This window comes from Bradyrhizobium sp. 141 (genome assembly GCF_023074055.1).
Classification (GTDB): Bacteria; Pseudomonadota; Alphaproteobacteria; order Rhizobiales; family Xanthobacteraceae; genus Bradyrhizobium.
In genome coordinates this window covers 1-55,756 of record NZ_JADPKR010000058.1, presented here as the reverse complement: position 1 = coordinate 55,756, position 55,756 = coordinate 1, and the positions used below count along the sequence as shown (strand labels likewise).

The following is a 55,756-nucleotide window of genomic DNA, read 5'->3' as shown; positions in this document are numbered from 1 at the left end:
CGTGCTGCGCCGCGTCCGGGGCACGAGACCTCACGCTTCAAGCGCGATCGCGTGAACGTGACGACCGTAATCCGGCTCCTTGCGATGGACCGAACGGCGATAGCTGAAGAAGCGCTCGTCGGCGTAGGTGTCCACACCAAGATCGTCGATCATCAGGATGCCGGCGGCGTCCAGCCGCTTGCGGATGAAGCCGGCGAGATCGAACCTCGCGTGTCCCTCGCGCACCGACGGAATGAAGAAGACAGCGTTGTCCGCATCCGCTTCGATGAAGCGTGCGACGAACTCGTTGCCGACCTCGTAGCTCTCCTGGCGGATCAGCGGCCCGATCGCGGCGATGATGCCGCCGCGCGTGGCGCCGAGTTTCTCCATCGCGGAGATCGTCGCCTCCAGCACGCCAGTCAGCGCGCCCTTCCACCCCGCATGCGCGCCGCCGATCACGCGCGCGTTGGGATCGACGAACAGCACCGGCCCGCAATCGGCGGTGGAGACGCCGAGTGCAATGCCGGGCGTTTTCGTCACCAGCGCATCCCCCTTCGGCCGCGGCCCGTTCGGCCACGCGCGATCTGCGACGAGCACGTCGGGTGAATGGATCTGGTGCAGGCTGAGGAAGCGTTCCGGCGCGACGCCGACATGCTCGGCCATGCGGCGGCGGTTCTCCGCGACAAGGGCCTGATCGTCGTTGGAGCCGAGCCCGCCGTTCAGCGCGGCATAGATGCCGCTGGAGACGCCGCCCTCGCGGGTGAAGAAGGCATGGCGCAGGCCGGGCACGGCCGACAGCAGCGACGAAGCGAACGTCATGAGGCGTCTCCGGCCTGCTCGAGATCGCTGAGGCCGGCAATGCCGGTCAGCCGCGGCTCGGAGATGCCGAGCACCTTGAACATCGAGCCCATGCCGCTGCGCCCACTGTCCGTCAGCCGCTTGAGGGCGATCGAAATGTCGGTGGCCACTTCCGGCGTTGCCTTCTGCATCAAGGCGGCGGCCCTTGTGTCGATGCCGATACGCTTGAGGAAGTCGCCTTGCGTCACCGGCCCGTGCACGCGCGCGCCGACATCCTCGGCCGCACGCGCCAGCGCCTGGAAGTCGACATGGGCGGTGACGTCGGCCTGGCCCGGCGCCTTCAAGGGATCGGCGAAGGTGTGGCGTGCGATCGCCTGGAACGTATCGCCGGCATCGCTGCGCAGATGGCCGTAGTCGATGATCAGCGCCGCGCCGTCCTGGTCGCGCACGCGCGTGGCAAGCTTCATGATCTCGCCGTCGGGCCGCCATTCGAACACAGCGCCGACCGGCGCGGCGCGCACCAAGGACGGCAGCAGCACGTCGAAGCGCGGCGTCGGCTCCGGCGCCGCGCCGAATTGAAGCTTGCCGTTGGGATCGATCTCGATCACGCGCTCATGCCAGCCATTCTCGAGCCTCACCATCTGGTGGATCGGCAGCACGTCGAAATATTCGTTGGCGAGGATGATGCTCGGTCCTTCCGGCACGTCGTCGATGCTGTCGTGCCAGTCGATGTTGCGCACGGCGGACAGCGTCGCACCTTGCCGCTCGCGCAGCACGGGATTGACCTCGACCATGTGGACATGGAGCGCCTGGTACAGCGGCGGCAGCACGCGGAGCGCCCGCAACGCGTCCGCCATCATGGTGCCGCGGCCGGGGCCGAGCTCGATCAGCCGCAAAAATTGCGGCGAGCCCATCTGCTTCCACACCGAGGCGGTCCACAGTCCCAAGAGCTCGCCGAACATCTGGCTGACCTCGGGCGCCGTGGTGAAGTCGCCCTCACGCCCGAGCGGATCGCGCGAGACGTAATAGCCATGGCGCGGATGCATCAGGCACAGTTCCATGTACCGCCAGACCGGCATCGGGCCTGAGGATTTGATCAGCGCCTTGATCTCGTTGAGCAGCGGCTGTTCGGTCACGGCTATCTTCTCGAAAGGAATTAACGAATGGCCTCGAGGGGCTTCGGCGCCCCGCGCCTGACCGCCAATACAATAAGTATGGTGCCGACGATAAGCATCGGGATCGACAACAGCATCCCCATGGTTAATCCGCCCCAGAGGAAGCCGAGCTGCGCGTCCGGCTCGCGGAAATGCTCGCCGGCGATCCGGGTCAGGCCATAGATCAGGATGAAGGCGCCGAGGATCATGCCGGGCCGCCTCAGGGCACCGAAGCGGATCATGATCGCGAGCACCGTGAACAGCAGGATGCCCTCCATGCCGGCCTCGTAGAGCTGGCTCGGATGACGCGGCAGCTGCGTGGGATCGTTGGGGAAGATCATCGCCCAGGGCAGGCTGGCATCGGTGGCGCGACCCCACAATTCGCCGTTGATGAAATTGGCGATGCGCCCGAGCAGCAGCCCGACCGGGGCGACCGCGGTGGTGATGTCGCCAAGCGACAGGATCGGGATCTTGTTGCGATAGGCAAACCACATCACCGCAACGACGCAGCCGAGGAAGCCGCCGTGGAAGGACATGCCGCCCTCCCACAATTTGAAGATCGCGGCGGGATGATCGATGAAGAAGGGCAGATTGTAGAACAGCACGTAGCCGGTGCGGCCGCCGAGGATGATGCCGAGCGTGACCCAGAGAATGAAGTCGTCGACCTGGAGCAGCGAAATCGGCGCGGGGCCGCCCCACAGACGTTCGTTCTTCAGCAGCGCGCGCGCATAGAGCCAGCCGAACACGATGCCGCAGATATAGGCCAGCGCATACCAGCGGATCGCGAACGGGCCGATCTCGAGCGCGATCGGCTTGAAGGCGGGGAAGTCGATGAGCAGAAAGGGCATCGCCTTGTTTCTAAAGTTTGATGGGCAAGCTGCGGCTCCGACGGAGCTGCGCTCCCTCCCCCGCTTGCGGGGGAGGGTAGGGGAGAGGGTATCTCCACTGGAAGACTGCCAGCGAGGAGAAAACCCTCACCCGCGCTTTCAGCGCGACCTCTCCCGCAAGCGGGAGAGGTGCACCGAATTCGCGGATGCGCCGATCCATACCGCTCACACGAGGTTGCGGCGATAGAGCGCCAGCAGACGCTCCCAATGCCGCTCGGCGGCGTCGCGGTGATAGACCGGGCGCTTGGGGAAGGCGAAGCCGTGATGCGTGCCGGGATAGATCTCGACCTCGGCTTTCGCGCCTTTCATGCCCTCTTTGACCTTCTCGATAATCTCCGGCGGCGCATAGACATCGGTCTCGGCGCAGGCGAAATAGAGTTCGGCCTTGGTCTTGCCTGCGGCCAGATGCGGGCTGTCGTCCTGATCCGTTGCGAGCTGCACACCGTAGACCGAGGCGGCGGCCTTGACGCGGTCGGGGAAATGGGTGGCGGCGTTGATGGCGTAGCGGCCGCTCATGCAATAGCCGACGGTGCCGACGATTTTAGTGTTCGCGGCCGACTGGCCCTCGGCATAGGTGAGCAACGCCCTGGTGTCATCCATGATCATCGGGATCGTGAGTGACCCCATCAGCTGGAACATGCGCTTGCGCTCCGGCGCGTTCGGGTCGGTCGGCAGCGCGCCCAGCTCCATCGCGCCCGAGCGGTAATAGAGGTTTGGCAGCATCACGTAATAGCCTGACGTCGCGAGCCGGCGTGCCATGTCGCGCAGCTCTTCGCGGATTGCCGGCGCGTCCATGTAGAAAAGGATGATTGGGAACGGCCCGCCACGTTCGGGATGGGTGATGAAGGTTGCGGTGTGACCGTCCTTGGTCGGGACCGCGATCTGCTGCTCGATCATCTCATGCGCCTTGTGATTCTTCTTATGCCGGGACGTTGAATACGATTGCAAGGAAACCGGTTCATGACAAGGATACCGCCGATCGGCACTTGAACCGGTTCAATCGGATTGCCATTGTCTTTTCGAGAGTTCGCGCAAAGCTAATCTGAGGCCGCCAGGAGACCGAAATGACCCAGACCAACAACCGGTTTTTCGACGAGATCGGCCGCCTGATGAACGATGCCGCCGGTGCCGCCCAGGGCGTCAAGCGCGAGTTCGACACGGTCATGCGCACTCAGGCCGAAAAATTCCTGCGCGACATGGATCTGGTCAAGCGCGAGGAGTTCGAGGCAGTCAAGGACATGGCGCGCCTGGCGCGCGAGGAGAACGAGGCGCTGAAAGCGCGCATCGCGGCGCTGGAGGCCAAGGTCGGCGGGTAACGAGGTTCTGTAGCCCGGATGGAGTGGAGCGAATCCGGGGAGCCGCACTCCAAGACCTTCCCGGATTGCGCTCCGCTCCATCCGGGCTACAAGGGGGCTAACCGGAACCTTCCGGCAGCCCATTCTCCTTGTCATTTCCGCATCTTCCGGGTAAAAGCCCGCCACGTCCGCGGCCCCCGCACCCCTGGAGGCTTGCTGCGGCGTATGCCATGGGCCGCCTTGCGGCCCATTAACTTTTGCAAAAACAAGGACTTAACGACATGGCGACGACCGTCAAGGAATTGAAGGCGACCGCACGTCCGAAGAGCGGCAAGGGGGCCGCCCGGGCTGAGCGTCGCGCCGGGAAAGTGCCCGGAGTGATCTATGGTAACAAGCAACCCCCGCTTCCGATCTCGGTTGACGATCGTGAACTGCGCCAGCGCATCCTCGCCGGCCGGTTCCTGACCACGCTGGTCGACATCGACCTCGACGGCAAGAAGCACCGCGTCATTCCGCGCGACTATCACCTTGATCCGGTCAAGGATTTCCCGATCCATGTCGACTTCATGCGTCTCGGCGAAGGTGCCACCATCCGCATCAGCGTGCCCTTGCACGTGGTGAAGGCGGAAGGTTCGCCCGGCGTGAAGCGCGGCGGCGCCGTCAACATCGTCGCGCATGCGATCGAGCTCGAATGCGGCGTCGAGAGCATCCCGCAATTCATCGAGGCCGACGTCGGCTCGCTCGAAATCGGTCACTCCCTGCATCTGGCTGATATCAAGCTGCCGGCCGGCGTGAAGGCGCTGACCCGCGAGGACGCGACCCTCGTCACCATCGTGCCGCCGTCAGGCTACGCCGAAGAGCAGAAGGCCGCGGCTGCGGCTGCAGCTCCGGGTGCTGCCGCGGCTGCTCCGGCGGCTGGTGCGGCCGCTCCGGCTGCTGCTGCGCCTGCCGCGGCTGCCAAGGCTCCCGCCGGCGGCGACAAGAAGAAGTAATCTCTCAAAGCTGGCGCGCGGTCCCTGACCGCGCGCCGAGCGAGGGGCGCGCCGCGTCATGCGACTCTTTGTTGGGCTCGGCAATCCCGGCGCGAAATACGCACGCAACCGGCACAATGTCGGCTTCATGGCCGTCGACGAAATCGCGCGGCGTCATGGTTTCGCACCATGGCGCCGTCGTTTTCAGGGCGAGACCTCGGAAGGCACGCTCGGACCTGAGCGCGTGATCCTGCTCAAGCCGACGACCTACATGAACGATTCCGGCCGTGCCGTTCAGGAAGCCGCAAGCTTCTTCAAGATCGCTCCTGGCGACGTCACCGTGTTCCACGACGAGCTCGAGCTGCCGCCGGGCAAGGTGCGGGTGAAGATCGGTGGCGGCATCGCCGGCCATAACGGCCTGCGTTCGATTTCGGCGCATATCGGCAACGATTATCGCCGGGTGCGTCTCGGCATCGGTCATCCCGGCGTCAAGGAACTGGTGCACGGCCACGTGCTGTCGGACTTCGCCAAGGCCGACAACGACTGGGTGGCGACGCTGTGCGAGGCGGTGGCCGAGCACGCGGCGCTGGTTGCCAAGGGCACGGACGCGACCTTCGCCAACAGGGTCCATCTCGCCATGCAGGCGAAGGGATTTTTGACCAAGGACGAGAACGGAGAGAAGTCGAACTGATCTCTCTCCGTCATGGCCGGGCTTGACCCGGCCATCCACGTCTTTCTTTCCCCCCGGAGCGAAGGACGTGGATGCCCGGCACAAGGCCGGGCATGACGACTTCAACGAACGCACGCGCCCGGCGCGAAGACTGGATGAGACCATGGGATTCAAATGCGGGATCGTCGGATTGCCCAATGTCGGCAAGTCGACCTTGTTCAATGCGCTGACCGAGACGGCCGCGGCGCAGGCCGCGAACTATCCGTTCTGCACCATCGAGCCGAATGTCGGCGAGGTCGCCGTGCCCGATCCGCGGCTCGACAAGCTCGCGGCGATCGCCAAGTCGGGGCAGATCATCCCGACCCGGCTGACCTTCGTCGACATCGCGGGCCTCGTCCGCGGCGCTTCCAAGGGTGAAGGCCTGGGCAATCAATTTCTGGCCAACATCCGCGAGGTCGACGCGATCGCGCATGTGGTGCGCTGCTTCGAGGATTCCGACATCACCCATGTCGAGGGCAAGATCGCCCCGCTCGCCGACATCGAGACCATCGAGACCGAGCTGATGCTCGCCGATCTCGACAGCCTCGAGAAGCGCGTCGACAACCTCACCAAGAAGGCCAAGGGCAACGACAAGGACGCCAAGGAGCAGCTCGACCTCGTCAACCGCACCCTGGTGCTGTTGCGCGAGGGCCAGCCCGCGCGCCTCGTCGAGCGCAAGGCCGAGGAGGAGCGCGCCTTCGGGATGCTCGGCTTGCTGTCGTCGAAGCCCGTGCTCTACGTCTGCAACGTCGAGGAAAGCTCGGCCGCAACGGGCAATGCGTTCTCCAAGGCGGTGCAGGAGCAGGCCGCCAAGGAAGGCGCCGTGGCCGTCGTCATCTCGGCCAAGATCGAATCCGAGATCGCCACAATCTCACGTGAAGAACGAGCCGACTTCCTGGAGACGCTGGGCCTGGAGGAGGCCGGCCTCGATCGCCTGATCCGCGCCGGCTACACGCTGCTCGACCTCATCACCTACTTCACCGTGGGTCCGAAGGAAGCGCGCGCCTGGACCATCTATCGCGGCACCAAGGCGCCGGGGGCGGCGGGCGTGATCCACACCGATTTCGAGAAGGGTTTTATTCGCGCCGAGACCATCGCGTATGAGGATTACGTCGCGCTCGGCGGCGAAGCCGGCGCGCGCGATGCCGGCAAGCTCCGGCTCGAAGGCAAGGAATACGTCGTCGCCGACGGCGACGTGATGCATTTCAGGTTCAATACGTAAGGCTTGTCATTCCGGGCTCGCCCCGGAATGACGAACTACCGCATCCCGCCGCCCTGGTCCCGGATCGCGCCGAGATGCTCGTTGATGCGGAAGACGATCAGGATCAGCTCCGCGAGGATGCGCGAGAACACGATGCCGACGACGACGCTGGCGATCGACGACAGCAGCATCAGGAAGCCGCCGAACGGGCTGATCGCCATTGCGGCGAGCCCTGAGAAGATGCCGGAGAGGCCGAACAGGCAGATCAGCGCGATCACCAGCCAATAAAAGGTCTTGATGATCGTCGGCGTGATGAACCGGTCCCATTGGAAAAGGTCGCTGAATGAAAACATTGCTCTCCCCAGGGCAAATCGGGCCCGCAAACCGGCCTTGGCACTCGGATCTTGGCCCTCGATGGATCCGACTCAAGGCCGACGCCACCCCGTATGTAGCACGAGCCATGCGGGCCGGCGGGTTGAGATTGCCGCAAAGTGCGGCCACAATCTGTCCTTTCCGCTAGCCAATCCAAAGATGACCCTGACCTTCGAAGATTTCCCGCCCGGCCGGTTCGGCACGTTCGGCCCGCGTCATGTCAGCCGCGATGAGATTTTGGCCTTTGCCGCCGAGTTCGATCCGCAGCCCATGCACCTGGACGAGGAGGCCGCAGCCAAAAGCATGCTGCGTGGCCTGTCCGGCTCGGGCTGGCACCTCTGCTCGCTGATGATGCGGATGATGGCCGACGGTTTCATCACTCGCGCCGCTTCGCTGGGATCTCCTGGCGTCGATGAGGTCCGTTGGCTGTCGCCGCTCAGGCCGGGTGACGACCTGACACTCGATGTCGATGTGCTGGAAGCGCGCGCCTCGAAGAGCCGGCCCGAGCTCGGCATCGTCACGTTCAAATGCACCGCGCGCAACGCCAAGGGGCAGGCGCTCGCCGAGATGACCTCGCCGATCCTGATCAAGCGGCGCGAGGGGACGGTCTGATGCGGTTCTTCGAGGACATCGAGATCGGCCAGCGTCGCGAGATCGGCGCCTATGCGTTCACCGCGGAAGCCATCAAGAGTTTCGCTGCCAAGTTCGATCCGCAGCGTTTTCATCTCGACGAGGAGGAGGGCAAGAACTCGCTGTTCGGCGGGCTCGCCGCGTCGGGCTGGCATGTCGGCTCGGCCTGCATGAGCCTGCTTGTCGCCGACGGCCAGCGTCTGGCGCGCGAGGCCGCGGCGCGCGGCGATGAGGTTGCAGTGTGGGGCCCGTCACCGGGCTTTCGCGACCTGCGCTGGATCAGGCCGGTGCTCGCCGGCGACACGATCAACTACGTCAGCGTCATCATCGACAAGCGCACCTCCGCCTCCCGCCCCGGCTGGGGCATCCTGACCGCCCGCACCACCGGCACCAATCAGCGCGGCGAGGAGGTCTATTCCATCACGGCCAGCGCCTTCGTGCCGACGCGCGTGAAGACCGGCTAGATCTGTTCCAAGATGAATGGGCAAATGAGTGCGCGAGTGTTGCCCGCGCGCTATGGACGCGTTTTGGGGCGGCTGCCATAAGCCTGCGCAACATGGTTACCGCGAAGCAGTTTGGCGGAACCATCGAGTTGCTAACTAATTATGAACCTGTCGCTGTCTATTTGAAACGAATTGGCAGAGGACAGGGGACGAGGACCATGGCAGATCGCGGCGCACTCAAGTTTGTCGGATTTATCTTCGCGACCGCGACGCTGGCAGTGATGCTGGTCGCCGGCATGGTGGTGAAGGGCTATGCCGATGGCGCCTACACCCTGGAAGCCTCGGCCGTCGACGCGAGCCGGTAAGAGTCCGTTAATTTTCGCGGCCGGCATCCGGCCGCACCTCAGCGGCTATAGACGAACGCCAGGATGGCGATCGCAACCGCCAACAGTCCGACAAAGCGCAGCATGATCGTGCCGATTTGATTCGGCGCTGGCCGTAGCGGTATCGGGTCCGTGGTGTCGGGCCGAATGCTTTCCATGTGAAATGTCCCCAGGCCCGGCCGAACAGGCCACGGGCGCTTGGCATTCGTCGCTGGGGAAGGGCGGAGGGTTCAAATTCCTCCGTCCCCACATCGAGCCCCCTTGAATCAAAACCGCCGCGCTCCTTCCGGAACGCGGCGGCTAGTGATGCGGTGTGGCGCGATCAGCTGTTGCGCAGGCCGTCGGCGGCGCGCTTCCACTGCGCGACGTTGTCGGCGATCATGCGGGTCGACTTCATCGCGGCCTGGCTGAGCTGGGCATAGCCCGAGATCTCGCGCTGGACGCGCTGGCCTTCGGCGTGGAGCAGGTCGCGCAGGCTCTCAAGCTCCGAGATCAGGTTCTCGATCTCGGCGAGCGAGGTACCGGCGACGCGCTGGATCAGCGAGTTGACGTTGGTGACGGTGGCTTCCGCGCTCGGGTCGAGCGGCGGCGCGTCAGTCGTGGTCGCCGCCGGACGGCGCAGATAGGCGATATCGTTACGGACGAAGTCGCGGATGCCGGCTTCGACTTCCGTGACGGCAGCAAGGTTGGTGTCGACCGTCTCGGTCTCGGCGGCTTCGGTCTTTTCCGGACGCATGGCGTTCATCGTTATTCCCCTGTTCGCGTTGAGCGCAGCGCGAGTGTCCCCCGCACGACGACGTCTGTGAGGCTTCCTCATCTGTGCGTCCGATTTTGACCGCAAATGGGCCGAGATGCGGCAATGGCGGACCATTCGGGGGTTTTGCCGTGGCGTATGGTTAGGGGAGTATGAACGCCGCGGCCGTTCTGGCGGCGGGGGCTTCGATCCTTCGAGACGCGCTCCTTTCGGAGCGCCCTCAGGATGAGGGGAAAGAGGAGAGCGCTGGACTGCTACCAGCTCTTCTTGAAGCCCGCCGTCAGGCTCTTGTTGATTGCGCCTTGCGAGGTTTCGCCGACGGAACCGGAGACAGTGACGTTGTCGAACAGCTTTTGCTCGGCGCCGACCTTGCGCAGCCATTTGTCGTCGGTGGTCGACAACGTCTGGCCGGCGGTGATGCTGGTGCCGGTGTCGCTGAGGGTAACCTTGGCGGACTGGTCGGTCTCGTAATTGCGCGTGATGTGGCCGCCGACGCCGGGGACAGCGGTGGTGCCCTGCTGGTTGACGCTGTAGCCGTTCTGCAGCGTCAGCGAGGTGTCGCCCGACAGCGGCACCGATTTGATCAGCGACGCCCCGATCTTGCTGTGCTCCGCGCCGGGATCGACGCGGGCTTCCACCGCGGTCTTGTCCCAGATCGAGCCCGCGCCGGGCGCGGTCGCCGTCGCCCAGGCGCTGCCGGAGGATTGCGGCAGGTTGCCGCCATTGGTGGCCTTCTGCGCCAGCAACTCGGACATCGTTCGCGGCTCGCTCGTCACCGTCATGTCGGCGCCGACCCTTGTATCCCAGAACGAGAACACGGACTGCTTCACGGTCACCGCCGAGGAGCCGTTCGCATTGGCGTTCGACGACCAGTCCAGGCCGTTCTTGGCGGCGGACTGGGCGCGCTTCTTGGCGGCCATGGGGTCAATGCCGGTGCCGGCGTCGACCGCGAGCTGACTCCAGTCGAGCTTGTCGACGTCGATGCCTTTGAGCACGTCGGGGTCGTTGACGTCGAGGGTCTCTGCGGCCTCGGTCTCCGTCTCGTCGTCCGGGGCGGCCGCTGTGGGGGAGAAGGGCGGAATGATCTGCGCCGAGACCGTCAGCACCGAGCCCAAAATGAATGCGGCCGCCAACACCGGCAGCCTGGTCCAGCCAAACCCTGTCGAGAATTCCATCGTCCTGCCCGCAAGCCCAGCGCATGCTTTCCGATAATATATATCGGCCGTCAGCAAAGATCATGCGTCATTCCGCGCTGAAAATGCTGATGCATCGTTGCGAAATTATGGCGGGGCCTTCAAGGCCCGAAACCAACGGGCCGCGCGAAAGGCGCGCGCCCGATGACGAGCATGTGACGCACGGCATCCGGCGGGGCTGGAGGCCAGGACGTCGCGGTCAGCATTGTCATCGGTCCCGAACGATGGGGCCCGTTGGCGTCCCCCCTAAAGCGCGATGATCATTATCGCGCTTCAGGTTGTTGTTTGCGCATGATCTTTTCGGAAAACCGCTTCGCACTTTTCCGGATCAAGCGTTACCCGACGCTGGTCATCTTCGGCAGATGAATGGCGCGGCCGAGTGCCTGTTCGACCAGATCGAACGTGTCGATCAGGACGCGCATGCTGACGAGCTTGCCCGCCCTGAACTGGGCGAACTGCGCGACCCGCAAGCTGATCGGCTTGTTGGAATCCAGGGCCGTCAACGAATAGCGCACCATCGAGGCGGCGGAATCGACGCCGAGCATGATGCTCTCGCGGTCGAAGCGGCGGACCTGGAAATTGTCGGCGAGCTGGCGGATGACGTCGATCACGGCGTCCTTGCCCTGGCGCGCGCCGAGGAACGGAAACATGTCGATCGGGCCGTAGAGCGCCCATTCGACGTCCTCGTCGATCAGGGCTTCGATATCAGCGAAATGCCGGTCGTTGATCGCGCGGTGCAACGCGCGCGAGAAACGCCAGAGGCTGTGCTCTGTCATTTTGGGCAGTCCTGAAGCTGGCTTGCAAAGAAAAACGGAAAACAACCCCATGCACAGCAGGTGCCGGGGCTCAACTCGTTTGTATACGAACAAAATACGGGGTTTCGGCCAAAACGCAATTCACGTTTTCGCAATGCACAATTGATGGCGGAATGTGAGATTTACAATAGAGGCCCGTAATTTTCCGGTTCCGCGGCCGGTCCCAGGCAGGTTCGCCAGAAAGAAGGGTTCAATCCACCCGCGCGCCCATGATCAACGGCCCGATCTCACGCTCCAGCACCTGCTGCACCAAATCGTAGGAGTCGATGATCTCACGGATCTGCGCCACCAGTCCGCCGCGGAAGGTGTAGAACACCGCCATGTCGAACTGCACGACGCGGTCGTTGCTACGCTTCGTGAAATAGGCCTGCATGTAGGTCGCGACCTCCTCGCCCTCGGCCAGAATGTGCGGCGCCTTGTAGCGGATCTCCGAATAGCGCGACCAGATCGTCTCCCAGAGCTCACGCAGCTCGGCCTTGCCGTGGCGCGGCACCATGTGCGGCAGCACATCGATCGGCGCGTGGGTGAGGAAGTCGACGTCGTCGGTGCAGCACGCCAGCGCGGCCTCGAGATCGCCGCGCGCGAAGGCGTCCAGCAGATGCAGAACGCGTTGCCTGTTCAGCGGTTCAACCGTCATGCTGCTCCCGCCCTCTTCGGCCGTGGATTGCGAACGCTACCGCGGGCTTCGCGGGTGCATCAATCCGCAAAAACACAGGGTGCTTGCCGGTTATGACGCGCCAGCGCCATGCCGCGTTCATGGGGTGCAATTGCGGGTTGCGTACCTGTTGCACACAGGCTTTTGCATCTTGCGATGACGCCGCATGCCTATCGGCAGGCGCGCCTGGCCAGGGTGCTAGGCAAGGGAACCCGGACCCATCCGCGCTCGTTGAGGGCCCAGTCTGCTCCCTCTCCCCGCAAGTGGGGCGAGGTGAAGAGCGCCGCCAGAGCGGCGTGACCCATCTCACATCACCCCTGTGCCGGCGCAGCTATCGTCATCCCCATGTCATCAGGGAGACGTGCCATGGCCGCCATCGCCACCGCCAGAAAGTCCCGCCTGCACAATGCGCTCGAAGGCCTCGCGCTGACCGCGATCTTGCAGAGCTTCCCGACCTTCGCCGCTGCCGCCTTCCTGCTCAAGCTCGCCGGAAACCACGACCTCTCGGGCGACCCCGGCGTCGCCATCTTCGTCGCCATCGCCTCGTTCACCCACGCGCTGCTCGCCGTGACCCTGGGGCCGAGCTTCCCCGCCTTCTTCAAGACCGTCTATGAGCCGAAGTTCTTCGAGGCGCATCTGTCGCTGTCCGACAAGATCACGGCCTGGCGCACCCAACCGGTCGCCTCGCTCCAACTCGTGACCATCGTGCTGCTGCTGTCGGTGATGGCGGTGGTGACGGCGAGCGTGGGGTGAGGGGGACGTCTCTCCGCCGTCATTCCGGGGCGCCGCAGAGCGACGAGCCCGGGATCCATAGCCATGAACGGCGTTGCCGACTCAATGCCTACCTCTTCTTCCACCCGCCCCTTCGTCCCGGCTGCCCACCCGTCGACTTCGGCGCGGGCCCGAACTCCGGCCCTGACTGCCTCGAATCCGTCGGCTGGATGATCCGGCTGCTTCCGCCGAACGGCTTCGCCGGCAGCGTCTGCTTCTCGCGATAGGGCAGCGATTCCGGGCCGTGCATTTCGTCGAGATGCGGCTTGTGCACCTTCGAGCCGCCGCCGCCGCTCGCTTTCAGCGCGGAGCCCACGGTTTTCTTCTTCATGGCGCTGACGGGCAAATTCGCGGCGTCGCCGTACTTCTTCGTACCGGCATAGGCGCCGGCCTTGCCAGCGACGGCCCGCTGTTTGGCGGTGGGGTCGTCGACCACGGCGAGCTCGGTGGCGCGCAGGCGCTTGACTTCGTCGCGCAGGCGCGCGGCTTCCTCGAAGTTCAGATCGGCTGCGGCCTCGCGCATCCTTGTTTCGAGATCACCAAGCACAGCTTCGAAATTGTGGCCGATCGAGATGACGTCGTCGGTCATGTCATGGCCGCCGACCTCGACCAGTACGTGGTCGCGCTCGTAGACGGAGTTGAGGATGTCGCCGATCTGCTTCTTCACGCTCTCCGGCGTGATGCCGTTGGCGGTGTTGTACTCGACCTGCTTCTCGCGGCGGCGGTTGGTCTCGGCGATGGCGCGCTCCATCGAGCCCGTCATCTGATCGGCATAGAGGATCACCTTGCCGTCGACGTTGCGCGCGGCGCGGCCGATGGTCTGGATCAAGGATGTTTCGCTGCGCAAAAAGCCTTCCTTGTCGGCGTCGAGAATCGCAACCAGCGCGCATTCGGGAATGTCGAGGCCCTCGCGCAAGAGGTTGATGCCGACCAGCGCGTCGAAGGCGCCGAGGCGCAAATCGCGGATGATCTCGATACGCTCGATGGTGTCGATGTCGGAGTGCATGTAGCGGACGCGGATGCCCTGCTCGTGCAGATATTCGGTCAGGTCCTCCGCCATGCGCTTGGTCAGCACCGTGATCAGCGAGCGATAGCCCGCCTGCGCAGTGGCACGCACCTCGCCGACGAGATCGTCGACCTGGGTGCGGGCGGGGCGGATATCGACGGGCGGATCGATCAGCCCGGTGGGGCGAATGACCTGCTCGACGAACACGCCGCCGCTCTCGTTCAGCTCCCAGCCGCTCGGCGTCGCCGACACCGCGACGGTCTGCGGCCGCATCATGTCCCACTCCTCGAAGCGGAGCGGGCGGTTGTCCATGCAGGAGGGCAGACGGAAACCATATTCCGCGAGTGTCGCCTTGCGGCGGAAGTCGCCGCGGAACATGCCGCCGATCTGCGGCACGGTGACGTGACTTTCGTCGGCGAACACCAGCGCGTTGTCGGGAACGTATTCGAACAGCGTCGGCGGCGGCTCGCCGGGCAGGCGTCCGGTGAGATAGCGCGAGTAGTTCTCGATGCCGGCGCAGCTACCGGTCGCCTCCATCATCTCGAGGTCGAAGGTGGTGCGCTGCTCCAGCCGTTGCGCCTCGAGCAGGCGGCCCTGGTCGTGGAGCTGGTCGAGCCGCTGCTTCAGCTCCGATTTGATCGACTTGATCGCCTGCACCAGCGTCGGGCGCGGCGTCACATAGTGCGAGTTGGCGTAGATCTTGATGAATTCGAGCTCGTCCTGCTTGTGGCCCGTGAGCGGATCGAATTCCTCGATGTTCTCCACGGTGTCGCCGAACAGGTTCACGCGCCAGGCCCGGTCCTCATAGTGCGCCGGAAAGATGTCGATGACGTCGCCTCTGACCCGGAAGGTACCGCGGGTAAAATCGGCCTGCGTCCGCTTGTATTGCAGCGCCACGAGGTCGGCGATGAGCTGGCGCTGGTCGATGCGCTCGCCCTTCTTCAGCGCGAACGTCATCGCGGTGTAGGTCTCGACCGAGCCGATACCGTAGATGCAGGACACCGAGGCGACGATGATGACGTCGTCGCGTTCGAGCAGCGCGCGCGTCGCCGAATGGCGCATGCGGTCGATCTGCTCGTTGATGGACGAGTCCTTCTCGATATAGGTGTCGGTGCGCGGGACGTAGGCTTCCGGCTGGTAGTAGTCGTAATAGGAAACGAAATATTCGACCGCGTTATCAGGGAAGAAGTTCTTGAACTCGCCATAGAGCTGGGCGGCGAGCGTCTTGTTCGGCGCCAGGATGATGGCGGGGCGCTGCGTCTTCTCGATCACCTGCGCCATGGTGTAGGTCTTGCCGGAGCCGGTGACGCCGAGCAGCACCTGGGTGCGGTCGTTGCGCTGGACGCCTTCGACCAGCTCGGCGATCGCGGTCGGCTGGTCGCCACGCGGCTCATAGTGGGACTTGAGCTCGAAGCGCACGCCGCCTTCGGACTTTTCCGGGCGCGGCGGCCGGTGCGGCGTCCACACTTTCGTGGAGCCGTCGTCCTTGCGGAATTCCGGACGGCCCTCGCGAATCAGCGACTCCAGCGCATCGGCGGTCGCCTTGACGCCGAGCGCCTCCATCTTGCTGCGCGGCGGACGCGCCAGCGCCTCGGCATCGTCCTCCTCGGTGGGCAATCCGAGCTGCCGCGCCAGTTCCGGATCGAGCGTCGGGATGGTGGCGGCGGTTCCGTAATTGGCCTGCGGGGCTTCTTCCAGCCCATCGACCTCGGTGGACTGGCGCGCTCCCACCGGCTGCGGATTGGGTCTCAGCGGCATCGGCCGCGTCACATCCTGCGGAAACTCCTTCGGCGTCGAGGCCCGCGCGCGATGCGCCGCGGCCTCGCCGCCCGAGCGGCGGTCGCGCGAATTGTCCGGCGGCGGCTGCAGGCCGGTGCCGGATCCCAGCCCCGCATCGCCACGATTGATCGCGGGATTGAGCAACTCGGCCAGCGCGGGCCCAATCGGCTGCACATCGGGGCGATGCGCCTTCGAGTTCGGAGCCTTGGTCTTCGGGGATTTGCCGGATTTTTCGGAGGATGCAGGTTTCTTCGCCATGAGGCGAATATGGGACGAGTCCGCCCTACAGAAAAGGGCGAATGCCCGTTGCCATGCAGGCTGCTGACAGCAGGTTGGCAGTAGCCTCGGGGCTTACGCCGCCGGCATCGGCCCCTCATCGTCCTCGCCGGCCTGATACGGCTTCAGGATGTCAAGGTGGATGCCGCCGCAATCCGTGCAGCGCATGGTCCAGTACTCGCATCCGGCGCGCCCGCCGATCACGCGGAGCACCGAGAGATCACCGTCGCATTCCGGGCAGTTGGACAGCACGGCGCGGGTGTAGATCCTCGGTCGCGAGGTGTCTTCGATTTCGACGACTGACATGACCGGTTGCCCCCCTTTTACGCCGCGCTGTCCCTGGTTCGCTTGCCGTCTCGCTTATTCGTCGTCGCTGTCGGTCCGCCGGCGGAAGCGGTCGATGTGGTGCTTGGCGTCGGCGATCGCGGCGTTCTGATCGGGCCAGGCGAAACCGACTTCCATGGCCGGAAACAGGACGCCATCGATGGCGAGGGGGCTGAGATCGGCGCGGCGGATGCGGGCGTGCCAGAGGCCTTTGCCAGCCTCGAAGGATTCGATGTCAAAGCCGTCGTAGATGGTCGTCATGGTAGTCCCCAAAGTGTTCCGTACGTGTCTTGTTGGAGGGTCAGGGGACCACGATTGCGTAATTTGGGATGTGAAGCCGTTCACAAGCGGACGGCTTTTTTGCTTCGGGCGTCAGTTCCGAGCGGCGGTTCGGCCGATCCGCTTCACCGGCCGGGCCGCGGGTTCCGCCGCCGCGCGCATGATCCAGCGCCGGAACGCGGCAAAGTCGCGCTGCTCGGTCTGGAAGCTGCGATAGAGCAGGTACCAGCGCATGCCCTTGGGCACCGAGAGGTCAAATGGCGCGACCAGCCGGCCAGCGGCGAGATCGTCGTCGATATAGGGCCGGATGCCCATGGCGATGCCGAGCCCGTCGGCAGCGGCCTGCAGCGCCTGGCCGTAGAACTGGAACTCCGGCCCGCGCGCGTTGATCCGCGCGAGGCCCGCGGTCTTCAGCCAGATCGGCCAGTCCTCGGGTGAGTGCGCGACGCGGATCAGGCTCGGTCCCTTCAAGTCGGCCGGGCGCTTCAGGCCGCTCGCGAGGCGGGGCACGCAGACCGGCGTGAGGTCGCCGGCGAACAGCGGCTCGGCGACGAGGCCGGGCCAATCGCCGGTGCCGAGCTTGATGCCGCAGCTCCAGTCCTCGCCGAACGGCACCGACGCGCCGCCAGTGGTGAAGCGCACCTCGATGTCGGGCTCCTCGTTGCGGAACTCCGACAGGCGCGGGATCAGCCAGCGCATCGCAAAGGTGTGGCCGACGCCGATAGTGAGTACGCGGACGCTCGCCGGCGCCGTCACCTGCGCGGTGAGGCTGGCCAGCGCGTCGAAGATCGGCGTCAGCCCGCTCTGATAGGCGCGGCCGGCCTGCGTCAGCACCAGGCGATTGGCCTTGCGCTCGAACAGCGCGACGCCGAGCCGCTCTTCCAAGAGATGGACCATGCGGCTGACGGCGGCCGCCGACACGCTGAGCTCGAGCCCGGCCGCAGCAAAGCTACCGGTCCGCGCCGCCGCCTCGAATGCCTTGATGCCGTTGAGAAACAGCAGCCGCCGCAAATGCAAGACCCTTATGCAAGACCCTCAGGAAAGCTGATGCCAGGCCAAGATAACTCAGTTTGCGCGAATTGGGCAAGCGGGGCACGTTTTCCTTCGCCTCTCCCCGCAAGCGGGGCAAAGGAGACGAACAGGTTGCAGTCCCTCACTTTTGCGGAGACCCCTTCGTGACCCCCATTATGATCGCTGCCCTCGGATTGCTGATGGTCGCCACGGCGTTCCTGTCGGGGCTGTTCGGCATGGCGGGCGGGCTGATCCTGATCGGCGTGCTCTTGGCCCTGATGCCGCTGCCGACCGCGATGGTGCTGCATGCGATCACGCAGATGGCCTCGAACGGCTGGCGCGCATTTCTGTGGCGGGCGCATATCCGCTGGCGGCCGGTGGCGAACTATATGGTCGGCGCCGCCGTCGCGCTCGCGGCCTGGTCGCTCACCCGCTACGTGCCGGACAAGCCGATGGCGCTGCTCTTGCTGGGCATCACGCCGTTCATGGCGCGGCTGCTGCCCGCGAACATCAAGCCGGACCCTGATAGGCTCTGGCAGGGCACGGTTTACGGCACGATCTGCATGGGCTTGATGCTGATGACCGGCGTCTCCGGTCCGCTGCTCGATACCTTCTTCCTCGGCGGCGATTTCGGCCGGCGCGAGAAGGTGGCGACCAAGGCGATGTGCCAGCTCGTCAGCCATTTCACCAAGTTGGTGTATTTCGGCGGCATTATCGATCAGGCGGCGAGCCTCGATCCCGTGCTTGCCGGCGTTGCGATTGCAGCCTCGATGCTCGGCACCACGCTGGCGCGGCGCATCCTCGAAGCCATGACCGACCAGCAATTCATCGCCTGGTCGAACAAGCTGATCACCACCATCGCTTGCTACTACATCGCCTATGGCGGCTGGCTGATGCTTCGTGCGCCGGTGCTGGCCGCCTTCGACAAGGGAGGTTTGCAATGAGCGAGACAGCCGATCCGCTGGTGCTGGACTTCGTCGAATGGGTCGCGCGCGAGCCACGCGCCTATGCCGAGGTGATTTCGACCTGGAAGACCTCGTGCCCGCGCCTCACCATCTGGGAAGACGCCGCCGACCGCGGCTACGTCGCGCGCGAGACGATTGCCGGGCTCGGGCTGGTCATCGCGGTGACGGAGAACGGGGAGAGGTTGCTGCGGATGAACGGGCGGTAGACGTAGAGCGCCTCCGTCTCCACATCGCCATTGCGAGCGCCAGCGAAGCAATCCAGGATGTCTCCGCGGAAGCGGTCTGGATTGCTTCGTCGCACCTGTGCAAAATTGCTTTGCAATTTTGTCACGGGCTCCTCGCAATGACGGAGCGGATGGAGGCGCCTTGCATGTCACTCAAGCTCTTCGAACTCGTTGGCACCGACGCCGCGCGCCCGTTCAGCCCCTATTGCTGGCGCACGCGGATGGCGCTGGCGCACAAGGGCCTGTCGGCGCAATCGCTGCCCTGGCGCTTCACCAAGAAAAACGCGATCGCGCCGCACGGTTCGGAGAAGGTTCCGGTGCTGCTGCATGACGACAAGGCGGTGGTCGATTCCTGGACGATCGCGAATTATCTCGAGGACAATTTCCCGGACCGTCCGTCGCTGTTCGGAGGCGAGGGCGGCCGCGCCATGGCGCGCATGATCAACGCCTTCGGCGACCTCGCCATCGTCGGCGGCATCTTTCCGCTGATCGTTGCCGACATCCCGAAAAATCTGGCCGAGACCGACGCTGCCTATTTCCGCAAGTCGCGCGAGGCGCGCTTCGGCGGCAAGAGCCTGGAAGAGGTCATGGCGAGCCGCGACACCGGCGTGGTCGCCTTCCGCAAGTCGCTCGAGATGATGCGGCAGACCCTGAAGAAGCAGCCCTATCTCGGCGGCAGCGTGCCGAACTACGCCGACTACATCGTGTTTGGCGGTTTCCAGTGGGCGCGCGTGGTGAGCCCGTTCAAGCTGCTGGAAGCGGACGATCCGCTCTATGCCTGGCGCGAAAAACTGCTCGACGCGTTCGATGGTATGGCGCGGCAGTCGCCCGGACATCCGGTGTAGACTTCGTAGTTTTGTAGGGTGGGCAAAGGCGCGAAGCGCCGTGCCCACGCATTTGCAAATGGTGGGCACGCTTCGCTTTGCCCACCCTACGATGCTGCCGCCTCCGCTTCCGCCGCTGCCTTGCGCAAACACTCGCGGCACAGGCAATCCTCGCCCTTGACCGGCATCGGCAGCTTTGCTGTTTCCTCCGCGCACCAGCAGGTGCCCGAGAGGTCGCAGGCGAACTCGGTGCCGCAGCGCGAGCAGGCGAGGCGGCGTGGTTCCTGGGCCAAAGATTCTTGCGGATTTGTCATGATTTACGTCGAAGCTTCGCCGTGATTTTCATGTCGGGTTCATCGGTCATTGCGGTATATTAGGCCTCGCGCGCGGACTCGGAAAGCGGCTCCCGCCACGCGAAGGACAAATCGATGGCCCGCGATTCGCAAGCCGCTCTCGTCGCGCTCAACCGTTTTGGCTTCGGCGCCCGCGGCGGCGCGTCGGGCGATCTCGTCAACGCAAGCTCCGATCCGCGCGGTTTCGTGAAGGCGGAGCTCGCGCGCGCAAGCGGCGTGCTGCTGGAGGCGCCCGGTCTGCAATCGACGCAGCAACTCGGGCAGGCCGTGTTCGCCTATCAGGATCAGGTCAAGCAGGCGCGGGAAGCGGCGAAGACCGCCGCGCCCGCCGAGACGTCGGCGCCGACCGAACAGAAGCCCGCCCTCCGCCGCAATCTCTCGCTGAACGCGGCAGCGGCCGAGATCGCCGGCCAGATGACGGAGGCAAAGCCTGCGGATAATGCGGTGAGGCCAGAGGCGATGCAGCCCAACGCCGTCGCGCCGCCGGCCGCAAAGCCGGCCCCGCAGCCGCTCAACGTCATCCAGAAAACTTTTCGCGCGGAGGCGCTGGCGCGGTTGCAGCGCGCGACTCTCGCCGAGTGCGGTTTCACCGAGCGTCTCGTCGTGTTCTGGTCCAACCATTTCTGCATCTCCGCGAGCAAGGGCGAGCTGGCGCGGATCTGGGCCGGCGCGTTCGAGCGCGAGGCCATCAGGCCGCACGTGCTCGGGCGCTTTCCCGACATGCTGAAGGCGGTGGAGCAACATCCGGCGATGCTGTTCTTCCTCGACAACCAGCAATCGCTCGGCCCGGATTCGCGCGCAGGCCAGAACCGCAAGCGCGGGCTGAACGAAAATCTCGCGCGCGAGATCATGGAGCTGCATACGCTTGGCGTCGGCGGCGGCTACACGCAGGAGGACGTCACCTCGCTCGCGCGCATCATCACCGGCTGGACCTTTGCCGGCCGGCAAGGGCAGCTCGGCCCCCCCGGCTCCTTCGTGTTCAACACCAATGCGCACCAGCCCGGTCCGCATATGCTGCTCGGCAAGACCTATGAGCCGACGGGGCTCGCGCAGGGTGAGGCCGCGCTCGCCGACATCGCGCGGCATCCCTCGACCGCGAACTTCATCGCCACCAAATTCGTCCGCCACTTCGTCGCCGACGATCCGCCGCCGGCGCTCGTCGCACGCCTGCGCGATGTCTTCGTCAGGACCGACGGCGACCTCAAGGCGCTTGCCGTGGCGCTGGTCGATTCCGATGAAGCGTGGCAAGCGCCGCTGACCAAGATGCGCAGTCCTTACGATTTCCTCGTTGCGAGCGGACGGCTGCTCGCGCGCGTGCCGGAGGATCCGAGCCGCTATCTCAACGGCCTCAATCTGCTTGGGCAACCGCTGTGGTCGCCGGCCGGGCCCAACGGCTTTCCCGACACCAATGCAGCTTGGGCCGCGCCCGAAGGCATGAAGCTCAGGCTCGACATCGCGGCGCAAATTGCCGCGCGGCTCGGCAACAACATCGATCCGATCGACCTCTTGGAATTCGTGGCGGCCGATGCGGCCTCCATCGAGACACGCCGGACCGTCGAGCGCGCGGAGTCGCGGCAGCAGGCGCTGGCGCTGCTGTTGATGTCGCCGGAAATGCAGCGGAGATGACGATGATCGATTGCGTCGAGAACCGGCTCCTCACCTCGCGGCGCGGCCTGCTGCTCGGCGGCGCCTCGTTCGCGGCCTGGGCTTACCTGCCGAAATTCGCACGCGCAGCCGATGGGCGCGATCCCCGGCTGATCGTGGTGATCCTGCGCGGCGCGCTCGACGGGCTTTCGACCGTCGCCCCGCTCGGCGACCCCGACTATGCCGGCCTGCACGGCTCGATCGCGCTCGCTGCGGATGGTGCCCATCCCGCGATGATGCTCGATTCCTTTTTCGCGCTGCATCCGGCCATGCCGGAATTTTCGCGCATGTATCGCGACAAGCATGCCGCGGTGATCCACGCGGTGGCGACGCCCTATCGCGACCGCTCGCATTTCGACGGCCAGGACGTGCTCGAAAGCGGCTATGCCGGCCCGGGCCGCGTGCAGTCCGGCTGGCTGAACCGCGCGCTGGAAGCGCTGCCGCGCGGCGAGCGCGTATCGAGCGGTCTTGCGGTCGGGCCCACCACGCCACTGGTGTTGCGCGGCAATGCGCCGACCGTCGGCTGGGCGCCGGTCGCGCTGCCCCAGGCCGACGACGACACCGCGATGCGCCTCGTCGATCTCTACCGTCACCGCGATCCCGCATTGGCCATGGCGCTGTCGCAAGGCCTCCAGCTCGACAAGGCCGCGAGCGGCGACGACATGAAGCGCAAGCCCGGCAATGCGGTGGCGCAGATGCGGCAGGTTGCGCGTGGCACAGCCAAGCTGATGGCGGCGGACGATGGCCCGCGCATTGCCGCACTCGCTTTCGACGGCTGGGACACGCATGCCAATGAGGGCGGCCCGGTCGGTCGTCTCGCTTTCCTGCTCGGCGGGCTCGACGGCGCACTCGCCGAATTCGAAAGCGGCTTGGGCGATCGCTGGCGTGACACCGTCGTGGTCGTCGCCACCGAATTCGGCCGCACCGCGCGCATCAACGGCACCGACGGCACCGATCACGGCACCGGCACGATCGCGCTGCTCGCTGGCGGCGCCGTGAAAGGCGGCCGCGTCATCTCCGACTGGCCGGGTCTCAAGCTCGCCAACCTCCATGAAGGCCGCGACCTCAAGCCCACGACCGATCTGCGCTCCGTGATCAAGGGCGTGCTGCAGGACCAATTCGGCCTGTCCGATCGCGTGCTGGCGGAGACGGTGTTTCCGGACAGCGCGAGTGCAAGGCCGATGAAGGGACTTGTTGCCTAACCTCTTCCCCGCCCTTTGCGGGGAGAGGTCGGATGGCGCAGCCATCCGGGTGAGGGGCAGGGCACGCTGCGGCCACGATCAAATGTCCATCCGACTCGCAGGCCATTGCGATCCGGAGCATTCCACCTACAATCCAAATCGTACCCGCGGAGGCAGCCCCTCACCCCACCCTCTCCCCGTAAGGACGGGGCGAGGGAGTGAGAGGGCGGAGCGTCCCTCCCGGGTGGGGCAGAGCAATGCGTGGCGATAACGAAAAAGCCATCCGACTCGCACGACGATTGCGCGTCGATCAAACCGATGCGGAGGCGGTTCTCTGGAGCATTCGCAATCGGAGGATCGGACACAAGTTCGTCAAGAGCCAATCATTGGCTACATCTGCGACTTCGTGTGCCGGGAGAAGCGGCTCGTGGTTGAAGCCGACGGCGGGCAGCACAACAAGTCCGCAGCAGATGCGGTTCGAGACGAGCGCCTGAGAGAAAAGGGTTACAAGGTGCTTCGCTTCTGGAACAACGATGTCCTGGGGAATATCGAAGGTGTTCTCACCGTGATACAGAACGAACTCGCGGCGGCGCGAGACGTACCTTAACCTCTCCGCTCTTTGCGGGGAGAGGTCGGATGGCGCAGCCATCCGGGTGAGGGGCAGGGCACACTGTTGCCCAAGAGGTAGTCCATCCGACTCGCACAACAGCAGTGCGTGCGACGCGCGCTTCGTTTACAATCGATATCGAACTCGCGGAAGCAGCCCCTCACCCCACCCTCTCCCCGTAAGAACGGGGCGAGGGAGTGAGAGGGCGGAGCGTCCCTTACGAGCCCCGCCTCCAGGAGAACCACACCCATGTACATCGCCATGAATCGCTTCCGCGTCGCCAAGGGCTCCGAGGCCGCCTTCGAGCAGGTCTGGCTCAGCCGCGACACCCATCTCGACAAGGTGCCGGGCTTTGTCGAATTTCATCTGCTGCGGGGCCCCGAGCTCGAGGACCACACGCTGTACGCCTCGCACACGGTCTGGGCGAACCACGCGGCGTTCGAGGCCTGGACCAAATCGGAAGCGTTTCGCGCGGCGCACAACAAGGCCGGCGACAACAAGCCGCTCTATCTCGGCCATCCCCAGTTCGAAGGTTTTGAGGTGATGCAGACGGTCGGACGCGGCGCGACGTAGCGCCACGCCTCGCACGTCAGCCCAGAGTGATCTTGTCGATCTCAGCCATTTCCTCCGCGCTGAGCTTCCAGGCGATCGCCTTGACGTTCTCCTCGATCTGCTCGATGCGCGTGGCGCCGGCGATCACGCTGGACACCTGCGGGCGCGCGGCGAGCCAGGAGAAGGCGAGCTCGAGCATCGAATGGCCCCGCGTCTTGGCAAAGGCTTGGAGCTTCTCCACGATGTTTTCGTTGCGCGGCGTGACGTAGCGGTCGCGTAGCCGCGGCACCTTGCCGAAGCGGGTATCATCAGGCGCGGCCTCGCCCTTCCGGTACTTGCCGGTCAGAAGTCCGCTGGCGAGCGGGAAGAACGGCAACAGGCCGAGCCTGTATTCCGTTGCTGCCGGCAGCAGGTCCTTCTCGATATCGCGCATGATGAGGGAGTATTCGTCCTGGCAGGAGACGAAGCGGCTGACATTCATCGCGCGCGCGACATGCTCGGCTTCAGCGACGCGCCAGGCCGGAAAGTTCGAATTGCCGATGTAGCGAACCTTGCCTTGGCGGACGAGGTCGTCGAGCGCGCGCAAGCTCTCCTCGATCGGCGTCAGCGGGTCATAATCATGCTGCTGGTAGAGATCGATGTAATCGGTCTTCAGCCGCTTCAGGCTGGCCTCGACCGCCTCCATGATGTAGCGGCGCGAGGCGCCCTGCTTGGTGCCGTCCTCCGCCATCGGCTTGGAATATTTCGTCGCCAGCACGATGTCCTTGCGGCGATCGCCCAGGACAGTGCCGAGCACGTTTTCCGAGCCGCCCATGTTCGAATAGATGTCGGCGGTGTCGAACAGCGTGATGCCGAGATCGAGCGCGCGATGGATCACCTTGCGCGAGGTCTCCAGATCCGTGCGCTGGCCGAAATTGTTGCAGCCGAGCCCGACCGCAGACACGCGAAGGCCGGAGGCGCCGAGATTGCGAATTTCCATGGGATATCCCGTTCAGAGATGAGCAGCCACTCATTCTGACCACCGTGCGCCGCCCCAGCAAGGCGCTCGCCGCGCTGCTGCCATGCTGACAAGGCGGACAAAAAAATGCGGCCCCTGTCAGACGCGGCGACTGACGGGGACCGCTTTGGGGCGCTTGATCGGTGACGGGGGCCTGATCAGACGCAGGTGCAACCTAGCCGCGCTATGTTACGCGCGGGTGACAGCAGGAGTTATCCACAGGGTGCGCGCGGCGATCAGAACAGCTTGCGATAGACGATGAAGCCGGACCGCTCAGCGACCTTGTCGTACAGGCTCTGCGCCGTGAGATTGGTCTCGTGCGTCTGCCAATAGACGCGCGGCGATCCCGCCAGTTTCGCCCGCTCATACACGCCGTGAATCAGCGCCGAGGCGACGCCCTTGCCGCGCGCGGCCTCAAGCGTGAACAGGTCCTGCAAATAGCAGGACGGCTCGATCGCGGTGGTGCTGCGATGAAACAGATAGTTCGTCATGCCGAGCAGCTTGCCGTCGCTCTCGGCCACCAGCCCATGCACCGGCTCATAGGCGTCGAAGAAGCGCTGCCACGTCACCTTCGTGATCTCGGGAGCGAGCGCGGTCGGGCCGGAGCGGCCGTAGAAGGCGTTGTAGCCGTCCCACAGCGGCAGCCATTGATCGTAATCCTGCCTGGTGACGGAGCGAATGGTGAGCGACATGGGAATTTCCGCGATCTCGGGGGCACGACGAAGTGATGTCCTTCATACGTGATGATCGCATTGCCGATCAATCGCGTCGTTGCATCACTCCGCGACCCGCAGGTAGCGGATCAGCTTGCGGCCCGCGGGATCGCGCAGCGAGCGGTAATAGTCGGCGCGTGACGGCGCGTCGGTGTGGCGCACGAGGTCGGTCACCGGCGTGTAGCTCAGCATCCGGCCGCCGTCGGGCAGCGCGGCGCAGACGAAGCGCAGCACCTCGCCGTTGCGCAAGGCGATGTTGATCGGCGTGGCATCGCCGGTCCGCACCATTTCCATGCGCTGCGCGATGAAGGTGCCGAGCTCGTCCTCGGGCAGCTCGAACGCGCCGGTGTCGCGGCCGTGATACATTAGCGCGATGAAGGGCGGCTTGCCGTCGGCGATCTCGTCCGGCACCGCAAAGTAATCGCGGAACGCGCGGTTGATGAACTCGGCCCGCGTCTCGGCATCGAGCAGCACGACGCCGATATCGATCTGGTCGAGCGCGGCCGACAGCCGCGCAGCGGTGGCGTGGCTTCGGCGCTCGGCCGCGAACGAGCCGAGCAGCCGCTCGCGCATCAGGCCGGTGATGGCTGCGGTGCCGGCAGCCGTGATGGCCAGGAGGCCGAGCCGGACCAGATCGGCGGCAGAGGGGGGAATGCCGTGACGGCTCAGGAAGAACAGCGCCGCACCGATCACCGCGACGGCTGCGCTGGTGATGGCGGAGGCGAGACCCGACAGCGCGCCGGCAAGCGCCGCGAGGCCGACGAGCAAGGGCGCGGGCGAGGGAGTGGGGATAAAGCGATCGAGGAGGATCGCCAGCAGCAGGGTTGCTGCCGTCAGCACCGGACCGGAGATCGCACGCCATCCGAACCGCATGGACCAGTCTCGCTCCTCCCGAACGAGATAAGACCGCAACTCTGGCTGATCGTTGCGCCACCGCGATGCGTTTTCGTGCGGTGTGCCTAAGGCGCGCTTGCCCGCAAACGTAAGGCTTTCGGATGATTTTAAACGAGGTGCGTGTGCTTGACGCGCTGTTGCTGCGCAGGCGCGTTCAGCGTCGACGTCCCCGGGCCCTTGCGGGTGCCGACGACAATCAACAGCGACGCCGCGACCAGGATGGCCGCGGTCAGTGTGATTGCAACGACTACCACAGGTGATTTCATCGACGTCCTGTTGCGATGCCGGTCGGCCCGGGGCATGCAGCGCCTTGAAGGCTGGACCAGGATGAAACGGGAATCAGACCGGCAGGCCCATCGCCATGGTCGCCTTGGTCGACAGCACCGTCAGGGTGACGATCAGGCAGAGCGAGAGCGCGGCAACGGCGAGCGAGGCCGCGACCGCGTTGGTCAGTCGGGAAGACGCGACGGTATCGGGATGGCCGTGAAAGCCTGCCGTGCCGGACGCCCGTATCATGGTCTAAATCCCTCAACGCGCGAGCGAATCACCCGCGACTTTCCACAATTTCCCAGTTTCAACCGGCAATATTGCGGCGGCTCTCGCGATGAAAATGGCCAGATTGCGGCAAATATTACCTTTATACCCGCTATTCCACAGAGCGGGGCGGGCGCCGTCAGGCGCTGGCGGCGATGCTGGCGGGATCGTCGATCTCGGCCGGCCGCCAGTCCATCGACACGAAGCCGGGGGCGGCTTCCACCCGCTTCAGCCAGTCCCGGATCGCAGGGAAGGCCTGGAGGTCGAAGTCGCAGCGGTCAGCCAGGTGGGTGTAGCCGTACAGCGCGATGTCGGCGACCGTGAGCTGGCGCGCGGCGAAATAGGCGTTGGTCTTGAGGTGGTTCTCCATCACCTGGAGCGCGCCATAGCCGCGCTCCATCCAATCTTCCAGCGAATGGGTCTGGAGGTCGCGGCCGCCCCTGACCAGCGATAGCCAGAAATAGGCGGCGCCGATATTCGGTTCGAGCGCATGCTGCTCGAAGAACATCCATTGCAGCGCCTCGGCACGGTCGATGCGGTTCTCGGGCGCAAGCGGGGTGCCGACGGCGACGTACCAGAGGATGGCGTTGGACTCGGCGAGATAACGGTCGTCGCCGACCTCGAGCAGCGGCACCTGTCCCGACGGGTTCTTGGTCAGAAAGTCCGGCGTGCGGCTCTCGCCGCGCAGAATGTCCACCTCGATCGCTTCGTAAGGCACGTTGAGCAGCGCCAGCGCAAGGCGGACCTTGTAGCTGTTGCCCGAGCGTTGCATCGAATAGAGCTTGTACATTCTGGGAAGTTCGAATCCGAGGACGGGAAGACGCGGCGCTCGTTACCCCGCGACGCGGCTAAACAATGATGCCGATGCGAATCCGCCGCAAGGGCCAGCCAATAGAAAAACTCGAAAACCCTACCGCATTGCAACGGTGCAGAAGATCATTTTCGCGCGACGCTGCAAATCAGATCACGCTTGCGTCAATGCGCGGACGTATCGCCGCGCGCGTTTGTGTGAAGGGCCGAGCAGCAGTGATAGGGGCGCCGAAATCTCCACATCGTCATGGCCGGGCTTGACCCGGCCATCCACGTCTCCAACCGCGGCACGAAGAACGTGATGCCCGGGCCTTCGCCTCGCCGAAGCGGCTTCGGCCGCGCAGGCGGGACAAGCCCGGGCATGACGACCTGCCGTATGGTCGCGAACGGCCTGAAATTGCTCCGAGGACAAGCCTTGCCGGATATGAGGGGTTTGCGTGGCAAGTTTGCGGAAAATTGCGGGGAATCCAGCCTCGAACCTCTCCAAACCCGTAAACTTTCGCAAGATCGGGCCGAAGTTTCTTGCGATGCAGCGGCTCACGTTTTAGGGTGGCTGCATTCCCACAATCGGAGTCGTGAGGCGAAAAGTTTCACGACGCTTGTCAGGAGATGACGATGTCCTTCCTTGCCGCTGCGCTCGACCGTGTGAAGCCGTCCGCGACCATCGCGGTCACGGATAAAGCACGCGCGCTGAAAGCGGCGGGCCGCAACGTCATCGGCCTTGGCGCCGGCGAGCCCGACTTCGACACGCCCGCCAACATCAAGCTGGCGGCGATCCACGCCATCGAGGCCGGCAAGACCAAGTACACCGCAGTCGACGGCATTCCCGAGCTGAAGGACGCGATCATCGCCAAGTTTCAGCGCGAGAACGGCGTCACCTACAAGCCGAACCAGATCATCGTCGGCACCGGCGGCAAGCAGGTGCTGTACAACGCGCTGATGGCCACCATCAATCCGGGCGACGAGGTGATCATTCCCGCGCCGTACTGGGTCAGCTATCCTGAAATGGTGGCGCTCGCCGGCGGCGAGCCGGTGCCGGTGGTCTGCACCGCCGCGGCCGGCTTCAAGCTCCAGGCCGAAGCCCTCGAGCGCGCGATCACGCCGAAGACCAAATGGGTGATCCTGTGCTCGCCCTCAAACCCGACGGGAGCCGCCTACACGCGTTCGGAGCTGAAGGCGCTCACCGACGTGCTGGTGAAGCATCCCCACGTGTGGGTGATGACCGACGACATGTACGAGCACCTCGTCTATGACGACTTCCAGTTCACCACGGTCGCGCAGGTCGAGCCGAAGCTCTACGACCGCACGCTCACCGTGAACGGCGTGTCGAAGGCCTATTGCATGACCGGCTGGCGCATCGGCTATGCCGGCGGCCCCGCGCAGCTGATCAAGGCGATGTCGACGATCCAATCGCAGTCGACCTCGAACCCGTCCTCGATCGCGCAATGGGCCGCGGTGGAAGCTCTCAACGGTCCGCAGGACTTCATCCCCGCCAACAACAAGGTGTTCAAGGAGCGGCGCGACCTCGTCGTCTCCATGCTCAACCAGGCCAAGGGGATCGAATGCCCGCGTCCCGAGGGCGCCTTCTACGTCTATCCGTCCTGCGCCGGCACGATCGGCAAGACCGCGCCGTCGGGCAAGGTGATCGGCAATGACGAGGACTTCGTCACCGAGCTGCTTGAGACTGAAGGCGTCGCCGTGGTGCAGGGTTCGGCCTTCGGCCTTGGACCTGCCTTCCGCATCTCCTACGCGACCAAGACTTCGGATCTCGAAGACGCCTGCAAGCGCATCCAGCGCTTCTGCGGGAATCTGCGGTAAGGCTGTCGCGACAAGAATTGAAAAGGCCCGCTTCGGCGGGCCTTTTTTTGTGCGTGCTTCGAAGGACAGCGTGGGAGCACTGAAGCTTCCACAGCGTCATGGCCGGGCTTGTCCCGGCCATCCACGCCTTGCTCCGTAGCACAAAGAACGTGGATGCCCGGGACAAGCCCGGGCATGACGACCTCGTGTAGATGGCCAAGCGACGGCCTGCCGCGGAAGGGTGAGGGGCTTCTCTCGGCGAACTCGATTTTAGAGACGTCCGATCTGGCACCCCCAAGACTCTTGTGGCATAGACCATCGCGCGCCGCTTGCAGCGCGCCCGCTCTGCTCGCATCACAATCACCGCCGGAGAGATTTCATGCGCCGTTCACTCCTCCTCGCCGGGCTCGCCGCTGCGAGCCTCGTTGTCTCCGTCGCGAACAGCGGCGCGCAGCAGCAGCGGATGGCGCGGGTCGGTGTGCTCGAATGCCGCGGCGGCGCCAGCGTCGGCTTTATCGTGGGATCGGTGACACATCTCGGCTGCGTGCTGCGCGCCGACGGCTTGCCCGACGATCGCTACGTCGCGACGATCCGCAAGGTCGGCCTCGACATCGGCATCACCCAGGAGACGGCTTTGGCGTGGGGCGTGTTCGCACCGGTCGACCGGCTCGGCCCGGGCGACCTCTCCGGCAATTATGCCGGTGCGCAGGGCAGCGCTTCGATCGGCGTCGGACTTGGCGGCAACGTGCTGGTCGGCGGCTCCAACAATTCGATCGCGCTCCAGCCGCTCAGCGTGCAGGGTCAGGTCGGCCTCAACGTCGCCGCGGGCCTCGAGAGCCTGGAACTGCGCCCGGGCCGTTGAGCGCGCGACGACGGCAGCGTGGGTTCACCTCTGCCCGCTGGGGAGAGGTGGAACACCGGGCTGTTAAGACTTGATCTAACGGACGACGCACCGCAGCGACGTTTGATGCTTGCCAAATCTCGGGGACGGGCAGAGCATCTGCGTTTGCCGACCCAATCATGGGCCGAGCTCCACACCAAGGAGGCGGCGAATGGGACAAGACGTCAGAAGTCCCCGAGGTCCACGGTGCATCGCGCTGGTGGGCCCTTTCCAAAGCGGTAAAACCACACTTCTCGAAGCAATACTGGCGCGAACGGGCGCAATCCCGCGCGCCGGCAGCGTCGACGCCGGAACTTCCATCGGCGACGCCACCCCAGAGGCCCGTCATCACAAGATGACCGTCGGGCTGACTGCCGCCACCACGAGTTTCATGGGCGACAGCTATACCTTCCTCGATTGTCCCGGTTCCGTCGAGTTTGCCCATGACATGCGCGCCGCGCTGCCCGCGGTCGATGCGGCGATCGTGGTCTGCGAGGCCGACGAGAAGAAGCTGCCGCAGCTTCAGATCATCCTGCGCGAGCTGGAGGAGCTGAAGATCCCGCGTTTCCTGTTCCTCAACAAGATCGACCGCGCGAGCCAACGCATCCGCGAGTCGCTCGCAATGCTGCAGCCCGCCTCCCGCGTGCCGCTGGTGCTGCGCCAGATCCCGATCTGGAAGGACGAACTGATCGAGGGCTTTGTCGATCTCGCGCTGGAACGCGCCTTCGTCTATCGCGAGCACAAGGCCTCCGAGGTGGTCGCGCTCGAAGGCGGCGATCTCGATCGCGAGAAGGAAGCCCGCTTCTCGATGCTGGAGAAGCTCGCCGATCACGACGATGCGCTGATGGAGCAACTGCTCGAGGACATCCAGCCGCCGCGCGATGCCGTGTTCGACGATCTCGCCCGCGAGTTGCGCGAGGGGCTGATCTGCCCGGTGTTGCTGGGCGCCGCCGCGCGCGAGAACGGTGTGCTCCGCCTGATGAAGGCGCTGCGTCACGAGGCGCCCGGCATCGCGGAGACCGCAAATCGTCTCGGTGTGCCCGAGAGCAAGGATGCGCTCGGTTATGTCTTCAAGACGCTGCATTCGCAGCATGGCGGAAAGCTGTCGCTGACGCGGCTGCTTGCCGGCCATCTCGACGATGGTGCCACGTTGCAATCGGCCTCGGGCGGTTCCGGGCGCATCTCCGGCATCCTCGCGGTCAACGGGGCCTACGACACCAAGCGTGCCGCGGCGGAGGCCGGTGACACGGTGGCGCTCGCCAAGCTCGATCCCGTCAAGACCGGCGACACCGTCTCGAACGGCAAGACCCAGCCGGCTGCGCTGGCGGCCGCGGAGCCGACGCCGCCGGTGCTGGCGATCTCGATTGCGGCCACCGACCGCAAGGACGACGTCAAGCTAGGCCAGGCGCTGGCCCGGCTGCACGAGGAGGATCCCTCGCTCGTCGTTGTGCAGAACGCCCAGACCCACGACACCGTGCTGTGGGGGCAGGGCGAGATGCACTTGCGCGTCGCCAGCGAGCGGCTCCGCGACCGCTTCGGTATCAAGCTCACCTCGCATCCGCCCGCGATCGGCTATCAGGAGACCATCCGCAAGCCGATCACCCAGCGCGGCCGCCACAAGAAGCAGTCCGGCGGCCACGGTCAGTTCGGCGACGTCGTGCTCGACATCAGGCCGATGCCGCGCGGCGACGGCTTCAAGTTCACCGAGAAGGTGGTCGGCGGCGCCGTGCCGCGCAACTACATCGGCGCGGTGGAGGAAGGCGTCGTCGACGGACTGGCGCGCGGTCCGCTCGGCTTCCCCGTCACCGATGTGCAGGTGACGCTGACGGACGGCTCCTACCACAGCGTCGACTCCTCCGACCTCGCCTTCCGCACGGCGGCGCGGATCGGACTCAACGAAGGCCTGCCGCACTGCCAGCCGGTGCTGCTGGAGCCGATCCACGTGGTCGAGATCGTCTGCCCGACCGATGCGACCGCCAAGATCAACGCGATCCTGTCGGCGCGGCGCGGCCAGATCCTCGGCTTCGACACCCGCGACGGCTGGAGCGGCTGGGACTGCGTCCGCGCCATGATGCCGGAAGCCGAGATAGGCGAGCTGATCGTGGAGCTGCGCTCGGCCACCGCCGGCGCCGGCAGCTTCACGCGCCAGTTCGACCACATGGCCGAAGTCACCGGTCGCGCCGCCGACCAGATCATCGCCGCGCATCAACACGCGGCGTGATCTGTTTCGCGCGGTAAGGAGCGCAGCAAGGGAAGGCACCGCCCTCTCACTCCCTCTCCCCGTTCTTACGGGGAGAGGGCGGGGTGAGGGGCTGTCTCCACTCGTGCCGCGTTTCATTTAGGCCGAGCTCCTCACGCGTCATTGCGAGCGGAGCGAAGCAATCCAGAGTCTTTCCACCGAGGGATTCTGGATTGCTTCGCTGCGCTCGCAGTGACGGAGGAGGCTGCGTGCGCCTATTTTTTTGACCGTCACCCGTGACGGAACAGACGGGGATAGCCCCTTGCGCTCGGCCCGCGAATGATGTATTTTACGTCATTGTGCATGTCTCAAATATCATTTATAAGTGCTGGTAAGTGAGGCCAAGGTGATCACGTCGTTTCAGATGCGGGCAGCCCGCGCGCTGCTCGGCATTGACCAGAAAACCCTCGCCGAGCTCGCCGGCGTTTCGCTGCCGACCATCCAGCGGATGGAGGCCAGCACCGGCAATGTGCGTGGCGTGGTCGAGACCCTGATCAAGGTGGTCGAGGCGTTCGACCGGGCCGGCGTCGAGCTGATCGGCGAGCAGGTCCGCAGCGACAGCGGCGGGCGTGGCGTTCGCCTGAAGGAGCCCGGGCCGCCGCGCCACGTCGGGGCATGATCGGGCGTTGATCGTGCTCGCGATCAAGATGGGCTAGCGCATCGTCGCACCTCGGCAACACGGGACGCACGATGCTTCGGAGCATCGAGGGGCAGCGGAGCACTTTGCTGAGATGAGCATCACAAGCGATCACGCCAGCCGGCTGCATCAGCTGCGCCAGCCGACCTTTGCCGAACTGTATCTGCCAAAGCTCGTCACCGTCTGGCGTGAAGGCTACGGCCTCGCGGATTTTCGCGCCGACGTCTTTGCCGGCCTGACGGTTGCGATCGTGGCGCTGCCGCTGTCGATGGCAATCGCGATCGCCTCGGGTGTGACGCCGGACCGCGGCCTCTACACGGCCGTCGTCGGCGGCTTCATCGCCTCGCTGCTCGGCGGCAGCCGGTTCCAGATCGGCGGACCTGCCGGCGCGTTCATCGTATTGGTCGCGGCGACCGCGGAGCGTCACGGCGTCGACGGCGTCATTCTCGCCACCATGATGGCGGGCCTGTTCCTGATCGCCGCGGGCCTGCTGCGGGTCGGCACCTACATCAAGTTCATTCCCTATCCGGTGACGGTCGGCTTCACCGCCGGCATCGCCGTGATCATCTTCGCCAGCCAGCTCCGCGATCTCTCAGGCATCACGCTTGCGGGGAAAGAGCCGAGCGAGTTCGTGCCGAAGCTTGTTGCGCTCGCCGGCGGCTTCAACACCGTCAATCCGTCCGCCGTCGCGGTCGCCATCGTCAGCATCGCCATCATCGCGACCTTGCGCCGCTGGCGGCCGTCCTGGCCCGGCATCCTGATCGCCGTCGTGTTTGCTGCGGTCGCCAGCAGCGTGCTGGCGCTTCCGGTCGAGACCATCGGCTCGCGCTTCGGCGGCATTCCGCGCGAATTGCCGTCGCCAGCCTTGCCGGCGTTCTCGATTGCGAAGGCGACCGCCGTGCTGCCGGACGCGATCGCATTCGCGCTGCTGGCCGCGATCGAATCGCTGCTGTCGGCGGTGGTCGCCGACGGCATGACCGGGCGCCGTCACCGCTCCAATTGCGAGCTGGTGGCGCAAGGCGCCGCCAATCTCGGCTCGGCGCTGTTCGGCGGCATCTGCGTCACCGGACTGATCGCGCGCACCGCGACCAACATCCGCGCCGGCGCGCGCGGGCCGCTCGCGGGCATGCTGCATTCGGTCTTTCTGCTGCTGTTCATGCTGATCGCAGCGCCGCTCGCGAGCTACATCCCGCTCGCCGCGCTCGCCTCGGTGCTGGTCGTGGTGGCCTGGACCATGGCTGAGAAGCATGAATTCGCGACGCTGCTGCGCTCGTCATGGGGCGATGCCGTCGTGCTGCTCGCGACCTTCCTGCTGACGATCTTCCGCGATCTCACCGAAGGCATCCTGGTCGGCTTCGCGCTCGGCGCGGTGCTGTTCATCCATCGCATGGCGGAGATGACGGGCATCGAGGAACGCTCGCCACTGGTCGCCGGTGATCGTCCCGACGACGGCAATGGCGATCGCGTCCCCTACGATCCTGCGCTTGCGGTCGACCGCGACGTGCTGGTCTATCGCATCACCGGCGCGTTCTTCTTCGGCGCGGCCTCCGCGATCGGAGGCGTGCTCGACGGGGTCGCTGACAAGCGCAAGGCCTTCGTGGTCGATTTCGCCGCGGTGCCGTTCCTGGATTCGACGGCGGCCAACGTGCTCGGCCGCGTCGCCGCCAAGGCGCACCGCCAGGGCATCCGGCTGTTCATCACGGGGGCTTCGCCCGCGGTCCGCCGCGCGCTGCTCACCCATGGCGTAACGCCGCCGCGCGCGCGCTATCGCACGAGCCTCGAGCGCGCGATTGCCGACATCAAGGGCGGCGCGGGCGAGGAGGCGGCCGCGGGCTGACGGCGCCTGCGCGCTTGACAGAGCGGGCGCGACGCGAAATGGATCGCCTCGGATACGACCCCGAGGGAAAAATGACCGCGCCCAAAGCTCCTGCTGCCTGTCTGATCGGATGGCCGGCCGCGCATTCGCGCTCCCCGCTGATCCATCATTACTGGCTGCGCACGCTGGGCATTGAAGGCGGCTACCTCATCGAGGCGGTGCCGCCCGACGATCTCAGGGATTTCGTGCTGCGGCTGTCGTTGCGCGGCTTCGTCGGCGCCAACGTCACCATCCCGCACAAGGAAGGCGTGCTGGCGCTGTCGACGCCCGATGCCCGCGCAAAGGCCGTGGGCGCGGCCAACACGCTGTGGTTTGCCGACGGCGAGCTGCGCTCGACCAACACCGACGTCGAAGGTTTCATTGGCAATCTCGACGCCAGCGCGCCCGGCTGGGGAGCGGCCGAGGAAGCGCTGGTGCTGGGCGCCGGCGGTTCCTCGCGTGCGGTCGTGTTCGGGCTGCTCGAACGCGGCATCAAGCGCGTGCATCTTGCCAACCGCACCGTCGCGCGGGCCGAGGCGCTGGCAAGGCAGTTCGGGTCCAACGTACATCCTGTGACGTGGGACAGCATCGACGACGTCCTGCCGCGCGCAAAACTTCTCGTGAACACGACCTCGCTCGGCATGCACGGCCAGCCTTCACTTGATGTTGATGTCGCACGCCTGCCGCCGGCGGCGGTCGTTGCCGACCTCGTCTATGTCCCGCTGGTGACGCCGCTGCTCGCTGCCGCAGCGGCGCGTGGCCTGAGGACCGCCGACGGGCTCGGCATGCTGCTGCACCAGGCGGTGCGCGGCTTCGAGTTGTGGTTCGGCCGGCGGCCAGAGGTCACGGCCGAGCTGCGCGGGCTGGTCGAGGCCGATCTCACAAAGACTTGAGAGAATAGCACGCGTGGTCCGGAGTTCTCCATTCGTGGGGACAATCGGAGACCGTCATGTCTGTTCAACGTGCAACTTTCACACGTCCGCTGATCGCCGTCGCGATGGTGGCCGTCTCGACTTACTGCGCCTTCGCCCAGAGGGCGCCGGTGCCGACGCGCGTGCGCGGCACCATCGAAGCCGTCAATGGCGACACGATGCAGGTGAAGTCGCGCAGCGGCGAGGACGTCAAGCTGCGCATCGCTCCTGACGTGAACGTCTCGGGCATTACAAAGATCTCGCTCGCCGACATCAAGCCGGGTTCGTTCATCGGCGCGACCACGGTGCCGGGGCCGGACGGCGGCCAGAACGCGGTCGAGGTGCATGTGTTTCCGGAGAGCATGCGCGGCACCGGCGAGGGTTCGCGGCCCTATGATCTCAAGCCCAACTCCAGCATGACCAATGCGACGGTGGCGGAAAGCGTGGTCGGCAATGACGGCCATACGCTGCTGGTCAAGTACAAGGACGGCGAGAAAAAGGTGTTCGTGGCCGACAACACGCCGGTGGTGACCTTCGTGCCCGGCGACAAATCCGACCTGAAGGCCGGCGCCAAGGTCATCGCCTTCATGAAGCAATTGCCGGATGGCTCGTTCGAGACCAATCGCGTCAGCGTCGGCCGCGACGGCCTGACGCCGCCGATGTGACACGAAGTGTCATTCCGGGGCGCGCACAGCGCGAACCCGGAATCTCGAGGTTCCCCGGTGCGCAATTGCGCACCTGAGGTCTGGTCCTTCGGACCATCCCGGAACGACGAGTGCTAGACCGCGATGATATGATCGTCGATCTCGCCGATCCGGTTGACGCCGCAAAGGCCCATGGTGGTGAGCAGCTCTTTCTGGATGATGTCGATCGCCTTGGCGACGCCGGCCTGGCCGCCGGCGCCAAGGCCATAGGCGTAGGCGCGGCCGATCATGCAGGATTTGGCACCGAGGGCGAGCGCGCGCATCACGTCCTGGCCGGAGCGGATGCCGCCGTCGAACATGATCTCCATCTTCTCGCCGACCGCGTCCGCGATCTCCGGCAGCACCTCGATCGATGACGGCGCGCCGTCGAGCTGACGGCCGCCATGGTTGGAGACGACGAGGGCCTGCGCGCCGGTCTTGGCGGCTTCCTCGGCATCCTCGACGTCGAGGATGCCCTTGATGACGAGCTTGCCCGGCCAGATGCTGCGGACCCACTCGACGTCCTTCCAGCTCAGCGACGTGTCGAACTGCGACGCCGTCCATTCGGCAAGGCGGTTGAGATCCTCGGTGTTCTTCACGTGACCGGCGATGTTGCCGAAGGTGCGGCGCTTGCCTTGCAGCACGCCGGAGACCCAGGTGGGTTTGCTGGCGAAATCCAGCAGCTTCGACAGCGACCATTCGGGGGGCACCGTCATGCCGTTCTTGATGTCGGCATGGCGCTGGCCGATCACCTGGAGGTCCACGGTCAGCACGAGCGCGCTGCACTTGGCCGCGATCGCGCGCTCGATCAATTCCTTGATGAAGCCGCGGTCCTTCATGACGTAGAGCTGGAACCAGAACGGCTTCTCGACATTGGCCGCGATGTCCTCGATCGAGCAGATCGACATGGTCGATTGCGTGAACGGAATACCGGCGGCCTGCGCGGCGCGGCAGGCGTGGATCTCGCCGTCGCCATGCTGCATGCCGAGCAGGCCGACGGGCGCGAGCATCAGCGGCATGGTCGAGGGCTCGCCGAGGATCGTGGTCGAGGTATCGCGCTTGGAGACGTCGACCAGAATGCGCTGGCGGAACTTGATCGCCTGCATGTCCTCGCGGTTGGCGCGCAGCGTTTCCTCGGCATAGGAGCCGCGGTCGCAATAGTCGAAGAACGCCTTCGGCACGCGGCGCTTATGCAGGGCGCGAAGATCGTCGATACAGGTAATATGCTTCATGCTCGTTTCCCGGGCCCCGTCTTATTCGGAACTCTTGCATCGGAAGATTTCGAGGTCATCTAGCATGGTTGGATGCACAGCCAAATCGTTTGCAGAACGTTTTGCAGGAGAGCGCCATGACGAGGCCGCACGCTGGACCTTCCGCGGAAGAGATCAAGGAGAAGCGTGATCTCGAGGCGGCGCTGGAAGAGGGGCTGGAGGAGACCTTTCCGGGCTCCGATCCCGTCAACGTCACCCAGCCGGCGCCGAGCCGCGAGGATGGCCATGTGAAGCGCTCGGGCTGAGGACGGGTTCCATCGTCTTTTCCGGCTCGCCCGGGAAGCATAATGTTAACAATACGTTATCGGGCCAATGCGGCGCGGTTCCGTAATGATTCATCATATTTTTTGAAGCCAAGTTAGCCGCATAGGCATTATAAGAGCCCCAGCAAATCAGGGATGCGGGGCCCGTTCGGGCAGCCCGTGGTTGTAATGGGGATCCCTGGTTGTTGCTCGGGGGACGATATGAGTCGCAAATATTTCGGGACGGACGGGATTCGGGGCCGCGCCAACGGACTGATCACGCCGGAGCTCGCGCTCAAGGTCGGCCAGGCCGCAGGCCTCGCATTCCAGCGCGGTGATCACCGCCACCGGGTGGTGATCGGCAAGGACACCCGCCTGTCCGGCTACATGATCGAATACGCGATGGTCGCGGGCTTCACCTCCGTCGGCATGGACGTGCTGCTGGTCGGCCCGATGCCGACGCCGGCGGTCGCGATGCTGACCAAGTCGATGCGCGCCGATCTCGGCGTGATGATCTCGGCCTCGCACAATCTGTTCGAGGACAACGGCATCAAGCTGTTCGGCCCGCAGGGCTTCAAGCTCTCCGACGACGTCGAGCGGCAGATCGAGCAGCTGCTCGACGAGCCCATCGACAAGCGGCTCGCACAGAGCGCGAGCCTCGGGCGCGCCCGCCGCATCGACGGCGTGCACGACCGCTACATCGAGTTCGCCAAGCGCACGCTGCCGCGCGATCTGTCGCTCGACGGCCTGCGCGTCGTGGTCGATTGCGCCAATGGCGCCGCCTACAAGGTGGTGCCGGAAGCGCTGTGGGAGCTGGGTGCCGACGTCGTGCCGATCGGTGTCGAGCCCGACGGCTTCAACATCAACAAGGACTGCGGCTCGACCTCGCCGGAAGCGCTGTCGAAGAAGGTGCGCGAGATGCGCGCCGACATCGGCATTGCGCTCGACGGCGACGCCGACCGCGTTATCCTGGTCGACGAGCGCGGACATGTCGTCGACGGCGACCAGTTGCTCGCGGTGATCGCGCAGAGCTGGAAAGAAGACGGCCGGCTGTCGCGGCCCGGCATCGTCGCCACCGTGATGTCCAATCTCGGCCTCGAGCGTTTCCTGAACGGGCAGGGGCTCGATCTCGTGCGCACGCCGGTCGGCGACCGCTACGTGCTCGAGCAGATGCTGAACGGCGGCTACAATCTCGGCGGCGAGCAGTCCGGCCACATCATCCTGTCCGACTACGCCACCACCGGCGACGGCTTCGTTGCCGCATTGCAGGTGCTGGCGGTGGTGCAGAAGCTGCGCCGCCCCGTCTCCGAGGTCTGCCACCGCTTCGATCCGCTGCCGCAGATCCTCAAGAACGTCCGCCACAAGGGCGGCAAGCCGCTCGACGATTCCGGCGTCAAGTCGGCGATCTCCGACGGCGAGCAGCGCCTCAACGGCCACGGCCGCCTCTTGATCCGCTCCTCCGGCACGGAGCCGGTGATCCGTGTCATGGGCGAAGGCGAGGACCGCATCCTGGTCGAGGACGTCGTCGACACCATCGTCTCCGCGCTGGGCCACGCCGCGGCCTGAATTCTTCCCCGACGACAGTATCGTAGGGTGGGCAAAGCGAAGCGTGCCCACGCGTCTGTCGCCGTATCGGAAAGATCGTGGGCACGGCGCAAGAGCGCCTTTGCCCACCCTACGATACTGGACTCGTGGAGAGGGTAAGCGCGCATCTCAGCCATAAGCGATTGGCGGTGGTTCGAACGCCGCTTGCATCGTAACGATCAGATCGCGGCAATCTGCCGCGCCGGGATCGCTGCATTGAATAAGCCTGTCGTCGTCTCAGAGGAAACGCTGACCGAGCCCGTCGTCGTCGCCGACGTGGCGCCTGCTGCCAAAGCGGCAGGGCCGGCCTATGTCGTGCTCGCCGGCATCAGCGTCTCGCACTTCCTCAACGACACCATGCAGTCGCTGATCGCCTCGGTGTATCCGATCCTGAAGGACACCTACGCGCTCGACTTCGCGCAGATCGGCATGATCACGCTGGCGTTCCAGTTCACGGCCTCGCTGCTGCAGCCGGTGGTGGGGCACTACACCGACAAGAAGGCCCAGCCTTATTCGCTGGCGATCGGCATGGCCTCGACCTTCTTCGGCCTGCTGCTGCTCAGCGCCGCGCATCAATATCTGGTCATCCTCATCGCGGCCGCACTGGTTGGCCTCGGCTCGGCGGTGTTTCACCCGGAGTCCGCGCGCATCGCACGGCTCGCCTCCGGCGGCCGCTACGGTTTCGCGCAATCGGTGTTTCAGCTCGGCGGCAGTTTCGGCACCTCGATGGGACCGGTGCTGGCGGCGCTGATCGTGGTGCCGTTCGGGCAGGGCAGCATCGCCTGGTTCTCCTCGATCGCGTTCCTCGCGATCCTCATCCTCTGGCGCATCGGCCGCTGGTATGCGCCGCAGATCAAGGCGAAGAAGATTGCGGCGGTTCAGTCCCATCCCGACGCGCCGAGCTCGCGCCGCGTCGCCGTCGCGCTGCTCGTGCTGGTCGCGCTGCTGTTCTCCAAGCAGCTCTACGTCTCGAGCCTGTCGAGCTACTACATCTTCTACCTGATCGACCGCTTCGGCGTGTCGACGCAGGCAGCGCAGATGTATCTCTTCATCTTCCTCGCGGCGAATGCGGTCGACGCGTTTCTGGGCGGTCCCTTGGGCGATCGCTTCGGCCGCAAGATCGTGATCTGGATCTCGATCCTGGGCGCGCTGCCGTTCACGCTAGCGCTGCCCTATGCCGGGCTCGTCGGCAGCGCGGTGCTCAGCGTCGTCATCGGCCTGATCATCTCCTCGACGACGTCGTCGATCATCGTGTTCGCGCAGGAGCTGGTGCCGCATCGCTTCGGCATGATCTCGGGCGTGTTCTTCGGCGTCGCCTTCGGCATCGGGGGCCTGGGGGCTGCCGTACTCGGCAAGCTCGCCGATCACACCTCGATCGAGTTCGTCTACCAGGTCTGCGCCTATCTGCCGGCGATCGGCCTGCTTGCGGTGTTCCTGCCCAGGTTGCCCCAGCACACGCGTTAACAAATCTTGTTTCGCTGCATTGCGGCTTCATCAATCGTTAGCAATTGCGGCGCGCGACCGCCGCATTTTTGCAACGCTCCAGCCGCATCCGCGTGCAGGTAGAGAAAAAATCAACCTTAAAAATTAGGGTTAAGTGGCGCTTAAACATTTGCTGGCATCGTCCGCTCCGTGAGTTTCCAGAACGTGAGGCCTGCGTATTTGCCTCACCGGCCAAAAGGACGAAGCCAATGCGTAGCGTTAAGTCTCTCCTTGCCGCGGGTGCGGCAACCCTGATCTCGTCGATGGCGTTTGCCGCCGATATGCCGATCGCGGCGCCCCCTCCCATGTACGCGCCGCCGGCTCCGCCCGCCGACTTCGGCGGCTGGTATCTCCGTGGCGATATCGGCATGACCAACCAGAGCGCCAAGCACATCGAGAGCGCCCTGCCGGCTGGGTATTCGAAGTCGACGGAAGGCCTCGGCTTCGACTCGGCCGGGCTGTTCGATCTCGGCGTCGGCTATCGCTTCAACAACTGGTTCCGCGCGGACGTGATCGGCCAGTACCGTGGTAAATCCAATCTGCACGGCAGCGACAACGTCGTCGGCCCCGGCTTCGTCGGCGTCAACAATTACAGCGGCAGCAAGTCCGAGTGGGTCGTCATGGCCAACGCCTATGTCGATCTCGGCACCTGGTGGTGCATCACCCCGTTCATCGGCGCCGGTGTCGGTGGCTCCTACAACAAGATCAGCGGCTTCCGCGACGACGGCGTGTCATACAACCCGCTGCTCAACAACAGCGTCGCCTACTTCGCCGACAACGGAAAGTGGAACCTTGCCTGGGCCGCTCACGCCGGTCTCGCCTACAAGGTCAATCCCGGGTTCACCGTCGAACTCGCTTACAGCTACATGAACCTCGGCGACGCGGCGCCCGGCAACTACCGCTTGTTCGACAACAGCGCCTCGGGCCCGACGTCGATCAAGGTCAGGGACATCACCTCGCACGACATCAAGCTCGGCGTGCGCTGGGATCTCAACAGCCCGCCGGCCTACATGCCGCCGCCGCTGGTCACCAAGGGCTGATCGGCAGACTGATCGGTTAGGACTTCTTAACGGCGCGGGATCATCCCGCGCCGTTTTGCTTTGCGGATTTTTCATGGCCTGGTCGCGACGAAAGCGGCCGACGCAACCATTGGTTAAGGTTAACAGGCGATGATCATCGCAACAGTTCGAGTCCGATGGAGCGTTGCGATGCGTAGGCTGATGTTGGCGGCAGCGATGTTGGGGACGGTGTCTGCCGCGCACGCGGCCGACATGCCGGACCTGCCGATCCTGCGCGGCGGCTTCACCGATGGCCTGTCGAAGACGAGCCATAATTGGGATGGCTTCTACGCCGGCGGTCACTTCGGCTACACGACCGACGCAACCGACTTCGGCCAGAGCGTGGTCGGCCTGACCAACTACATCTTCCGTGACAGCGTGCTTCAGCAGCCGACCTCGTCCTGGTCGCTTCTCAGCAAGAACACGGCGCAGAGCACGAATTTCGGCGGCTTCGTCGGCCGTAACTGGCAATGGTACGACGCCGTGCTCGGTCTCGAAGGCACCTACACCTACTTCAACAATCTCAAGTCCGCCTCGACCGGCACCAACGCTCTCGACATCATCAACCCGCCTGGCGACACCGTGCCCCCGGGTGCCTTCAACCATTGGAACGTGACTCTGACTGGGGCGGCCACGGCTCAGGTCAAGGATGTGGTCACGTTGCGTGGGCGCATGGGTTGGGATGGCGGTGACTTCATGCCGTACGTCTTCGGCGGCGCAGCCGTCGGCCGCATGGACGTTTCCCGCACCGTTTCCAGCAACGTAACACTGCGCACCGATACGACGACGATCGATGGATTCGGCAACACCACAATCGTGCCGGGAACGACGAACCCCGTTCCAACGCAGTCGCAGACGCAGACCCAGCACAAAACCAATGCCTTCGTAGTCGGCTGGACCGCCGGTATCGGGCTCGAATACTGCTTGTGGGGAGGCTTGTTCGCGCGGGTCGAATACGAGTACGTGCAGTTTTCGCCCATCATGAACACCTCAGTGTCGCTGAACAACGCGCATGTCGGACTTGGCTACAAATTTTGAGCTTGTCCGGTCTGGTTGACAACTTTCCCGCGTCCTGATGCTCTGTCGCTCCAAAGCGGGGCGGCAGCGATGAAGATCTACGGCGACAGCAATTCCGGCAATTGCCTCAAGGTGAAGTGGGTCTGCGACAAGCTCGCATTGCCCTACCGCTGGATCGAGATCGACACGCGCAAGGGCGAGACGCGCACGCCGCAATTCCTTGAGATGAACGGTGCCGGCCAGGTGCCGGCAATCGCCTTCGACGACGGCCGCACGCTGGCGCAGTCCAACGCCATCATCCGCTACCTCGCCCGCGACAGCGCGCTCGTTCCGCGCGAAGCCTTTGCTGCGGCCAAGATGGATGAATGGCTGTTCTGGGAGCAGTACAGCCACGAGCCCTATATCGCGGTGTGCCGCTTCCTCCTCGTCTATCTCGGCAAGGATGCGTCCGAACTGGATCCTGAAAAGGTCAAGCGCGGCTATGCGGCGCTCGACCGCATGGAGCAGCATCTGGCGGCCAGCCGTTTCTTCGCCGGCGAGGACGTTTCGCTCGCCGATGTCTCCCTGCTCGCCTATACCCGCGTGGCGCATGAAGGCGGCTTCGACCTCGGCCGTTATGCTTCCGTCCGCCGCTGGATCGGCGAAGTCGAAGCGTTTCTCGGCCTTCCGCCGGCGCGTTGAGGTTGGAGTTTTCGACATGAGCGCCGAATCCGTCTCCATTCGCCGCGCGCATCGCGACGACGTTCCCGCGATCGTGGCGATGCTCGCCGACGATCATCTCGGCCGCGCGCGCGAACGCGTCGAGGATCCATTGCCCGCCGCCTACTACGACGCATTCGCGCGGGTCGAGCGCGATCCGAATCTGACGCTCGTGGTTGCCGAGAGCGAGGGCAGGGTGGTCGGCTGCCTACAGCTTGCTGTTCTGCCGGGCATCAGCTCGCAAGGCGGCGTGCGTGGCCTGCTCGAAGACGTACGCGTTGCCACCGATTGTCGCAGCCGCGGCATTGGCGAGCGTTTGGTGCAGTGGGCGATCGCGGAAGCAAAGGCGCGCGGCTGCAATCTGGTCGAACTGCTGACGCATCAGACGCGCGTCGATGCGCAGCGTTTCTACAAGCGGCTCGGATTCACAGCGAGTCACGTCGGCATGACTGTCCGCTTTTGAGCCAGCTGCTTGCGGACCTTGTGCAATCAGCAAATTCAGGTCGCGCATTCGTTCATGTTAAGAGCCGGTAAACTACCCGTCGGTCGTTCACGTTGATGAAGGAACGATCGGTGCTACGGCGGCGTCTGACACCGGGGCTCGCCTCGGTTCGGGGATTTCAATGACAAGCTATTCGATGATCAAGGTCGGCAACGACTACGTTGTGCAGGCCGATGACAAATGCATTTTGAAAGTCAGCAGCCGCCGCCGGGCCGCGCAATTGATCAGCGAGGCCACGGACTTGCTGAACGCGCTCGCGGTCGTTGAATCCCCTGGTATCGCCGCGGAAGCACCATCAAGCCGCCGTGAGGCGCCGGAACTTCCTTGACTGCTCTGCCCGATTCCCGTATCAGCCGCGGCGGGACACCTCCCCCCAACGGGAGGCTGACTATCTGGAAGGGTAGATGTTATGACTGTAGCGAAGCCCGCTTCGCGGCCGAACGTGCCGCATTTCTCCTCCGGCCCCTGCGCCAAGCGCCCCGGCTGGAATGCCCAAAATCTCAAGGACGCAGCACTCGGCCGCTCGCATCGCGCGAAGGTCGGCAAGACCAAGCTCAAGCTCGCGATCGATCTGACGCGCGAAGTGCTCGAGGTGCCCGCCGATTACCGCATCGGCATCGTGCCCGCCTCCGATACCGGCGCGGTCGAGATGGCGCTGTGGTCGCTGCTCGGTGCCCGCCCCGTCACCACGCTCGCCTGGGAATCCTTCGGCGAAGGCTGGGTCAGCGACATCGTCAAGGAATTGAAGCTCAAGGACGTCACCAAGCTGAACGCGGCTTACGGTGAAATCCCCGACCTCTCGAAGGTCGACCCCGCGAGCGACGTCGTCTTCACCTGGAACGGCACCACGTCAGGCGTGCGCGTGCCGAACGCCGACTGGATCAAGGCGGATCGCACCGGCCTGACCATCTGCGACGCGACGTCGGCCGCATTCGCCCAGCCGCTCGACTGGGCCAAGCTCGACGTCGTCACCTTCTCCTGGCAGAAGGCACTCGGCGGCGAAGCTGCGCACGGCATGCTGATCCTGTCGCCCCGCGCCGTGGAGCGGCTCGAGACCTACAAGCCGGCCTGGCCGCTGCCGAAGATTTTCCGCATGACCAAGGGCGGCAAGATCAACGAAGGCATCTTCGTCGGTGAGACCATCAACACGCCGTCGATGCTCTGCGTCGAGGATTATCTCGATGCGCTGAACTGGGCCAAGTCGATCGGCGGCTTGAAGGCGCTGATCGCGCGTGCCGACGCCAACACCAAGGTGCTCGCCGACTGGAAGGCGAAGACGCCGTGGATCGACTTCCTGGCCAAGGATGCCGCGATCCGCTCCAACACCTCGGTGTGCCTCAAGTTCACCGATCCCGCGATCACCTCGCTGTCCGAAGATGCGCAAGCCGACTTCTCGAAGAAGCTGGTTGCCCTCGTCGAGAAGGAGGGCGCCGGCTACGACTTCGCCTATTACCGCGATGCGCCGGCCGGCCTGCGCATCTGGTGCGGCGCCACCGTCGAAGCCAAGGACGTCGAGCTGCTGACCCAGTGGATCGACTGGGCTTTCGCCGAGACCAAGGCCGCGCTCGCCAAGGCGGCGTAAGTTTCTTTTTCGCCTCTCCCCGTTCTTACGGGGAGAGGCCGGGTCGCGCAGCGCTCCGGGTGAAGGGCTCTCTCCACGAGCACTTCGCCTGTGGCTGCCCCTCACCCCAGCCCTCTCCCCGTAAGAACGGGGAGAGGGAGAACATCAAGCTTCCGAGACACTCATCCATTCCGGCCCTCGGGCCGATCCTCCCTTAGGGACGGTGAAGGACACATCCCCATGACCAAACCCAAAGTTCTCATTTCCGACGCGCTCTCGCCCGCCGCCGTGCAGATCTTCAAAGACCGCGGTGTCGAGGTCGACTTCCAGCCCAATCTCGGCAAGGACAAGGACAAGCTCGCCGAGATCATCGGCAATTACGACGGCCTTGCGATCCGCTCCGCGACCAAGGCGACCGCAAAGATCCTCGACAAGGCGACCAACCTCAAGGTGATCGGCCGTGCCGGCATCGGCGTCGACAATGTCGAGATCCCCGCCGCCACGGCCAAGGGCATCATCGTGATGAACACGCCGTTCGGCAATTCGATCACGACCGCCGAGCACGCCATCACCCTGATGCTGGCGCTCGCCCGCGAGATCCCGCAGGCCGACGCCTCGACCCAGGCCGGCAAGTGGGAGAAGAACCGCTTCATGGGCGTCGAGATCACCGGCAAGGTGCTCGGCGTCGTCGGCTGTGGTAATATCGGCTCGATCGTCGCCGACCGCGCGCTCGGCCTGCGCATGAAGGTGATCGCGTTCGATCCGTTCTTGTCGCCCGAGCGCGCCAGGGACATCGGCGTCGAGAAGGTCGAGCTCGACGATTTGCTCAAGCGCGCCGACTTCATCACGCTGCACACGCCGCTGACCGAGAAGACGAAGAACATCATCGACGCGGCCGCAATCGCCAAGATGAAGAAGGGCGTGCGCCTGATCAACTGCGCCCGCGGCGGTCTCGTCGACGAGCAGGCGGTGGTCGATGCGCTCAATTCCAAGCACATCGCCGGCGCCGCCTTCGACGTCTTCGTCGAGGAGCCCGCCACCAAGAACGCGCTGTTCGGCCATCCCAACGTGATCTGTACGCCGCATCTCGGCGCCTCCACCACGGAGGCGCAGGAGAATGTCGCGCTCCAGGTCGCCGAGCAGATGTCGGACTACCTGCTCACCGGCGCGATCTCGAACGCGGTCAACTTCCCCTCGATCACGGCGGAAGAGGCGCCGAAGCTGAAGCCGTTCATTGCGCTCGCCGAGAAGCTCGGCTCGTTTGCCGGCCAGCTCACCGAGAGCGGCATCCTCAAGGTCGAGATCACCTATGAGGGCCACGTCGCCGAGATGAAGATCAAGGCGATCACCTCCGCCGTGCTGTCGGGCCTGCTGCGCCCGATGCTCGGCGAGGTCAACGTCGTCTCCGCGCCCGTCGTCGCCAAGGAGCGCGGCATGGTGGTCGACGAGATCGTCCGCGCCGCGCAGAGCGACTACGAAAGCCTGATCACCGTGACGGTGGCGACGGAGCGCCAGGAGCGCTCGGTCTCCGGCACCGTGTACCATGACGGCAAGCCGCGATTGGTTGACGTCAAGGGCATCCGCGTCGACGCCGAGTTTGGCAAGTCGATGATCTACATCACCAACGAGGACAAGCCGGGCTTCATCGGCCAGTTCGCGAGCCTGCTGGGCGATGCCAAGATCAACATCGCCACCTTCCATCTCGGCCGCGTCGCACCCGGCAGCGATGCCATCGCGCTGGTCGAGGTCGACGGCGCGGTGCCGGCGGATCTGCTCGCCAAGGTGCAGGCGCTGCCGCAGGTCAAGCAGGCCAAGGCGTTGACGTTCTAGGGCGCACTACCTCCACTTGCGTCATGGCCGGGCTTGTCCCGGCCATCCACGTCTTGCCCGATGCGCGAAAGAACGTGGATGCCCGGGTCAAGCCCGGGCATGACGAGCGGATGGAGTGACGCTCACATTGATATTCCGACCCGCGGAACAACGCCGCCTCCATCACCTGGAGGCGGCGTTTTTATTTCTCCCGCAGCCTTCCAACTTTGTGTACCAATGGCCTCAGGACGCTCCGTTCAAATTCGTTCGACAAGGGAGAAAACACATGCGTGAAGCCGTCATCGTTTCCTATGCGCGCACGGGCCTCGCAAAATCAGGCCGCGGCGGGTTCAACATCACGCCGCCGATGTCGCTCGCGGCCCATGCCATCAAGCACGCGGTCGATCGGGCCGGTGTCGACAAGGACTATGTCGAGGATTGCTATCTCGGCAATTGCGCCCATGGGGCGCCGAACATCGGCCGTCAGGCCGCGCTGCTTGCCGACCTGCCGACGACGACGGCCGGCGTCTCGGTGAACCGGTTCTGCTCTTCGGGCCTCCAGACCATCGCGATGGCCGCCAACTCGATCCGCTCCGACGGCGCCGACTGCATCGTCGCGGGCGGCGTCGAAAGCATCTCGATGCCGGGCGGCGGGACGCCGAAGGAGACGATCGATCCGGAATTGCTCAAGGTCGCGCCCGATATCTTCATGGCGATGATCGACACCGCCGACATCGTCGCCGAGCGCTACAAGCTCAGCCGCGAATACCAGGACGAGTTCTCGCTGGAATCGCAGCGCCGCATGGCGGCATCGCAGCAGGCGGGCAAGTACAAGGACGAGATCGTCCCGATGAAGACCAAGATGAAGGTCGTCGACAAGCAGACCAAGGCGGAGTCGATTGTCGATTACGTCGTCGACCGCGACGAGTGCAACCGGCCCGAGACCACGCTGGAAGGTTTGGCAAAACTCGAGCCGGTGAAGGGCCCCGGCAAGTTCGTCACCGCCGGCAATGCCAGCCAGCTCTCGGACGGCGCCGCGGCTGTGGTGCTGATGGAAGCCAAGGATGCCGAGAAGCGCGGACTCAAGCCGCTCGGCCGCTTCGTTGCCTGGGCGACCGCCGGTTGCGAGCCCGACGAGATGGGTATCGGTCCTGTCTTTGCGATTCCGAAGCTTCTGAAGCGCACGGGCCTGAAGATCGACGACATCGATCTCTGGGAGCTCAACGAGGCCTTCGCCAGCCAGTGCCTCTACTCGCGCGACAAGCTCGGCATCGATCCCGCCAAGTACAACGTCAACGGCGGCTCGATCGCGATCGGCCATCCCTTCGGCATGACCGGCGCCCGTCTCACCGGCCATCTGCTGCAGGAAGGCGCGCGCCGCAAGGCCAAGTGGGGCGTGGTGACGATGTGCATCGGCGGCGGCCAGGGCGGCGCCGGGCTGTTCGAAATCTACAGCTGAGCCGATCCGCTTTCCACGGCGTGAAGACAGGAAGCACGGCGCCTCAAGCGCCGTGTTTCTTTTTTTAGCCGGCTTGTGCACCCCACCGTGCACAAGGGCGAGTATTGTGACGAATACACGTATTCGTACGTACCCGCAAATTAACGGAAGCTTTTACCCATTAGCGCTTGATCAACCGTATTTGCCATCATCGGGTTTCATCAGATGCGGTTCCTTTCCCTTCGTCTCACTCACAAGATCACGGCCATCGGCGTGATCGGCGTCGTCGGCGTCGTCCTGATCGGCGGCATCCATCTCTATGGCGAGCGCGCGATGGGGGTCTATCGCGATGCCGCCGAGAACGCGCGCACGATCCAGGAGCTGAACAGCAGGATCGCGATCGAACTGCTCGAGGCCCGCCGCGCCGAGAAGGATTTCCTGCTGCGCAATGACGCCGGCAAGGCGCAGCGCCAGGTCGAGATCGGCAGGGAGGTTGCCGTCGACATCGAGAAGCTGCGCGGCGGGATCGCTGCGCTCGGCAAGCCGGACCTCGCGCGCCAGATCGACGCGATGAATGCCTCGCTCCGGGATTATCAGGCGCATTTCACGGCCGTGGTCGAGACCAAGCAGCGGCTTGGGCTCGACGAGAAGTCCGGCCTCGAGGGGCGACTGCGCGCCTCCGTGCACGACATCGAAGCCAGGGTCGATCAATTGCACAATGCCCCGCTCCGCGTGACCATGCTGATGATGCGCCGTCACGAGAAGGATTTCATGCTGCGCCGCGACGCCAAATACGGCGAGGACATGAAGAAGCGCGCGGGCGAATTCCTGTCGGGGGTCGATGCTGCCGATATGTCCGATGCCGCGAAGACGGAGCTGCGGGCGAAGCTTGCCGATTATCAGCGCGATTTTTCCGCCTGGATGGACGCAGCGCTAACGCTCGCGGCCCGGCAGAAGGCGATGTCGGAGGCGTTCTCCGCCGTCGAGCCGGTCATCGCGCAGGTGTCGAAATCGGTCGACGGGATCCGCATCGAAGCCGACCGGCTGAACGATGTCGAGCGCGACGGCATTCAATGGTGGATCGGCGTCGCCATCGCGTTGATTGCATCCGCCGTGCTCGGCCTCGGCGTATTTATCGGGCGGTCGGTCTCCAAGCCGCTGTCCGCGATGCGAGCGGCGATGATCGAGCTCGCCAAGGGCAATTTCGCCATCGTTCTTCCCGGGCTCGGCCGTCCCGACGAAATCGGCGAAATCGCGCAAGCGGTCGAGACGTTCAAGATCAATGCCGAGCGGAAGGCGCAGGAAGAAGCCGAGGAGAAGATCAGGCAGGACAAGCTCGCCGCCGAGCGCCGCCGCGCCGACATGATCAGGATGGCCGACGATTTCGAGGGCGCGATCGGCGAGATCGTCGAGACGGTGTCGTCGGCGGCCAACGAGCTCGAGGCCTCGGCCACGTCCCTGACCACCACGGCCAGCCGGTCGACCGAGCTTGCCACGCTGGTGGAGGCTGCCTCGGAAGAGGCCGCGACCAACGTGCAGTCGGTTGCTTCCGCCGCGGAAGAGCTCACCGCCTCCGTCAACGAGATCAGCCGTCAGGTGCAGGCCTCCGCGCGCATGGCCGGCGAGGCCGTCAGCCAGGCCGGGCAGACCAACGATCGCGTCAGCGAATTGTCGAAGGCGGCCGCGCGCATCGGCGACGTGATCGAGCTCATCAACGCCATCGCGGGTCAGACCAACCTGCTGGCGCTGAATGCTACCATCGAGGCCGCGCGCGCGGGCGAAGCCGGGCGCGGCTTTGCCGTGGTGGCCTCGGAAGTGAAGGCGCTCGCCGAGCAGACCGCGAAGGCCACCGGCGACATCGGTCAGCAGATCTCGAGCATCCAGGTTGCAACGGAGGATTCGGTCGGCGCCATCAAGACCATCGGCGGCACGATCGAACGGCTGTCGGAGATTTCCTCCACCATCGCCGCCGCGGTGGAGGAGCAGGGCGCCGCGACCAGCGAGATCTCGCGCAACGTCCAGAACGCCGCCGCCGGCACCACGCAGGTCAGCGCCAACATCTCCAGCGTGCGCCAGGGCGCGACCGAGACCGGCTCGGCCTCCTCGCAGGTCCTCTCCGCGGCGCAGTCGCTGTCGAACGACAGCAGCCGGCTCAAGATCGAGGTCAGCAGGTTCTTGGATACGGTGCGCGCGGCGTGAGCGCTGGCAGTGGAGCAGATCGATCGCGCCGCGGGCCTAACCTCTCCCGCTTGCGGGAGAGGTCGCGCGCTCCGGGCGATGCGAAGCATCGTCCCGCGCGCGGGTGAGGGCTCTCTCCTCTAGGGGACTGTCCCATCGAGGAGATACCCTCTCCCCAACCCTCTCCCGCAAGCGGGAGAGGGAGAGCACCGAGATCTGCTACGCCCCCGCCAGCGCCGGGGCGAACATCACTTCGATCAGCGTGCCGTGGCCGGCGCTCTTGATGTTGAAGCGGGCGCGGTTGGCTTCGACCAGGGCCTTGGTCAGCGACAGGCTCAGCGCCGCACTGTCCGCGGCATCGCCGGGCGGCGGGGTGCGGAACGGCTCCATCGCGGCGGCGACTTCGCGCTCGGTGAGGCCGTGGCCGGTGTCGCGGATGCGCAGCGCGATCTCGCCGCGGTCGGACAGGGCGGTGGAGACGATGACCTGGCCGCCGGCGCTGGCGAGCCTGATCGAGTTCGAGATCAGATTCATGGTGATCTGCCGCATCGCGCGCGCGTCCACGCTGACCTGCGGCAGCGCATGGGCGAGCGAGGTGCGGATGATGATGCGCTCGCGATTGGCCTGCGGCTGCATCACAGTCACGCAGGCTTCGACGAGATCGTTGAGGTTGAGGTTGGCGAAGTTGAGGTCGAGCTTGCCGGTCTCGATCCGCGACAGCTCCAGCAAATCGTCGATGATGGCGATGACGCGCTCGCCGGAGGCGCGGATGTCCTTCATGTATTCGCCGTAGCGCTCGTTGCCGAGCGTGCCGAAACGTTCGGAGATCATCACCTCGGCAAAGCCGATGATGGCGTTGAGCGGCGTGCGGATCTCGTGGCTGATCCGCGCCAGCATGTCGGCTTTCGCGTTGGCCGCACTGTGGACGAGGCGGCGGGCCTGCGTCAGCTCGCTCTCGCCCTTCTTGCTCTGGGAGAGGTCGCGGAACACGGCGAAGAAGTTCGGGCCGTCGGGCCGCGTGCGGCCCATGATCATCGCGAGCGGAATGACGCCGCCCTTCTTCTCGCGTCCCAGCACTTCGCGGCCGTGGTCGAGCAGGCTCGCGATGTCCTGGCTCTTCAGGCTTTCGAAATAGTCGGCGACGATCTGCTGGCTCTCGGGCGCGAACAGCGTCGCCAGATTCTGCTCGAGCAGCGCCGTGCCGTCATAGCCGAACAGCGCCTCGGCGCTGCGATTGCAGGCGTGGATGTTGCCTTCGGCATCGAACATGACGATGCCCTCGGCGGTGGTGTCGAGGATCGCGGCGAGATCTTCGGCCTCGGCTTCGCCGGCCGCGGGCTCGATTTCGAAAGGGAAGGATTCCGGGACGATGGTCTCGGCGGCAACCGCCTCGGCGACGACGGGCTCGGCAATGCCGGGCGCGGTGACGACAGGTGCAGCCTGCGGCAGCGCGCAGATCAGCGCGTGCGCGCTCTCGCCGTCCCAGTCGATCGTGTGCAGATGCGCACTCGTCGTCGCAAGCGGCTGCTCGCCGTTCGCAACCGTCGCGCTGATGGTGACAGGCGTGCCGGCTTGCGAGGTGCTGCTGGCCGAGGACACGCCGGGCTCGACATAGAGCGCATCCAGCCCGCCGGCAGCCTCCAGTGCATGGATGTCGGCATAGCCCATGCGCGCGAGAAACGCCGTGTTGGCGTAGAGCAGGCGGTCGAGCCGGTAGATCAGGATGCCTGATGGCAACAGGTCGAGCAGCGTGCGGTCGCGCGCGCTGGCGCCGCGGGCCGGCGGCGCGGGCTCGGTCAGCCATTGCGCCGGCGCGTGCGGCGGCTCGGGCTCGGGCGCCGGTGGTTCGGCAAGGATCTCCGCCGCCGGCTCGGGGCTGTCCGCCGCGATCGTCTCGCGCTCGCGTTCGAGGCGTTCGGACAATTGCCGGGCGAGCTCGTTGAACGCGCTGTTCTCGACCGGCGTCAGCGTCGGCGATCTCTGGTCACCTTGTGACCTGGCATCGCCGTGCGGGCGAAACGGCACGACATTGGGAGGCGTTTCCAAGGGAGGCTCCACGGGCGTTTCCACGGGCGTGTCCGGTTCGGTTGGATGTGAATTCGCGTCGCTTGTGGGTTCAGGCAGTTCGGGTTCGGGTGTTGGCTCAGGCTCGGCTGTGGGCGGCTCGATCGGCGGAGGCGGCGCTTCGGCCAGCAGCTCGAAACGCCCCAGCGAATCGAGCCGGTTGAGGGCGTCGAGATCGCGGCAGACGCCGAAGCCTTTGAAGCCGGCAAAATTGCGCGACTGGTCGTAAGTTGGCAGGCCCGCGAGCTCGACCGGCAGAGGCGCGCCGCCGTCGGTCGGCCAGTTCACGGTGATCCCGGCCCAGGTGTCGTGGCTTGCCAGCGCCTGTGCGACGCGCCCATCAGCATCGAGCGAGAATTGCTCGGTGATCTCGCGCCAAGGGCGGCCGAAGCCTGCGGCCGTTCGCGCGCCGATCAGGCGGATGAACTCGTCGGAGAGAAGCACAAAGCGGCCCTCTGCATCCATCTGCCAGAGGAAGCGCAGCGGATGCTGACGCGGTGCGGGCGGCTCTTGGCTCAACGAGGCTTGGCCCGACGGCGGCTCAACCATGCCGATAGTGATCGGCGCCGCCTGCGGCGACACAATGGCTGCTGACGGGTTTTCAACCGGAGTTTTGGCCGCGGCTTCGCTGGTCCGGTCGTGCGCCGGCTCTCGAGCAGTCTCCTCGACCGCGTCCTGAACCGTTGCGGCTTGCTGCGGTTCGCCCGCGATCGTCGCACCGCCCGCGGGCGCCTCGACCGGCTCGGCGAAGGCGTCGAACAAGGCGATGCCTTCAGGCGCCTCGTGCGATGACGGCGGCTCGCTTGGTGCACACTCGGGCACGGCCTCGGCAGGCGCAGCTTGCGCGGCGGCGGCCGGCTCGATCAGCGCGACCAGGCCGACATCGGCGCCGCTGCCAACCCGTTGCAGCACCATCTGGCCGATCCCGATCGGCGTCGCGGCGCGGCCCTCGCGCAGCGCATCGCTGCGCGCACGGTCGAGGCCGGCCTCGCCGAGGTCGCGAAAGCCGAGCAGCGAGCGTGCGGCCTCGCTGGCGCCGACGAACAGGCCGTCGGGCGCGAACGCCGCCATCGGCACCTTTGCGCCGTCGACCAGACGAAGCAGCCGCTCGATCAGCGGCATGGTGCGCAGCGTCGGATCCATCGCGGTGACGAGCACCGCATGACTGCCGTCGGCAAAGTCGAGCCGGGCGCAGGCGCAGGTCATCAGCGTGCCGAGCCGGGCGCCGAAACCGCGCAGACGTTCGAGCCGCACAGAGCCGTTCGCCGGCAGTTGCCGGGCGAGCCGGGCGACCTGGCGGCGATGGCTGTCCGCCGGACCAAACATCCTGTCCGCGAGTGCTGCGCTATTTGCGGCGCCGAACAGTTTTGCGCCGACCGGATTGGCCCACAGCACGCGCGCGCCGTCGATCGACCACAGCCAGGCGGGCAGCTGAGAAGTCGCATGCACGGCCAGCCGGGGATCGCCCACACCTCGCAACTGGAAATCCGAACTCGTCATCCGACCGGCTGTATCTCACGCTTGAAGCTGGCGGCTGCCGGGAATGACAGCCTTAAGAAAGGGTTAGTATCGCCCGCGGCCGCGGGCAGGTCCACGGCCCGGCCCTTCGGAGATCCCCCAAAGCCGCGATAACCTTAATCCGCCCACGCCCGCAAGCCGGCGCCCGGTTCATCCAAGGGATTCGAAGGTGGGGCAGACATAGGCCACCTGATGAGATGAGAGGCGCTGAGCGCACCGAAGCAGGTGCGTTCCCTCCCCCCTTGTGGGGGAGGGTTAGGGAGAGGGGGCCCAGCAAAAGGTGCGGGTTGTTGATCAAGCACCTAAGCGCTGCCCGACGGGGAGAGTCCCCGTGTGGCACCGCTTAGG

Annotated in this window: 56 protein-coding genes and 1 pseudogene; 34 read left to right on the top strand and 23 right to left on the bottom strand. The window is 65.2% G+C overall.

Annotated elements, in window-relative coordinates; translation table 11 throughout:
- Positions 1-30: 30 nt before the first annotated feature.
- The 4 genes from pgeF to IVA81_RS16975 all read right to left on the bottom strand — a co-directional run bounded on the left by pgeF (position 31) and on the right by IVA81_RS16975 (position 3,715).
- Positions 31-798: a peptidoglycan editing factor PgeF gene (gene pgeF / locus IVA81_RS16990; protein ID WP_247320054.1), complete on the bottom strand. Its 768-nt coding sequence runs from the start codon at positions 796-798 to the stop codon at positions 31-33.
- Positions 795-1,913: an SAM-dependent methyltransferase gene (locus IVA81_RS16985; RefSeq protein WP_247320052.1), complete on the bottom strand. Its 1,119-nt coding sequence runs from the start codon at positions 1,911-1,913 to the stop codon at positions 795-797. Before IVA81_RS16985 ends, pgeF begins: the two co-directional genes overlap by 4 nt.
- Positions 1,914-1,933: 20 nt before the next feature.
- Entirely contained in the window at positions 1,934-2,779 is an 846-nt protein-coding gene (gene lgt, locus IVA81_RS16980) for a prolipoprotein diacylglyceryl transferase (RefSeq protein ID WP_247320050.1), read from the bottom strand.
- 204 nt (positions 2,780-2,983) lie between these two features.
- Positions 2,984-3,715 (bottom strand): dienelactone hydrolase family protein, encoded by a 732-nt coding sequence (locus IVA81_RS16975; RefSeq protein WP_247320048.1) that lies wholly within the window; start codon positions 3,713-3,715, stop codon positions 2,984-2,986.
- 167 nt (positions 3,716-3,882) lie between these two features.
- On the opposite strand from IVA81_RS16975, the gene IVA81_RS16970 reads away from it, so the two are divergent.
- The 4 genes from IVA81_RS16970 (at position 3,883) to ychF (ending at position 7,015) form a co-directional block, all read left to right on the top strand.
- Positions 3,883-4,134: an accessory factor UbiK family protein gene (locus IVA81_RS16970; RefSeq protein WP_247320047.1), complete on the top strand. Its 252-nt coding sequence runs from the start codon at positions 3,883-3,885 to the stop codon at positions 4,132-4,134.
- Positions 4,135-4,394: 260 nt separating this feature from the next.
- Positions 4,395-5,105: a 50S ribosomal protein L25/general stress protein Ctc gene (locus IVA81_RS16965; RefSeq protein WP_247320044.1), complete on the top strand. Its 711-nt coding sequence runs from the start codon at positions 4,395-4,397 to the stop codon at positions 5,103-5,105.
- 58 nt (positions 5,106-5,163) lie between these two features.
- Positions 5,164-5,775 (top strand): aminoacyl-tRNA hydrolase, encoded by a 612-nt coding sequence (gene pth, locus IVA81_RS16960; protein WP_247320042.1) that lies wholly within the window; start codon positions 5,164-5,166, stop codon positions 5,773-5,775.
- A gap of 142 nt (positions 5,776-5,917) precedes the next feature.
- Entirely contained in the window at positions 5,918-7,015 is a 1,098-nt protein-coding gene (gene ychF / locus IVA81_RS16955; protein WP_247320041.1) for a redox-regulated ATPase YchF, read from the top strand.
- Between the two features lie 35 nt (positions 7,016-7,050).
- On the opposite strand, the gene IVA81_RS16950 is transcribed toward ychF, so the two are convergent.
- Positions 7,051-7,347: a DUF4282 domain-containing protein gene (locus tag IVA81_RS16950; RefSeq protein WP_247320038.1), complete on the bottom strand. Its 297-nt coding sequence runs from the start codon at positions 7,345-7,347 to the stop codon at positions 7,051-7,053.
- Between the two features lie 178 nt (positions 7,348-7,525).
- On the opposite strand from IVA81_RS16950, the gene IVA81_RS16945 reads away from it, so the two are divergent.
- From IVA81_RS16945 to IVA81_RS16935, 3 genes are all read left to right on the top strand, one after another.
- Entirely contained in the window at positions 7,526-7,978 is a 453-nt protein-coding gene (locus IVA81_RS16945) for a MaoC family dehydratase (protein WP_247320037.1), read from the top strand.
- Positions 7,978-8,460 (top strand): MaoC family dehydratase, encoded by a 483-nt coding sequence (locus tag IVA81_RS16940; RefSeq protein ID WP_247320035.1) that lies wholly within the window; start codon positions 7,978-7,980, stop codon positions 8,458-8,460. Before IVA81_RS16945 ends, IVA81_RS16940 begins: the two co-directional genes overlap by 1 nt.
- Before the next feature lie 197 nt (positions 8,461-8,657).
- Positions 8,658-8,804 carry a hypothetical protein gene (locus IVA81_RS16935; protein ID WP_018318322.1) on the top strand — a complete coding sequence of 49 codons (147 nt, stop codon included), beginning with the start codon at positions 8,658-8,660 and terminating at the stop codon, positions 8,802-8,804.
- A 38-nt stretch (positions 8,805-8,842) separates the two neighbouring features.
- Here the strand turns inward: IVA81_RS16935 and IVA81_RS16930 are convergent, their stop codons facing one another.
- The 5 genes from IVA81_RS16930 to IVA81_RS16910 form a co-directional block, all read right to left on the bottom strand.
- Positions 8,843-8,980, bottom strand: a complete 138-nt coding sequence (locus IVA81_RS16930; protein ID WP_212080336.1) for a hypothetical protein — start codon at positions 8,978-8,980, stop codon at positions 8,843-8,845.
- A gap of 164 nt (positions 8,981-9,144) precedes the next feature.
- The gene (locus IVA81_RS16925; protein ID WP_028140177.1) at positions 9,145-9,567 is read right to left on the bottom strand and encodes a hypothetical protein; all 423 of its coding nucleotides are present in this window, start codon (positions 9,565-9,567) and stop codon (positions 9,145-9,147) included.
- Between the two features lie 263 nt (positions 9,568-9,830).
- Positions 9,831-10,751 (bottom strand): hypothetical protein, encoded by a 921-nt coding sequence (locus IVA81_RS16920; protein ID WP_247320034.1) that lies wholly within the window; start codon positions 10,749-10,751, stop codon positions 9,831-9,833.
- 353 nt (positions 10,752-11,104) lie between these two features.
- Entirely contained in the window at positions 11,105-11,545 is a 441-nt protein-coding gene (locus IVA81_RS16915; RefSeq protein ID WP_247320032.1) for a nuclear transport factor 2 family protein, read from the bottom strand.
- A 229-nt stretch (positions 11,546-11,774) separates the two neighbouring features.
- Complete coding sequence (locus IVA81_RS16910; RefSeq protein ID WP_247320030.1) at positions 11,775-12,221, bottom strand: nuclear transport factor 2 family protein; 447 nt, start codon at positions 12,219-12,221, stop codon at positions 11,775-11,777.
- A 384-nt stretch (positions 12,222-12,605) separates the two neighbouring features.
- On the opposite strand from IVA81_RS16910, the gene IVA81_RS16905 reads away from it, so the two are divergent.
- On the top strand, positions 12,606-12,992 hold the full coding sequence (locus IVA81_RS16905; RefSeq protein ID WP_247320028.1) for a hypothetical protein: 387 nt from the start codon (positions 12,606-12,608) through the stop codon (positions 12,990-12,992).
- An 88-nt stretch (positions 12,993-13,080) separates the two neighbouring features.
- Here IVA81_RS16905 and uvrB read toward each other — a convergent pair whose 3' ends face one another.
- The 4 genes from uvrB to IVA81_RS16885 form a co-directional block, all read right to left on the bottom strand.
- Complete coding sequence (gene uvrB, locus IVA81_RS16900) at positions 13,081-16,053, bottom strand: excinuclease ABC subunit UvrB (RefSeq protein ID WP_247320026.1); 2,973 nt, start codon at positions 16,051-16,053, stop codon at positions 13,081-13,083.
- Between the two features lie 93 nt (positions 16,054-16,146).
- Positions 16,147-16,377, bottom strand: a complete 231-nt coding sequence (locus tag IVA81_RS16895; RefSeq protein ID WP_247320024.1) for a hypothetical protein — start codon at positions 16,375-16,377, stop codon at positions 16,147-16,149.
- 54 nt (positions 16,378-16,431) lie between these two features.
- Positions 16,432-16,656 carry a hypothetical protein gene (locus tag IVA81_RS16890; protein WP_135164864.1) on the bottom strand — a complete coding sequence of 75 codons (225 nt, stop codon included), beginning with the start codon at positions 16,654-16,656 and terminating at the stop codon, positions 16,432-16,434.
- A 111-nt stretch (positions 16,657-16,767) separates the two neighbouring features.
- Positions 16,768-17,685, bottom strand: coding sequence for a LysR substrate-binding domain-containing protein (locus tag IVA81_RS16885; protein ID WP_247320171.1), 918 nt, complete (start codon positions 17,683-17,685; stop codon positions 16,768-16,770).
- A gap of 164 nt (positions 17,686-17,849) precedes the next feature.
- Between IVA81_RS16885 and IVA81_RS16880 the strand changes: the two genes are divergently transcribed.
- From IVA81_RS16880 to IVA81_RS16870, 3 genes are all read left to right on the top strand, one after another.
- Positions 17,850-18,629 (top strand): sulfite exporter TauE/SafE family protein, encoded by a 780-nt coding sequence (locus IVA81_RS16880; RefSeq protein ID WP_247320023.1) that lies wholly within the window; start codon positions 17,850-17,852, stop codon positions 18,627-18,629.
- Positions 18,626-18,856, top strand: a complete 231-nt coding sequence (locus IVA81_RS16875; RefSeq protein WP_247320021.1) for a hypothetical protein — start codon at positions 18,626-18,628, stop codon at positions 18,854-18,856. The genes IVA81_RS16880 and IVA81_RS16875 overlap by 4 nt, the downstream gene beginning before the upstream one ends.
- A gap of 164 nt (positions 18,857-19,020) precedes the next feature.
- Positions 19,021-19,719 carry a glutathione S-transferase family protein gene (locus tag IVA81_RS16870; protein ID WP_247320018.1) on the top strand — a complete coding sequence of 233 codons (699 nt, stop codon included), beginning with the start codon at positions 19,021-19,023 and terminating at the stop codon, positions 19,717-19,719.
- Between the two features lie 86 nt (positions 19,720-19,805).
- Here the strand turns inward: IVA81_RS16870 and IVA81_RS16865 are convergent, their stop codons facing one another.
- The gene (locus IVA81_RS16865) at positions 19,806-20,012 is read right to left on the bottom strand and encodes a cysteine-rich CWC family protein (protein ID WP_247320017.1); all 207 of its coding nucleotides are present in this window, start codon (positions 20,010-20,012) and stop codon (positions 19,806-19,808) included.
- 114 nt (positions 20,013-20,126) lie between these two features.
- Here IVA81_RS16865 and IVA81_RS16860 point away from each other — a divergent pair, with 114 nt between their 5' ends.
- The 4 genes and pseudogenes from IVA81_RS16860 to IVA81_RS16845 all read left to right on the top strand — a co-directional run bounded on the left by IVA81_RS16860 (position 20,127) and on the right by IVA81_RS16845 (position 24,056).
- Positions 20,127-21,677, top strand: a complete 1,551-nt coding sequence (locus IVA81_RS16860; protein ID WP_247320015.1) for a DUF1800 family protein — start codon at positions 20,127-20,129, stop codon at positions 21,675-21,677.
- On the top strand, positions 21,674-22,897 hold the full coding sequence (locus IVA81_RS16855) for a DUF1501 domain-containing protein (protein ID WP_247320014.1): 1,224 nt from the start codon (positions 21,674-21,676) through the stop codon (positions 22,895-22,897). Before IVA81_RS16860 ends, IVA81_RS16855 begins: the two co-directional genes overlap by 4 nt.
- Before the next feature lie 236 nt (positions 22,898-23,133).
- Positions 23,134-23,483 (top strand): annotated as a pseudogene (locus IVA81_RS16850) (DUF559 domain-containing protein).
- Positions 23,484-23,732: 249 nt separating this feature from the next.
- Positions 23,733-24,056 (top strand): antibiotic biosynthesis monooxygenase, encoded by a 324-nt coding sequence (locus tag IVA81_RS16845; RefSeq protein WP_247320012.1) that lies wholly within the window; start codon positions 23,733-23,735, stop codon positions 24,054-24,056.
- 16 nt (positions 24,057-24,072) lie between these two features.
- Here the strand turns inward: IVA81_RS16845 and IVA81_RS16840 are convergent, their stop codons facing one another.
- The 6 genes from IVA81_RS16840 to IVA81_RS16815 all read right to left on the bottom strand — a co-directional run bounded on the left by IVA81_RS16840 (position 24,073) and on the right by IVA81_RS16815 (position 27,963).
- Entirely contained in the window at positions 24,073-25,014 is a 942-nt protein-coding gene (locus IVA81_RS16840; RefSeq protein WP_247320009.1) for an aldo/keto reductase, read from the bottom strand.
- Between the two features lie 254 nt (positions 25,015-25,268).
- Positions 25,269-25,724, bottom strand: a complete 456-nt coding sequence (locus tag IVA81_RS16835; RefSeq protein WP_247320008.1) for a GNAT family N-acetyltransferase — start codon at positions 25,722-25,724, stop codon at positions 25,269-25,271.
- A gap of 84 nt (positions 25,725-25,808) precedes the next feature.
- Positions 25,809-26,618: a PAS-domain containing protein gene (locus IVA81_RS16830; protein ID WP_247320007.1), complete on the bottom strand. Its 810-nt coding sequence runs from the start codon at positions 26,616-26,618 to the stop codon at positions 25,809-25,811.
- 128 nt (positions 26,619-26,746) lie between these two features.
- Positions 26,747-26,905, bottom strand: coding sequence for a hypothetical protein (locus IVA81_RS16825; RefSeq protein WP_247320006.1), 159 nt, complete (start codon positions 26,903-26,905; stop codon positions 26,747-26,749).
- A gap of 73 nt (positions 26,906-26,978) precedes the next feature.
- Positions 26,979-27,155 (bottom strand): hypothetical protein, encoded by a 177-nt coding sequence (locus IVA81_RS16820; protein ID WP_246927481.1) that lies wholly within the window; start codon positions 27,153-27,155, stop codon positions 26,979-26,981.
- A gap of 157 nt (positions 27,156-27,312) precedes the next feature.
- On the bottom strand, positions 27,313-27,963 hold the full coding sequence (locus IVA81_RS16815; RefSeq protein ID WP_247320005.1) for a glutathione S-transferase family protein: 651 nt from the start codon (positions 27,961-27,963) through the stop codon (positions 27,313-27,315).
- Positions 27,964-28,598: 635 nt separating this feature from the next.
- On the opposite strand from IVA81_RS16815, the gene IVA81_RS16810 reads away from it, so the two are divergent.
- From IVA81_RS16810 to IVA81_RS16780, 7 genes are all read left to right on the top strand, one after another.
- Positions 28,599-29,801 (top strand): pyridoxal phosphate-dependent aminotransferase, encoded by a 1,203-nt coding sequence (locus IVA81_RS16810; protein ID WP_247320004.1) that lies wholly within the window; start codon positions 28,599-28,601, stop codon positions 29,799-29,801.
- Positions 29,802-30,159: 358 nt separating this feature from the next.
- Complete coding sequence (locus IVA81_RS16805) at positions 30,160-30,642, top strand: DUF992 domain-containing protein (protein WP_247320003.1); 483 nt, start codon at positions 30,160-30,162, stop codon at positions 30,640-30,642.
- A 190-nt stretch (positions 30,643-30,832) separates the two neighbouring features.
- Positions 30,833-32,881 carry an elongation factor G gene (locus IVA81_RS16800; protein WP_247320002.1) on the top strand — a complete coding sequence of 683 codons (2,049 nt, stop codon included), beginning with the start codon at positions 30,833-30,835 and terminating at the stop codon, positions 32,879-32,881.
- A 364-nt stretch (positions 32,882-33,245) separates the two neighbouring features.
- Positions 33,246-33,518: a helix-turn-helix transcriptional regulator gene (locus tag IVA81_RS16795; protein ID WP_247320001.1), complete on the top strand. Its 273-nt coding sequence runs from the start codon at positions 33,246-33,248 to the stop codon at positions 33,516-33,518.
- A gap of 112 nt (positions 33,519-33,630) precedes the next feature.
- The gene (locus IVA81_RS16790) at positions 33,631-35,373 is read left to right on the top strand and encodes a SulP family inorganic anion transporter (protein WP_247320000.1); all 1,743 of its coding nucleotides are present in this window, start codon (positions 33,631-33,633) and stop codon (positions 35,371-35,373) included.
- Positions 35,374-35,444: 71 nt separating this feature from the next.
- Positions 35,445-36,284, top strand: coding sequence for a shikimate dehydrogenase (locus IVA81_RS16785; protein ID WP_247319998.1), 840 nt, complete (start codon positions 35,445-35,447; stop codon positions 36,282-36,284).
- Between the two features lie 56 nt (positions 36,285-36,340).
- On the top strand, positions 36,341-36,967 hold the full coding sequence (locus IVA81_RS16780; protein ID WP_247319996.1) for a hypothetical protein: 627 nt from the start codon (positions 36,341-36,343) through the stop codon (positions 36,965-36,967).
- A gap of 113 nt (positions 36,968-37,080) precedes the next feature.
- Here IVA81_RS16780 and IVA81_RS16775 read toward each other — a convergent pair whose 3' ends face one another.
- A complete protein-coding gene (locus IVA81_RS16775; protein WP_247319995.1) occupies positions 37,081-38,217 on the bottom strand; it encodes an alpha-hydroxy acid oxidase in 1,137 nt (378 codons plus the stop codon).
- Between the two features lie 116 nt (positions 38,218-38,333).
- On the opposite strand from IVA81_RS16775, the gene IVA81_RS16770 reads away from it, so the two are divergent.
- From IVA81_RS16770 to IVA81_RS16715, 12 genes are all read left to right on the top strand, one after another.
- Positions 38,334-38,501, top strand: coding sequence for a hypothetical protein (locus IVA81_RS16770; RefSeq protein WP_247319994.1), 168 nt, complete (start codon positions 38,334-38,336; stop codon positions 38,499-38,501).
- 219 nt (positions 38,502-38,720) lie between these two features.
- Positions 38,721-40,064, top strand: coding sequence for a phosphoglucosamine mutase (gene glmM, locus IVA81_RS16765; RefSeq protein WP_247319993.1), 1,344 nt, complete (start codon positions 38,721-38,723; stop codon positions 40,062-40,064).
- Positions 40,065-40,298: 234 nt separating this feature from the next.
- On the top strand, positions 40,299-41,546 hold the full coding sequence (locus tag IVA81_RS16760; RefSeq protein WP_247319992.1) for an MFS transporter: 1,248 nt from the start codon (positions 40,299-40,301) through the stop codon (positions 41,544-41,546).
- A gap of 227 nt (positions 41,547-41,773) precedes the next feature.
- Positions 41,774-42,604: an outer membrane beta-barrel protein gene (locus IVA81_RS16755; RefSeq protein WP_247319991.1), complete on the top strand. Its 831-nt coding sequence runs from the start codon at positions 41,774-41,776 to the stop codon at positions 42,602-42,604.
- A 168-nt stretch (positions 42,605-42,772) separates the two neighbouring features.
- Positions 42,773-43,660 (top strand): outer membrane beta-barrel protein, encoded by an 888-nt coding sequence (locus IVA81_RS16750; RefSeq protein WP_247319990.1) that lies wholly within the window; start codon positions 42,773-42,775, stop codon positions 43,658-43,660.
- A 69-nt stretch (positions 43,661-43,729) separates the two neighbouring features.
- The gene (locus IVA81_RS16745; RefSeq protein WP_247319989.1) at positions 43,730-44,320 is read left to right on the top strand and encodes a glutathione S-transferase family protein; all 591 of its coding nucleotides are present in this window, start codon (positions 43,730-43,732) and stop codon (positions 44,318-44,320) included.
- 16 nt (positions 44,321-44,336) lie between these two features.
- Positions 44,337-44,801 (top strand): GNAT family N-acetyltransferase, encoded by a 465-nt coding sequence (locus IVA81_RS16740; RefSeq protein WP_247319988.1) that lies wholly within the window; start codon positions 44,337-44,339, stop codon positions 44,799-44,801.
- Positions 44,802-44,961: 160 nt separating this feature from the next.
- Positions 44,962-45,168 (top strand): hypothetical protein, encoded by a 207-nt coding sequence (locus IVA81_RS16735; protein ID WP_247319987.1) that lies wholly within the window; start codon positions 44,962-44,964, stop codon positions 45,166-45,168.
- Between the two features lie 81 nt (positions 45,169-45,249).
- Positions 45,250-46,422: a phosphoserine transaminase gene (locus IVA81_RS16730; RefSeq protein WP_247319984.1), complete on the top strand. Its 1,173-nt coding sequence runs from the start codon at positions 45,250-45,252 to the stop codon at positions 46,420-46,422.
- Between the two features lie 219 nt (positions 46,423-46,641).
- Entirely contained in the window at positions 46,642-48,231 is a 1,590-nt protein-coding gene (gene serA, locus IVA81_RS16725) for a phosphoglycerate dehydrogenase (RefSeq protein ID WP_247319982.1), read from the top strand.
- Between the two features lie 265 nt (positions 48,232-48,496).
- A complete protein-coding gene (locus tag IVA81_RS16720; protein WP_247319980.1) occupies positions 48,497-49,669 on the top strand; it encodes an acetyl-CoA C-acyltransferase in 1,173 nt (390 codons plus the stop codon).
- Positions 49,670-49,873: 204 nt separating this feature from the next.
- On the top strand, positions 49,874-51,847 hold the full coding sequence (locus IVA81_RS16715; protein ID WP_247319978.1) for a methyl-accepting chemotaxis protein: 1,974 nt from the start codon (positions 49,874-49,876) through the stop codon (positions 51,845-51,847).
- Between the two features lie 198 nt (positions 51,848-52,045).
- Here the strand turns inward: IVA81_RS16715 and IVA81_RS16710 are convergent, their stop codons facing one another.
- A complete protein-coding gene (locus IVA81_RS16710) occupies positions 52,046-55,390 on the bottom strand; it encodes a PAS domain-containing sensor histidine kinase (RefSeq protein WP_247319976.1) in 3,345 nt (1,114 codons plus the stop codon).
- Between the last annotated feature and the right edge of the window lie 366 nt (positions 55,391-55,756).

Bases quoted from the DNA above. Each gene is read 5' to 3' on its own strand.
- pgeF (WP_247320054.1), bottom strand. From the start codon at position 798: ATGACGTTCGCTTCGTCGCTGCTGTCGGCCGTGCCCGGCCTGCGCCAT.
- lgt (WP_247320050.1), bottom strand. From the start codon at position 2,779: ATGCCCTTTCTGCTCATCGACTTCCCCGCCTTCAAGCCGATCGCGCTC.
- IVA81_RS16975 (WP_247320048.1), bottom strand. From the start codon at position 3,715: ATGATCGAGCAGCAGATCGCGGTCCCGACCAAGGACGGTCACACCGCA.
- IVA81_RS16970 (WP_247320047.1), top strand. From the start codon at position 3,883: ATGACCCAGACCAACAACCGGTTTTTCGACGAGATCGGCCGCCTGATG.
- IVA81_RS16965 (WP_247320044.1), top strand. From the start codon at position 4,395: ATGGCGACGACCGTCAAGGAATTGAAGGCGACCGCACGTCCGAAGAGC.
- pth (WP_247320042.1), top strand. From the start codon at position 5,164: ATGCGACTCTTTGTTGGGCTCGGCAATCCCGGCGCGAAATACGCACGC.
- ychF (WP_247320041.1), top strand. From the start codon at position 5,918: ATGGGATTCAAATGCGGGATCGTCGGATTGCCCAATGTCGGCAAGTCG.
- IVA81_RS16950 (WP_247320038.1), bottom strand. From the start codon at position 7,347: ATGTTTTCATTCAGCGACCTTTTCCAATGGGACCGGTTCATCACGCCG.
- IVA81_RS16945 (WP_247320037.1), top strand. From the start codon at position 7,526: ATGACCCTGACCTTCGAAGATTTCCCGCCCGGCCGGTTCGGCACGTTC.
- IVA81_RS16940 (WP_247320035.1), top strand. From the start codon at position 7,978: ATGCGGTTCTTCGAGGACATCGAGATCGGCCAGCGTCGCGAGATCGGC.
- IVA81_RS16935 (WP_018318322.1), top strand. From the start codon at position 8,658: ATGGCAGATCGCGGCGCACTCAAGTTTGTCGGATTTATCTTCGCGACC.
- IVA81_RS16930 (WP_212080336.1), bottom strand. From the start codon at position 8,980: ATGGAAAGCATTCGGCCCGACACCACGGACCCGATACCGCTACGGCCA.
- IVA81_RS16925 (WP_028140177.1), bottom strand. From the start codon at position 9,567: ATGAACGCCATGCGTCCGGAAAAGACCGAAGCCGCCGAGACCGAGACG.
- IVA81_RS16920 (WP_247320034.1), bottom strand. From the start codon at position 10,751: ATGGAATTCTCGACAGGGTTTGGCTGGACCAGGCTGCCGGTGTTGGCG.
- IVA81_RS16915 (WP_247320032.1), bottom strand. From the start codon at position 11,545: ATGACAGAGCACAGCCTCTGGCGTTTCTCGCGCGCGTTGCACCGCGCG.
- IVA81_RS16910 (WP_247320030.1), bottom strand. From the start codon at position 12,221: ATGACGGTTGAACCGCTGAACAGGCAACGCGTTCTGCATCTGCTGGAC.
- IVA81_RS16905 (WP_247320028.1), top strand. From the start codon at position 12,606: ATGGCCGCCATCGCCACCGCCAGAAAGTCCCGCCTGCACAATGCGCTC.
- uvrB (WP_247320026.1), bottom strand. From the start codon at position 16,053: ATGGCGAAGAAACCTGCATCCTCCGAAAAATCCGGCAAATCCCCGAAG.
- IVA81_RS16895 (WP_247320024.1), bottom strand. From the start codon at position 16,377: ATGTCAGTCGTCGAAATCGAAGACACCTCGCGACCGAGGATCTACACC.
- IVA81_RS16890 (WP_135164864.1), bottom strand. From the start codon at position 16,656: ATGACGACCATCTACGACGGCTTTGACATCGAATCCTTCGAGGCTGGC.
- IVA81_RS16875 (WP_247320021.1), top strand. From the start codon at position 18,626: ATGAGCGAGACAGCCGATCCGCTGGTGCTGGACTTCGTCGAATGGGTC.
- IVA81_RS16870 (WP_247320018.1), top strand. From the start codon at position 19,021: ATGTCACTCAAGCTCTTCGAACTCGTTGGCACCGACGCCGCGCGCCCG.
- IVA81_RS16865 (WP_247320017.1), bottom strand. From the start codon at position 20,012: ATGACAAATCCGCAAGAATCTTTGGCCCAGGAACCACGCCGCCTCGCC.
- IVA81_RS16860 (WP_247320015.1), top strand. From the start codon at position 20,127: ATGGCCCGCGATTCGCAAGCCGCTCTCGTCGCGCTCAACCGTTTTGGC.
- IVA81_RS16855 (WP_247320014.1), top strand. From the start codon at position 21,674: ATGACGATGATCGATTGCGTCGAGAACCGGCTCCTCACCTCGCGGCGC.
- IVA81_RS16845 (WP_247320012.1), top strand. From the start codon at position 23,733: ATGTACATCGCCATGAATCGCTTCCGCGTCGCCAAGGGCTCCGAGGCC.
- IVA81_RS16840 (WP_247320009.1), bottom strand. From the start codon at position 25,014: ATGGAAATTCGCAATCTCGGCGCCTCCGGCCTTCGCGTGTCTGCGGTC.
- IVA81_RS16835 (WP_247320008.1), bottom strand. From the start codon at position 25,724: ATGTCGCTCACCATTCGCTCCGTCACCAGGCAGGATTACGATCAATGG.
- IVA81_RS16830 (WP_247320007.1), bottom strand. From the start codon at position 26,618: ATGCGGTTCGGATGGCGTGCGATCTCCGGTCCGGTGCTGACGGCAGCA.
- IVA81_RS16825 (WP_247320006.1), bottom strand. From the start codon at position 26,905: ATGAAATCACCTGTGGTAGTCGTTGCAATCACACTGACCGCGGCCATC.
- IVA81_RS16820 (WP_246927481.1), bottom strand. From the start codon at position 27,155: ATGATACGGGCGTCCGGCACGGCAGGCTTTCACGGCCATCCCGATACC.
- IVA81_RS16815 (WP_247320005.1), bottom strand. From the start codon at position 27,963: ATGTACAAGCTCTATTCGATGCAACGCTCGGGCAACAGCTACAAGGTC.
- IVA81_RS16810 (WP_247320004.1), top strand. From the start codon at position 28,599: ATGTCCTTCCTTGCCGCTGCGCTCGACCGTGTGAAGCCGTCCGCGACC.
- IVA81_RS16805 (WP_247320003.1), top strand. From the start codon at position 30,160: ATGCGCCGTTCACTCCTCCTCGCCGGGCTCGCCGCTGCGAGCCTCGTT.
- IVA81_RS16800 (WP_247320002.1), top strand. From the start codon at position 30,833: ATGGGACAAGACGTCAGAAGTCCCCGAGGTCCACGGTGCATCGCGCTG.
- IVA81_RS16790 (WP_247320000.1), top strand. From the start codon at position 33,631: ATGAGCATCACAAGCGATCACGCCAGCCGGCTGCATCAGCTGCGCCAG.
- IVA81_RS16785 (WP_247319998.1), top strand. From the start codon at position 35,445: ATGACCGCGCCCAAAGCTCCTGCTGCCTGTCTGATCGGATGGCCGGCC.
- IVA81_RS16780 (WP_247319996.1), top strand. From the start codon at position 36,341: ATGTCTGTTCAACGTGCAACTTTCACACGTCCGCTGATCGCCGTCGCG.
- IVA81_RS16775 (WP_247319995.1), bottom strand. From the start codon at position 38,217: ATGAAGCATATTACCTGTATCGACGATCTTCGCGCCCTGCATAAGCGC.
- IVA81_RS16770 (WP_247319994.1), top strand. From the start codon at position 38,334: ATGACGAGGCCGCACGCTGGACCTTCCGCGGAAGAGATCAAGGAGAAG.
- glmM (WP_247319993.1), top strand. From the start codon at position 38,721: ATGAGTCGCAAATATTTCGGGACGGACGGGATTCGGGGCCGCGCCAAC.
- IVA81_RS16755 (WP_247319991.1), top strand. From the start codon at position 41,774: ATGCGTAGCGTTAAGTCTCTCCTTGCCGCGGGTGCGGCAACCCTGATC.
- IVA81_RS16750 (WP_247319990.1), top strand. From the start codon at position 42,773: ATGCGTAGGCTGATGTTGGCGGCAGCGATGTTGGGGACGGTGTCTGCC.
- IVA81_RS16745 (WP_247319989.1), top strand. From the start codon at position 43,730: ATGAAGATCTACGGCGACAGCAATTCCGGCAATTGCCTCAAGGTGAAG.
- IVA81_RS16740 (WP_247319988.1), top strand. From the start codon at position 44,337: ATGAGCGCCGAATCCGTCTCCATTCGCCGCGCGCATCGCGACGACGTT.
- IVA81_RS16735 (WP_247319987.1), top strand. From the start codon at position 44,962: ATGACAAGCTATTCGATGATCAAGGTCGGCAACGACTACGTTGTGCAG.
- IVA81_RS16730 (WP_247319984.1), top strand. From the start codon at position 45,250: ATGACTGTAGCGAAGCCCGCTTCGCGGCCGAACGTGCCGCATTTCTCC.
- serA (WP_247319982.1), top strand. From the start codon at position 46,642: ATGACCAAACCCAAAGTTCTCATTTCCGACGCGCTCTCGCCCGCCGCC.
- IVA81_RS16720 (WP_247319980.1), top strand. From the start codon at position 48,497: ATGCGTGAAGCCGTCATCGTTTCCTATGCGCGCACGGGCCTCGCAAAA.
- IVA81_RS16715 (WP_247319978.1), top strand. From the start codon at position 49,874: ATGCGGTTCCTTTCCCTTCGTCTCACTCACAAGATCACGGCCATCGGC.
- IVA81_RS16710 (WP_247319976.1), bottom strand. From the start codon at position 55,390: ATGACGAGTTCGGATTTCCAGTTGCGAGGTGTGGGCGATCCCCGGCTG.